Origin of the sequence: Bariatricus sp. HCP28S3_A4, from assembly GCF_052066395.1 — a bacterium.
Classification (GTDB): domain Bacteria; phylum Bacillota; class Clostridia; order Lachnospirales; family Lachnospiraceae; genus Allocoprococcus.
Genome location: NZ_JBQHSE010000015.1, coordinates 1 through 57,671 on the forward strand (window position 1 = coordinate 1; position 57,671 = coordinate 57,671).

The 57,671-nt window shown below is 42.1% G+C and carries 59 protein-coding genes, 1 tRNA gene and 1 pseudogene (1 of these 61 running past the window's edge); 55 read left to right on the plus strand and 6 right to left on the minus strand.

Annotation, left to right across the window (positions count from 1 at the left end; genetic code table 11):
• Positions 1 to 181 precede the first annotated feature (181 nt).
• The 6 genes from ACTNBF_RS08985 to ACTNBF_RS09010 all read left to right on the plus strand — a co-directional run bounded on the left by ACTNBF_RS08985 (position 182) and on the right by ACTNBF_RS09010 (position 5,338).
• Positions 182 to 1,111, plus strand: coding sequence for a MurR/RpiR family transcriptional regulator (locus ACTNBF_RS08985; protein ID WP_427805850.1), 930 nt, complete (start codon positions 182 to 184; stop codon positions 1,109 to 1,111).
• Positions 1,108 to 2,340 (plus strand): NAD(P)/FAD-dependent oxidoreductase, encoded by a 1,233-nt coding sequence (locus ACTNBF_RS08990; protein WP_441089094.1) that lies wholly within the window; start codon positions 1,108 to 1,110, stop codon positions 2,338 to 2,340. Before ACTNBF_RS08985 ends, ACTNBF_RS08990 begins: the two co-directional genes overlap by 4 nt.
• 187 nt (positions 2,341 to 2,527) lie before the next feature.
• Positions 2,528 to 3,631 carry an AAA family ATPase gene (locus tag ACTNBF_RS08995; protein WP_427820676.1) on the plus strand — a complete coding sequence of 368 codons (1,104 nt, stop codon included), beginning with the start codon at positions 2,528 to 2,530 and terminating at the stop codon, positions 3,629 to 3,631.
• Between the two features lie 14 nt (positions 3,632 to 3,645).
• Entirely contained in the window at positions 3,646 to 4,158 is a 513-nt protein-coding gene (locus ACTNBF_RS09000) for a hypothetical protein (protein ID WP_441029389.1), read from the plus strand.
• A 17-nt stretch (positions 4,159 to 4,175) separates the two neighbouring features.
• Complete coding sequence (gene cmk / locus ACTNBF_RS09005) at positions 4,176 to 4,832, plus strand: (d)CMP kinase (protein ID WP_441089095.1); 657 nt, start codon at positions 4,176 to 4,178, stop codon at positions 4,830 to 4,832.
• 5 nt (positions 4,833 to 4,837) lie between these two features.
• On the plus strand, positions 4,838 to 5,338 hold the full coding sequence (locus ACTNBF_RS09010) for a VanZ family protein (protein ID WP_441089096.1): 501 nt from the start codon (positions 4,838 to 4,840) through the stop codon (positions 5,336 to 5,338).
• A 37-nt stretch (positions 5,339 to 5,375) separates the two neighbouring features.
• Here the strand turns inward: ACTNBF_RS09010 and ACTNBF_RS09015 are convergent, their stop codons facing one another.
• Positions 5,376 to 5,576: a hypothetical protein gene (locus tag ACTNBF_RS09015; protein WP_441089097.1), complete on the minus strand. Its 201-nt coding sequence runs from the start codon at positions 5,574 to 5,576 to the stop codon at positions 5,376 to 5,378.
• 430 nt (positions 5,577 to 6,006) lie between these two features.
• Here ACTNBF_RS09015 and loaP point away from each other — a divergent pair, with 430 nt between their 5' ends.
• The 24 genes from loaP (at position 6,007) to ACTNBF_RS09135 (ending at position 28,568) form a co-directional block, all read left to right on the plus strand.
• Positions 6,007 to 6,516 (plus strand): antiterminator LoaP, encoded by a 510-nt coding sequence (gene loaP, locus ACTNBF_RS09020; RefSeq protein ID WP_441089098.1) that lies wholly within the window; start codon positions 6,007 to 6,009, stop codon positions 6,514 to 6,516.
• A gap of 139 nt (positions 6,517 to 6,655) precedes the next feature.
• The gene (locus tag ACTNBF_RS09025; protein WP_441089099.1) at positions 6,656 to 8,074 is read left to right on the plus strand and encodes a sugar transferase; all 1,419 of its coding nucleotides are present in this window, start codon (positions 6,656 to 6,658) and stop codon (positions 8,072 to 8,074) included.
• 186 nt (positions 8,075 to 8,260) lie between these two features.
• Positions 8,261 to 9,292 (plus strand): glycosyltransferase, encoded by a 1,032-nt coding sequence (locus tag ACTNBF_RS09030; RefSeq protein ID WP_441089140.1) that lies wholly within the window; start codon positions 8,261 to 8,263, stop codon positions 9,290 to 9,292.
• A 396-nt stretch (positions 9,293 to 9,688) separates the two neighbouring features.
• Positions 9,689 to 10,939, plus strand: coding sequence for a nucleotide sugar dehydrogenase (locus ACTNBF_RS09035; RefSeq protein WP_441089100.1), 1,251 nt, complete (start codon positions 9,689 to 9,691; stop codon positions 10,937 to 10,939).
• A 20-nt stretch (positions 10,940 to 10,959) separates the two neighbouring features.
• Positions 10,960 to 11,424 carry a PssD/Cps14F family polysaccharide biosynthesis glycosyltransferase gene (gene pssD, locus ACTNBF_RS09040; protein ID WP_441089101.1) on the plus strand — a complete coding sequence of 155 codons (465 nt, stop codon included), beginning with the start codon at positions 10,960 to 10,962 and terminating at the stop codon, positions 11,422 to 11,424.
• A 31-nt stretch (positions 11,425 to 11,455) separates the two neighbouring features.
• Complete coding sequence (locus ACTNBF_RS09045) at positions 11,456 to 11,950, plus strand: glycosyltransferase (protein ID WP_441089102.1); 495 nt, start codon at positions 11,456 to 11,458, stop codon at positions 11,948 to 11,950.
• Positions 11,951 to 13,057 (plus strand): polysaccharide pyruvyl transferase family protein, encoded by a 1,107-nt coding sequence (locus tag ACTNBF_RS09050; protein WP_441089103.1) that lies wholly within the window; start codon positions 11,951 to 11,953, stop codon positions 13,055 to 13,057.
• Positions 13,057 to 14,823, plus strand: a complete 1,767-nt coding sequence (gene menD / locus ACTNBF_RS09055; RefSeq protein WP_441089104.1) for a 2-succinyl-5-enolpyruvyl-6-hydroxy-3-cyclohexene-1-carboxylic-acid synthase — start codon at positions 13,057 to 13,059, stop codon at positions 14,821 to 14,823. Before ACTNBF_RS09050 ends, menD begins: the two co-directional genes overlap by 1 nt.
• A 19-nt stretch (positions 14,824 to 14,842) precedes the next feature.
• Positions 14,843 to 15,625, plus strand: a complete 783-nt coding sequence (locus ACTNBF_RS09060; protein WP_441089105.1) for a thiamine pyrophosphate-binding protein — start codon at positions 14,843 to 14,845, stop codon at positions 15,623 to 15,625.
• Positions 15,507 to 16,607, plus strand: a complete 1,101-nt coding sequence (locus tag ACTNBF_RS09065) for a hypothetical protein (RefSeq protein ID WP_441089106.1) — start codon at positions 15,507 to 15,509, stop codon at positions 16,605 to 16,607. Before ACTNBF_RS09060 ends, ACTNBF_RS09065 begins: the two co-directional genes overlap by 119 nt.
• A gap of 11 nt (positions 16,608 to 16,618) precedes the next feature.
• Entirely contained in the window at positions 16,619 to 17,488 is an 870-nt protein-coding gene (locus ACTNBF_RS09070) for an SDR family NAD(P)-dependent oxidoreductase (RefSeq protein WP_441089107.1), read from the plus strand.
• On the plus strand, positions 17,488 to 18,582 hold the full coding sequence (locus ACTNBF_RS09075) for a glycosyltransferase family 1 protein (protein ID WP_441089108.1): 1,095 nt from the start codon (positions 17,488 to 17,490) through the stop codon (positions 18,580 to 18,582). Before ACTNBF_RS09070 ends, ACTNBF_RS09075 begins: the two co-directional genes overlap by 1 nt.
• Complete coding sequence (locus tag ACTNBF_RS09080; RefSeq protein ID WP_441089109.1) at positions 18,583 to 19,251, plus strand: DUF1919 domain-containing protein; 669 nt, start codon at positions 18,583 to 18,585, stop codon at positions 19,249 to 19,251.
• A 21-nt stretch (positions 19,252 to 19,272) separates the two neighbouring features.
• The gene (locus ACTNBF_RS09085) at positions 19,273 to 20,196 is read left to right on the plus strand and encodes a glycosyltransferase family 2 protein (RefSeq protein WP_441089110.1); all 924 of its coding nucleotides are present in this window, start codon (positions 19,273 to 19,275) and stop codon (positions 20,194 to 20,196) included.
• Positions 20,197 to 20,219: 23 nt separating this feature from the next.
• Positions 20,220 to 21,386: a hypothetical protein gene (locus tag ACTNBF_RS09090; protein WP_441089111.1), complete on the plus strand. Its 1,167-nt coding sequence runs from the start codon at positions 20,220 to 20,222 to the stop codon at positions 21,384 to 21,386.
• A complete protein-coding gene (locus ACTNBF_RS09095; RefSeq protein ID WP_441089112.1) occupies positions 21,383 to 22,546 on the plus strand; it encodes a hypothetical protein in 1,164 nt (387 codons plus the stop codon). Before ACTNBF_RS09090 ends, ACTNBF_RS09095 begins: the two co-directional genes overlap by 4 nt.
• Positions 22,543 to 23,946, plus strand: a complete 1,404-nt coding sequence (locus tag ACTNBF_RS09100) for a lipopolysaccharide biosynthesis protein (RefSeq protein ID WP_441089113.1) — start codon at positions 22,543 to 22,545, stop codon at positions 23,944 to 23,946. The genes ACTNBF_RS09095 and ACTNBF_RS09100 overlap by 4 nt, the downstream gene beginning before the upstream one ends.
• A 205-nt stretch (positions 23,947 to 24,151) precedes the next feature.
• Entirely contained in the window at positions 24,152 to 24,856 is a 705-nt protein-coding gene (locus tag ACTNBF_RS09105; RefSeq protein WP_441089114.1) for a beta-1,6-N-acetylglucosaminyltransferase, read from the plus strand.
• 19 nt (positions 24,857 to 24,875) lie between these two features.
• Entirely contained in the window at positions 24,876 to 25,820 is a 945-nt protein-coding gene (locus ACTNBF_RS09110; RefSeq protein ID WP_441089115.1) for a sugar phosphate nucleotidyltransferase, read from the plus strand.
• Positions 25,821 to 26,011: 191 nt separating this feature from the next.
• Positions 26,012 to 26,221: a hypothetical protein gene (locus ACTNBF_RS09115; protein WP_441089116.1), complete on the plus strand. Its 210-nt coding sequence runs from the start codon at positions 26,012 to 26,014 to the stop codon at positions 26,219 to 26,221.
• A 43-nt stretch (positions 26,222 to 26,264) separates the two neighbouring features.
• Complete coding sequence (locus tag ACTNBF_RS09120; protein WP_441089117.1) at positions 26,265 to 26,912, plus strand: AbiTii domain-containing protein; 648 nt, start codon at positions 26,265 to 26,267, stop codon at positions 26,910 to 26,912.
• Between the two features lie 88 nt (positions 26,913 to 27,000).
• The gene (locus tag ACTNBF_RS09125; protein WP_441089118.1) at positions 27,001 to 27,330 is read left to right on the plus strand and encodes a hypothetical protein; all 330 of its coding nucleotides are present in this window, start codon (positions 27,001 to 27,003) and stop codon (positions 27,328 to 27,330) included.
• 155 nt (positions 27,331 to 27,485) lie between these two features.
• A complete protein-coding gene (locus ACTNBF_RS09130; protein ID WP_441089119.1) occupies positions 27,486 to 28,319 on the plus strand; it encodes a hypothetical protein in 834 nt (277 codons plus the stop codon).
• A gap of 96 nt (positions 28,320 to 28,415) precedes the next feature.
• Positions 28,416 to 28,568 (plus strand): hypothetical protein, encoded by a 153-nt coding sequence (locus ACTNBF_RS09135; protein WP_441089120.1) that lies wholly within the window; start codon positions 28,416 to 28,418, stop codon positions 28,566 to 28,568.
• A 295-nt stretch (positions 28,569 to 28,863) separates the two neighbouring features.
• On the opposite strand, the gene ACTNBF_RS09140 is transcribed toward ACTNBF_RS09135, so the two are convergent.
• Both ACTNBF_RS09140 and ACTNBF_RS09145 read right to left on the minus strand, forming a co-directional pair.
• The gene (locus ACTNBF_RS09140) at positions 28,864 to 29,793 is read right to left on the minus strand and encodes an AAA family ATPase (RefSeq protein ID WP_441089121.1); all 930 of its coding nucleotides are present in this window, start codon (positions 29,791 to 29,793) and stop codon (positions 28,864 to 28,866) included.
• Between the two features lie 58 nt (positions 29,794 to 29,851).
• Entirely contained in the window at positions 29,852 to 31,351 is a 1,500-nt protein-coding gene (locus tag ACTNBF_RS09145; protein WP_441089122.1) for a hypothetical protein, read from the minus strand.
• A gap of 42 nt (positions 31,352 to 31,393) precedes the next feature.
• Between ACTNBF_RS09145 and ACTNBF_RS09150 the strand changes: the two genes are divergently transcribed.
• From ACTNBF_RS09150 to recG, 22 genes are all read left to right on the plus strand, one after another.
• Positions 31,394 to 31,822, plus strand: a complete 429-nt coding sequence (locus ACTNBF_RS09150) for a helix-turn-helix domain-containing protein (RefSeq protein WP_441089123.1) — start codon at positions 31,394 to 31,396, stop codon at positions 31,820 to 31,822.
• Positions 31,823 to 31,916: 94 nt separating this feature from the next.
• A complete protein-coding gene (locus tag ACTNBF_RS09155; RefSeq protein ID WP_441030036.1) occupies positions 31,917 to 32,267 on the plus strand; it encodes a nucleotidyltransferase domain-containing protein in 351 nt (116 codons plus the stop codon).
• Complete coding sequence (locus ACTNBF_RS09160) at positions 32,257 to 32,403, plus strand: hypothetical protein (protein ID WP_441089124.1); 147 nt, start codon at positions 32,257 to 32,259, stop codon at positions 32,401 to 32,403. Before ACTNBF_RS09155 ends, ACTNBF_RS09160 begins: the two co-directional genes overlap by 11 nt.
• A 418-nt stretch (positions 32,404 to 32,821) precedes the next feature.
• The gene (gene gloA2 / locus ACTNBF_RS09165; protein WP_441030032.1) at positions 32,822 to 33,205 is read left to right on the plus strand and encodes an SMU1112c/YaeR family gloxylase I-like metalloprotein; all 384 of its coding nucleotides are present in this window, start codon (positions 32,822 to 32,824) and stop codon (positions 33,203 to 33,205) included.
• Positions 33,206 to 33,207: 2 nt separating this feature from the next.
• Positions 33,208 to 34,026, plus strand: coding sequence for a hypothetical protein (locus ACTNBF_RS09170; protein WP_441089125.1), 819 nt, complete (start codon positions 33,208 to 33,210; stop codon positions 34,024 to 34,026).
• Between the two features lie 462 nt (positions 34,027 to 34,488).
• Positions 34,489 to 35,439 (plus strand): sugar phosphate nucleotidyltransferase, encoded by a 951-nt coding sequence (locus ACTNBF_RS09175; RefSeq protein WP_427820358.1) that lies wholly within the window; start codon positions 34,489 to 34,491, stop codon positions 35,437 to 35,439.
• A 220-nt stretch (positions 35,440 to 35,659) separates the two neighbouring features.
• Complete coding sequence (locus tag ACTNBF_RS09180) at positions 35,660 to 37,246, plus strand: AAA family ATPase (RefSeq protein WP_441089126.1); 1,587 nt, start codon at positions 35,660 to 35,662, stop codon at positions 37,244 to 37,246.
• A 138-nt stretch (positions 37,247 to 37,384) separates the two neighbouring features.
• Positions 37,385 to 38,293, plus strand: a complete 909-nt coding sequence (locus ACTNBF_RS09185; protein ID WP_441015697.1) for an ABC transporter ATP-binding protein — start codon at positions 37,385 to 37,387, stop codon at positions 38,291 to 38,293.
• A 1-nt stretch (position 38,294) separates the two neighbouring features.
• Positions 38,295 to 39,197, plus strand: coding sequence for an ABC transporter permease (locus ACTNBF_RS09190; protein ID WP_441049163.1), 903 nt, complete (start codon positions 38,295 to 38,297; stop codon positions 39,195 to 39,197).
• A 135-nt stretch (positions 39,198 to 39,332) separates the two neighbouring features.
• Positions 39,333 to 40,190, plus strand: a complete 858-nt coding sequence (locus ACTNBF_RS09195; protein WP_441089127.1) for a response regulator — start codon at positions 39,333 to 39,335, stop codon at positions 40,188 to 40,190.
• 69 nt (positions 40,191 to 40,259) lie between these two features.
• The gene (locus ACTNBF_RS09200; RefSeq protein WP_427820363.1) at positions 40,260 to 41,744 is read left to right on the plus strand and encodes an AAA family ATPase; all 1,485 of its coding nucleotides are present in this window, start codon (positions 40,260 to 40,262) and stop codon (positions 41,742 to 41,744) included.
• A gap of 102 nt (positions 41,745 to 41,846) precedes the next feature.
• Entirely contained in the window at positions 41,847 to 42,401 is a 555-nt protein-coding gene (locus ACTNBF_RS09205) for a hypothetical protein (protein WP_427805795.1), read from the plus strand.
• Between the two features lie 142 nt (positions 42,402 to 42,543).
• Positions 42,544 to 43,287 carry a YveK family protein gene (locus ACTNBF_RS09210; protein WP_441089128.1) on the plus strand — a complete coding sequence of 248 codons (744 nt, stop codon included), beginning with the start codon at positions 42,544 to 42,546 and terminating at the stop codon, positions 43,285 to 43,287.
• A 3-nt stretch (positions 43,288 to 43,290) separates the two neighbouring features.
• Positions 43,291 to 44,055, plus strand: a complete 765-nt coding sequence (srtB, locus tag ACTNBF_RS09215; RefSeq protein ID WP_427820365.1) for a class B sortase — start codon at positions 43,291 to 43,293, stop codon at positions 44,053 to 44,055.
• Positions 44,045 to 45,028, plus strand: coding sequence for an LCP family protein (locus ACTNBF_RS09220; protein WP_427820366.1), 984 nt, complete (start codon positions 44,045 to 44,047; stop codon positions 45,026 to 45,028). The genes srtB and ACTNBF_RS09220 overlap by 11 nt, the downstream gene beginning before the upstream one ends.
• 80 nt (positions 45,029 to 45,108) lie before the next feature.
• Positions 45,109 to 45,330, plus strand: coding sequence for a hypothetical protein (locus ACTNBF_RS09225; protein ID WP_427820367.1), 222 nt, complete (start codon positions 45,109 to 45,111; stop codon positions 45,328 to 45,330).
• A 90-nt stretch (positions 45,331 to 45,420) separates the two neighbouring features.
• The gene (locus ACTNBF_RS09230; protein WP_441024794.1) at positions 45,421 to 46,128 is read left to right on the plus strand and encodes a CpsB/CapC family capsule biosynthesis tyrosine phosphatase; all 708 of its coding nucleotides are present in this window, start codon (positions 45,421 to 45,423) and stop codon (positions 46,126 to 46,128) included.
• Between the two features lie 4 nt (positions 46,129 to 46,132).
• Positions 46,133 to 46,873 (plus strand): CpsD/CapB family tyrosine-protein kinase, encoded by a 741-nt coding sequence (locus tag ACTNBF_RS09235; protein ID WP_441089129.1) that lies wholly within the window; start codon positions 46,133 to 46,135, stop codon positions 46,871 to 46,873.
• Positions 46,874 to 46,969: 96 nt separating this feature from the next.
• Positions 46,970 to 47,158, plus strand: a complete 189-nt coding sequence (gene rpmB, locus ACTNBF_RS09240) for a 50S ribosomal protein L28 (protein ID WP_427805790.1) — start codon at positions 46,970 to 46,972, stop codon at positions 47,156 to 47,158.
• A gap of 203 nt (positions 47,159 to 47,361) precedes the next feature.
• Positions 47,362 to 47,721: an Asp23/Gls24 family envelope stress response protein gene (locus ACTNBF_RS09245; RefSeq protein WP_427820370.1), complete on the plus strand. Its 360-nt coding sequence runs from the start codon at positions 47,362 to 47,364 to the stop codon at positions 47,719 to 47,721.
• Between the two features lie 17 nt (positions 47,722 to 47,738).
• A complete protein-coding gene (locus ACTNBF_RS09250) occupies positions 47,739 to 49,412 on the plus strand; it encodes a DAK2 domain-containing protein (RefSeq protein WP_441089130.1) in 1,674 nt (557 codons plus the stop codon).
• Between the two features lie 114 nt (positions 49,413 to 49,526).
• Entirely contained in the window at positions 49,527 to 51,587 is a 2,061-nt protein-coding gene (gene recG, locus ACTNBF_RS09255; RefSeq protein WP_441089131.1) for an ATP-dependent DNA helicase RecG, read from the plus strand.
• 148 nt (positions 51,588 to 51,735) lie between these two features.
• Here recG and ACTNBF_RS09260 read toward each other — a convergent pair.
• From ACTNBF_RS09260 to ACTNBF_RS09270, 3 genes and pseudogenes are all read right to left on the minus strand, one after another.
• Positions 51,736 to 51,808 (minus strand) — tRNA-Thr (locus tag ACTNBF_RS09260).
• A 171-nt stretch (positions 51,809 to 51,979) separates the two neighbouring features.
• Complete coding sequence (locus tag ACTNBF_RS09265; protein WP_427805786.1) at positions 51,980 to 52,186, minus strand: small, acid-soluble spore protein, alpha/beta type; 207 nt, start codon at positions 52,184 to 52,186, stop codon at positions 51,980 to 51,982.
• Between the two features lie 252 nt (positions 52,187 to 52,438).
• Positions 52,439 to 53,029: pseudogene (locus ACTNBF_RS09270) on the minus strand (peptidoglycan-binding protein); the annotation flags it as partial.
• Positions 53,030 to 53,301: 272 nt separating this feature from the next.
• Between ACTNBF_RS09270 and ACTNBF_RS09275 the strand changes: the two are divergent.
• The 3 genes from ACTNBF_RS09275 to ACTNBF_RS09285 form a co-directional block, all read left to right on the plus strand.
• Complete coding sequence (locus ACTNBF_RS09275) at positions 53,302 to 54,954, plus strand: recombinase family protein (protein ID WP_427820373.1); 1,653 nt, start codon at positions 53,302 to 53,304, stop codon at positions 54,952 to 54,954.
• 103 nt (positions 54,955 to 55,057) lie between these two features.
• Complete coding sequence (locus tag ACTNBF_RS09280) at positions 55,058 to 56,677, plus strand: response regulator (RefSeq protein WP_441089132.1); 1,620 nt, start codon at positions 55,058 to 55,060, stop codon at positions 56,675 to 56,677.
• 2 nt (positions 56,678 to 56,679) lie between these two features.
• A protein-coding gene (locus tag ACTNBF_RS09285; protein WP_441089133.1) for a sensor histidine kinase crosses the window boundary here: on the plus strand, positions 56,680 to 57,671 show its 5' portion. It continues 478 nt past the right edge of the window; only the first 992 of its 1,470 coding nucleotides appear in the window; it begins with the start codon at positions 56,680 to 56,682; the stop codon falls past the right edge of the window.

Genomic DNA, 57,671 nt, shown 5'->3' on the forward strand with positions numbered 1-57,671 from the left:
GCAGAAAATCCTCTATTGGCATAAGAATATGGGAAGGGTATAGTTACAATCGACACCAAATATACCGAAAACTACGGTAGAAACTTATAAATAGCAACAAAAAGCAAAAAAAGGACGTTCGATGCCAGGGCTTTTGACCCCAGCATCGTGACAGAAGGAACGTCCCCAAAGGAGGCAGTTCATGAGTACGCAAAATGAACTATTAACAAGACTGGAAGAAAAGTATCCGAAACTGAGCAAAGGCCAGAAGCGCCTGACGGATTATATCCGGCAGAATTACGACAAAGCAGCATTTATGACGGCATCGAAGCTGGGGGAAGCAGTAGGTGTCAGCGAGTCCACGGTTGTGCGTTTTGCATCTCAGCTCGGATACAAGGGATATCCGGAATTTCAGAAAGCACTTGGAGAGCTGGTGCGGACAAAACTGAATTCGATCCAGAGGATGGAGGTCACTTACGGAAGAATTACCCAGAGTGAGATTCTTGAGACTGTGCTTCAGTCGGATATCGATAAAATCAAGATGACAATGGAAAGCATTGATCAGCAGGCGTTTGAGTTGGCGGTAGATACGATCCTCAATGCAAAGAGAATCTATGTAGTCGGCATCCGAAGCTGCGCCCCGTTAGCTAATTTCCTCAGTTTTTATTTAAATTTGATCTGCGAAAACGTAATCAGTGTTCATACGAACAGCTCCAGTGAAATATTTGAACAACTGATCCGGATCAATGAAGAGGATGTGATTATCGGCATCAGCTTCCCGCGCTACTCCATGAGAACGCTGAAAGCACTGGAGTTTGCAAGCAACCGTAAAGCGAAAGTGATCACATTGACCGACAGTGTACATTCTCCGATGAACCTCTATTCTTCCTGCAACCTGATCGCACGAAGTGATATGGCGTCTATCGTGGATTCCCTGGTCGCACCTTTAAGCGTGATCAACGCTCTGGTCGTGGCGCTTTGCATGAAGAAGCAGAAAGAAGTCATCCAGACACTGGAAACACTGGAAGATATCTGGGACGAGTATCAAGTCTACTCGCGGGACGAACTGAATTCGGTCGGAGATACCGTAACCATGAAATCTGATAAGACGGGAGAAAAAGAGAATCAATGAGTAAAGTATTGATCATAGGAGGCGGCGCAGCCGGGATGTTTGCTTCGATCTTTGCCGCCAGAAATGGAAACGAAGTGCATATATTTGAAAAGAATGAAAAACTCGGCAAGAAGCTATTCATCACAGGAAAAGGACGCTGCAACATCACCAATGCCTGCGATATGGATACCTTATTTGCAAATGTAGTCACAAATGAGAAATTTATGTACAGCAGTTTTTACGGTTTTACCAATCAGGACGTGGTGGATTTTTTTGAAAATGCCGGGCTTCCGGTAAAAATCGAGCGTGGAAATCGTGTATTTCCGCAATCTGACCATTCCTCGGATGTGATAAAGACTCTGGAAAAAGAGATGAAAAATCTGGGCGTCCAGGTACATTTCTATACAACAGTGAAAAATGTGGTTGCGGAGAACGGCTCATTTTCCCATCTGGTACTGGCCGATGGAAGTAAAGTGACGGCGGACGCATGTATCATTGCGACCGGCGGACTTTCCTATCAGACAACCGGATCGACCGGAGATGGATTCGAGTTTGCAGCAAGTCTTGGCCATACCATCACTGATACCGCCCCTTCACTGGTGCCGATTGAGACAAAAGAAGATTTCGTGCCGCAGCTAATGGGATTATCCCTGCGAAATGTACAGGCCACGATCTACAATGGGAAGAAAGAAATCTTCTCAGATTTCGGAGAGATGTTGTTCACCCATTTCGGCGTCAGCGGCCCGCTCATCATCAGCGCCAGCGCATATGTAGGCAAAATGCTCGGAAAAGGGAAAGAACTGAAGCTGGTGATTGATCTGAAACCGGCACTTTCCGAAGAACAGCTCGATGCGCGCGTACTGCGTGAATTTGAAGAAAACCATAATAAACAGTTTAAAAATGCTGTGAATTCCCTCTTCCCGGCGAAACTCATTCCGGTCATGGTCGCACTAAGCGGAATTGATCCGGAGAAAAAAGTGAATATCATATCGAGAGAAGAACGTCAGCATTTCGTTCATCTTATCAAACACCTGGAACTGACACTTACCCGACTGCGCGATTACAAGGAAGCAATTATCACACGCGGGGGAGTGAAGGTCAAAGAAGTGAACCCATCCACAATGGAATCCAAACTGGTAAGAGGAGTGTATTTCGCAGGAGAAGTTCTGGATGTGGATGCACTTACCGGAGGATTCAACCTGCAGATTGCCTGGTCGACGGGGTATGCGGCGGGATGCAGTATTTGGTAGGAAGAAAAACGATGCTAAAAGGTTGAAGCGATGCAAAGTTTCGACCTTTTATACGTTCTACGAAAAATGAAATGAGAATATATATAGAATAAACTTGAATTTTTTGTGGGACGAGGTATAATAAATGCAAAGATATTATTTCGCGAAATGCGAACAAATATACAAAAGAAAAAAAGGAGGACAAGCAATGATAATAATGGATATAAAAGCGGACAATCTATATGCTTTTAAGAATTTCCATATGAATATGTCTTATCCTAAAAAAATAGTAGATTCAACAATAAGTGAAGAATATTTGAATGACAGGCAAAATTTTCGTTACAAAAAAGTAAATATAATTATGGGCGGAAATGCAACTGGAAAAACATCGCTTGGAAAACTTCTTATGACATTTACAAATTATTTTGAGGATGGGATGTATAAAAGATTTACAAGCAAAATTGATAATGAGAAAAAACATGCATTTCTTAAAATAGACTTTGTTACAAATGAGAACAGGCTTTATAGATTTCAACTGTCTGTACGTCCAAAAGCTGAAGTTGAATATAAAGAAGATGACGTAGATATTAATGTGTATTTCACACCTATTGGAATAAGAGATAATTATGAAAACTGCGCAAAACGATTGGACGAATCTGATTGCAATAAGATTTCATATGATCAGATTAATACTAGTGGATGGTACTTCTCATATCCTCAAGATGCATGGAAGAAAAAAACTTATATACCTATTGAAGAAAATGAAAAATATCTATATATTTTAAAACAAATACTGATTACTTTAGATCCATCAATAAAAGATGTTATAAAAGTCAAAGAGGTAGATAATACCTACGCTATAAAATTGGATCATTGTTCCGTAATTATTAAAGATGGACAAATTGCAAATGGAGAGGTATTATCAAGCGGTACAAAAGCTGGTCTGGACATTTCATATATTATTGCATCTTTGGTTTGCGATAAGCATGATTTGTATTATTGTGATGAATTATTTTCCTATGTTAACAGCGATGTTGAGAAAGCTTGTTTATCTATTATGATTGAAAAGTTGACCGGAAGAAAGCAATTGTTTTTTACGACACATAATACTGAGATTTTAGACATGCAGTTGCCCAAACATACTTTTACATTTCTGAAAAAAGATGTAAGAGATATAGATTTGCCGATAAAATGTATACACGCCGAACAATACTTAAAGCGTAATACAGATTCCTTGAAAAATGCTGTTGAGAATGATTTGTTTTGTACAGCTCCTGAATTACATAAGTTATATGAAATTGCAGACCTATAATAGGGGGTGTACAAATGAAAAAAGAATCCATTTATCATTATTATGTTGAGGGTGATGATGAGAAAAGTGTTTTAGATGCATTAAAAAGAGACTTGGGATGTGTCAAAAGTGGGAAGGTTGATAAGTTCAACGTTGTACAAAACAGATTTACAATTGCAAGAATCAGACCGCTAAAATCTGGTACAATTGTTGTGTTAATCTATGATACAGATATTACGAATAATATGGAAATAATAAAGTATAATGTAGAATTTTTGAAAATGCAAAAAGGAATTAAAGATGTGATATGCGTTCCACAAGTAAAGAATCTTGAGGATGAATTGGTAAATGCATGTAATATTAAGTCTGTCGAAGAAATTACGAAAAGTGCTTCAAAGAAAGAATATAAAAGTGATATTAATAATTGTTCCAATTTGGGGGCAAGGCTGAATAAATGTCACTTTGATATATCAAAATTTTGGTCACGAATTCCACAAAATGAATTTTGTGAATTTGGAAATGATGCTGAGAAAATAAAGAATTATTAAATAAGGAGAACAAAAACATGGGATACAACATAGCCATTGACGGACCGGCCGGAGCCGGAAAAAGCACGATCGCAAAACTGGTTGCCAAAGAGAAAGGATACATCTACGTCGATACCGGCGCAATGTACCGCGGACTTGCAATCCATTTCCTGAAGAAAGGCATTCAGCCGGATGAAAAAGAAAAAATCATTGATGCCTGCAAAGATGCAGAAGTAAGCATCGGATACGAAGATGGCGCACAGCAGATTTATTTAAACGGAGAAAACATCACCGCCATGCTGAGAGAAGAGGCTGTGGGAAATATGGCATCCATCAGTTCTGCCGTACCGGAAGTCCGGGCAAAATTGCTGGATCTCCAGAGAAACCTCGCAAAAGAAAAAGATGTCGTGATGGACGGAAGAGATATCGGAACCCACGTACTTCCGAACGCAGATGTGAAAATTTACCTGACGGCAAGCGTAGAGTGCCGCGCAAACCGGCGGTTTAAAGAATTGACGGAAAAAGGAATCGCATGTGACTATGACGAGATTGCAAAAGATATCCAGGAACGCGACACACGCGACATGAACCGGGAAATCGCACCGCTTAAAAAGGCAGACGATGCCGTCCTTGTGGACAGCTCTGATATGACGATCGAGGAAGTAGTAAAGGCAATCACCGGCCTTTGCAGGTAGAGAGAATGATAATAAAAAACAAAAAACATTTCTATGTCTTTCTCATTTTAATATGGCGATGCATCATATTCGCATTTTCCGCCCAGCCGGGAGACGAATCCACAGACACGAGCATAGGATTCGGGGCGAAGGTTGTCGGATTCTTCATACCGGAATTCAGAGAAATGTCAAAAGAAGAACAGAGAGAATTCCTTGAACCGTATAACTTCATCATCCGAAAATCAGCACATTTTTGCGAATATGCTGTGATGGGAATGCTTAGCATGCTTTTGCTGCAGCAGATCTATATGAAAATGAAATGGAAAATATTTGGCAGCATCGGAATCAGTGCCTTTATGGCATGTACCGATGAATTCCATCAGCTATTCGTAGAAGGAAGGGCAGGAAGAATCCAGGATGTCTGCATCGATACATCGGGTGCGACATTGGGAATTCTGGTGACAGTCATAGGAATCACTGTGATAGAAAAATTATGTCAAAGAAAAACCAGTCATAGCAGGGAGTAGAAATGCTCCCTTGATGTGACTGGTTATTTTAATAGAGCTATAGAGATAACTCATCTAATAGTTTCTTCTGATAATCCGGGGCAGCCGCAGCTTTTGCAATATCGGAAGTGCGGTTTTGTTCTATGAGAATAAGATTTAACTGGTTAATACGAGCTGTAGCAATCATTTTCCCCTCCTCATAACCTTCCGCGCGAGTTTGTCTCATATGCCGTTCTTCATCATATTCATAAATACTCATTCTCTTAGCCTCCGCTCTGTTATGCGATGGTAAGAGAAGAAAAGAAAAAACAGAAAATTCCATAAAAAACCCTCCAAATAAAGTAACATCATCACTTTAAGCCAAAGAGTCAATATACGAAATGCACAAAAATCACAAAAAAAAATCGTGCATATAGGTGTGCGCTATAGAAAAAACACAAATCATGTCAACAAATGTTGAAAAATAAAAAGGTATAAGGTATAATATAGAAAGTGTGGAAACGGAAAAATTCTGAGTAAGCCAAATCGTCGCCGTGTCGCGTTTGGAAGATTCAGATGATATATGTGTATGAGAATCTGTCTGAATAAAGATGGAGTGGCGAAGCTTATCCATTTTTAGATGACAAGGTTCTTTTTTTTCCTAATCCATGCAACAAACGATGACATAAACATGAGTAAGGTGAAAAAGAATGTGGTACGTTGTACAGGTCAGTACAGGTGCAGAAGAACGAATTCGTTTACAATGCGAAAAGAAGATAGACAAAAGTATTATGGAAGAATGTTTCATACCTCAGTATGAAGAGAAGAAACACTTCCGAGGTAAATGTACTGTTCAGAAAAAGATTCTATTTCCCGGTTATGTTTTTGTGGTTACAGATTATTTGAATGATTTATATGAAGAATTAAAACACATTGATGGAATGACCAAGATGATCGGAACCGGTCAGGAGATCGTTCCACTCACCGATGAGGAAGTTGAGTTTATTCAGCATTTCGGCGGTGAGGATAAGATCGTTCAAATGTCAGAAGGAATAATTGAAAATTCACAAGTGAAAATATTGTCCGGACCTCTTGAAGGGATGGAAGCGTTCATTCGAAAGATTGACCGCCACAAGCGTAAAGCCTGGCTGGAAATCGAAATGTTCGGAAGAATGCAGAGAGTTGAAGTGGGATTGGAAATTATTTCCAAAACTGTGTAAAAAATGGAACTGAAATAACTACGTTGCTAGAAACATCATTTTTTATACGATAAAAATACTGGTTATAAAAGAAAGTGCCATAAATGCAGGGCAAATAAATGCCCACAGGCATCGAAAGATTTGAGGGTCGGGAAGAAAAATGTATAAAAGGAATACATCGCATTGGTTCAAGCACTGGGATTTTATTTTGTTGGACTTCATATTAATAGAAGCTGCGTTCTATGTGGCGTATGTGGTACGAAATGGAGACCTGACTTTGCAGATGGATACGTTCATGCGAAGCATCTTCATTGTCCTGGGGCTGATTGATCTGGTGATGGGATTCCTGATGGAAACATATCGAGGTATTCTGAGACGAGGATACTGGCTGGAAGCAAAAGCGGTTGCACGTCATGTGCTCGTTGTTTGCGCCGGTGTCATCGTCTATCTTTTTGTAATTAAAGAATCTGCACATTCTTCGCGTCTGGCGATGTTTTATTTTCCGCTCATTGCATGGAGTTTCCTTTTTATAGGAAGATGTATTTTGAAAATGTGGCTGAGAAGCCACCGGGGACCGGCTGCCGGAAAACGGGGCATTATGCTGGTCGGATCAAAAAAGAATTATGAAGAACTTCTTAACAACTTTACCGATAATCCATACAGTGAATTCAAGGTTACCGGAATCGGGATCGTGGATGAAGAAGGCGAAAGAAGAGAATTCCATGGACTTCCGGTTATTTACGGAGTGGATCAGATCGCTGAATATTTGAAAACAGCCTGGACAGATGAAGTGATGTTCAGCATTCCGAATGAGATACCGCTTCCGGAGAAGCTGATTGATGAATGTGGAATCATGGGACTTACGGTGCATCTGAAGCTGGCAAGGCTGAAAAAAGAGAAGATGCGTCAGATGGTGGAGGAGATTGAAGGATATACGGTGATCTCCAGCAGCATCAACATGGCATCACAGAAACAGGTATTTGTGAAGCGGCTTATGGACATCGCAGGAGGAATTGTCGGACTGATCGGTACAGCGATTATCTTTGTGATTGTGGCACCGTGTATCTTTGTGAAATCTCCGGGACCGATCTTCTTCAGCCAGATCCGGGTTGGAAAGAATGGAAGAAAGTTTAAAATCTATAAATTCCGAAGCATGTATATGGATGCGGAGGAACGGAAGAAGGAACTCATGGCGCAGAATAATATCAAGGATGGCATGATGTTCAAGATGGATAATGACCCTAGGATTATTAAAGGGATCGGAAATTTTATCCGGGATTATTCCCTGGATGAGTTTCCACAGTTCTGGAATGTGCTGAAAGGTGATATGAGTCTCGTTGGAACCAGACCGCCTACAGAGGATGAGTGGGAGAAGTATGATCTGCATCATCGGGCCAGACTGGCGATCAAACCGGGGATTACCGGGATGTGGCAGATCAGCGGACGGAGCGACATTACCGACTTTGAAGAAGTTGTGAGGCTGGATACAGAATATATTAAAAACTGGGATTTGGGGCTTGATATTAAGATTTTGCTGAAAACAGTGTTGGTTGTGATTGGAAAAGATGGGGCGAAATAGAAAGCTCTATTTAGCAATGTCTACCATAAATTCTCAGTTGAGTTTTCACATGGATTTTGTTGACAGAAATCCAAGCTCATACAGAACTCGACCGGAATGTCGATAAACTATAGCAGAGGAGATGAGGATGATAAATAAATCTGATTTTCAGTAAGTATCCTGATTCCTTTAACCGGATTAAGAATCATAAACGAAACAATAGAATCCGTTATACGACAGGAATGTACGAATTGTGAGATTTTGATTCTAAGAAATGATATCAAAGATCTTCCACAGGGCACAGATGTGGCTGAAAAAGATGTTTTTTATCAAGATTCGGATTATTTGTTGCGAGAGTTTTATATCCGAAAAAAGGGAAAGGGAAATGCTTTGAATGAAGGGCTTTGCCATGCAAGAAATGATTTGGTTTGTATACTTGATGCTGATTGTGTCTTACAGGAAGATGCTCTTTCTAAGGCGGTAAAGCATTTCCGAAATGATGAAGTGGTTGCTGTCGGTGGACGCTTACTTGTTAAAAGAGAAGACTCATGTCAGCTGGAAGCGATTCAGTCTTGCGAATATATGAAGACATTTCAGATTTCCAGGAGCATATTTGCCAGGTTAAACGCACAGTGTTTGATTTCAGGGGCATTAGGGGTCTTTCGCAAAAGCACTCTGCTGGGAATTAATGGGTATGATATCGATACTGTTGGGGAAGATATGGAGTTGGTTCTTCGATTGCAAGAGAAAGACTATCAACAATCGAAGAAACAGATTGTTTATGATCCAACTGCTGTCTGTTATACCGGAGTGCCACATAGCATTAAAAGGTTATTACACCAAAGAGACAGGTGGCAAAGGGGATTGATGGATTGTCTTATCAAGCACCATAACATGATTGCTAATCCACATTATGGGCTATTGGGGCTCGTAACAATGTGCTACCAGTTCGTGATTGAGTTACTTGGGCCTATCTTTTGGGTAATTTACACGGTTTTGTTGATAGACAAGAATATGTTTCCGTTTTGTTCGTTGGTGTTTGCAGGATATGCTTTGGCTCAAATTGGATTGACAATATTTGCAGCATACATAGATACAGAGAAAAATATGAGGAGCCTTTTGAGATGGATACCGAAACTGATTTTAATAACAATAGAAGAAATTGTTTTGCAAATTCCGATTATGGTAGCGAGGGTGGTTGGAATGCTTACATTCCATTGGCGAAGACTTGTCTGGTAGATTTGATGTCCCCACAAGAGTGCAGGGTATAAACCCACTAAAAAGCACTAAAAAAGATATACACTGTATATTTGTATGCTCGTCATGGTTTAGCGGTTGGTTTACCATTCTTCCCACCCTACCTTATACGTACTATTTCTCATCACTTTCACTAATACCAGCACCGAAAGATTAGGTTTGGTAAGTGATTTTAAGTGAGGGGTAAAAGAAAGTTGAAGGTACACTGGGTGGATGGGGTAGGAGAAGAGTGGGGAGAGAAAAAATAAAGAAGAAAACATAAAGAAGAAAACATACCACAACAACACCAAACCAAATCATAAAACCTACACAAGAAAAACCAAACCACACCAGATGACGTGAGCGGAATAGAAGAATAGATAGAAACGAGGAGAGAGCATGATGAAGAATTACACTATTGCAGTTGCAGGTACAGGCTATGTTGGTCTTTCAATTGCAACTTTGTTATCTCAGCACCATAAGGTTTATGCGGTTGATATAGTGCCGGAAAAGGTTGAGCTGATCAACAGCCGGAAATCCCCGATTCAGGATGAGTATATTGAAAAGTATCTGGCTGAGAAGGAACTAGATCTGACCGCAACGCTGGACGCTAAACTCGCCTACAGTAATGCGGACTTTGTTGTTATTGCGGCTCCGACGAATTACGACAGCCAGAAGAACTTCTTTGACACATCCGCAGTCGAGACTGTGATCAAACTGGTTATGGAGTATAACCCAAATGCGATTATGGTCATCAAGTCCACAATTCCGGTCGGATATACCAAGAGCATTCGGGAGAAGACTGGCAGTAAGAACATCATCTTCAGCCCTGAATTCCTGCGTGAGTCAAAGGCATTGTACGATAACTTGTATCCCAGCCGCATCATCGTCGGTACGGATATGGAAGATGAGCGTTTGGTTGAGGCGGCGCACGAGTTCGCTGCACTCCTCCAGGAAGGCGCAATCAAAGAGAACATCGACACACTGTTCATGGGCTTCACTGAGGCAGAAGCAGTGAAACTGTTCGCCAATACATATTTGGCGCTGCGTGTAAGTTACTTCAACGAGCTCGATACTTACGCCGAGATGAAGGGTTTGAATACGCAGCAGATTATCAACGGCGTCTGCCTCGATCCTCGTATCGGCACCCATTACAATAACCCGAGCTTTGGATATGGCGGCTACTGTCTGCCCAAAGACACCAAGCAGCTGCTGGCCAACTATGAGGATGTGCCGGAAAACCTCATTGAAGCAATCGTTGAGAGCAACAGAACTCGTAAAGATTTCATTGCGGATCGTGTGCTGAAAATGGCTGGGTACTACGGGTACGAGGAAGATAACCAGTACAGCAAGAGCAAAGAGAAGCCTGCTACAGTTGGTGTGTACCGGCTGACCATGAAGTCCAACAGTGATAACTTCCGCCAGAGCAGCATCCAGGGTGTCATGAAGCGGATCAAGGCGAAGGGGGCCACTGTGGTCATCTATGAGCCGACGCTGAAAGACGGCGAAACCTTCTTTGGCAGTGTTGTAGTCAACAACTTGGAAAAGTTCAAGAGCATGAGCAACGCTATCATTGCTAATCGGTATGACGAGTGTCTGGATGATGTGAAAGAGAAGGTTTATACACGCGATATTTTTAAGAGGGATTGAGTTAGGAGGAAAGTAGCCAGATGTCAAAGAAAAAAATAAAAGTATGTCTAGTCGGTTCATCTGGCGGACATCTTACACATTTATATATGTTAAAGCCTTTCTGGCAGGATAAGGATAGATTTTGGGTAACCTTTGATAAGGAAGATGCTCGTTCTCTGCTTAAAGGAGAGAAGATGTACTCCGTTTATTATCCTTCAAATCGTTCCATCAAAGCCCTTCTCATAAATACTTGGAGAGCACTGAAAATTCTTCCAAAGGAAAAACCTGATCTTATTATCAGCTCCGGAGCTGCGCCTGCAATTCCGTTTTTTTGGATTGGTAAGCTGATGGGGGCTAAAACTATTTACATTGAAGTATTTGATAGAATTGATGCTTCCACAATTGCAGGAAAACTCTGTTACCCAGTAGCAGATAGATTCATTGTGGAATGGGAAGAAATGAAGAAAGTGTACCCGAAGGCAGTTAACTTAGGAAGTATTTTTTAAGTTGTGTGGGTTGTGAGGGGAGGAAGAATAAGTGATTTTTGTTACAGTAGGAACTCATGAACAACAGTTCAATAGACTGGTTGAGTATATGGATAAATGGGCAGCAGACCATGATGAAAAAGTAGTGATGCAAACTGGATACTCTACATATGAACCAAAGCACTGTGAGTGGAATAAGCTCTTCCCATACCAGAAGATGGTTGAAATGGTAAATGAGGCTAGGGTTGTCATCACGCATGGTGGCCCATCAAGTTTTATCATGCCACTTCAGATTGGGAAGACACCGATTGTTGTGCCTAGACAATATAAATACAGCGAACATGTCAACGACCACCAGGTAAAGTTCTGTAAAGAGGTTGAAAGCAGAATGGGCACCATTGTGGTTGTTGAAGATATAGAAAAGCTTGGTGGAGTCATAGATCGATATGATGAAATCAAAAAAGAAGGAAAGAACACAAGCAATAATGCTAAGTTTTGTGAAGAACTGGATAGCATTGTTGATGGGATGTTTGAGGGGAAGAAGTAAATGAAAAAAGTTGGAATACTTTCTATGCAGAGGATAGCCAATTATGGCTCATTCCTTCAAGCATATGGTTTAAAACATATATTAGAAGATTTGGGCTGTAAGGTTCAATTTGTTGACTATCATCCAGGAAAGACGCTTATTCCAGCTGATGGTGGCACGGGTATAAAAAGAAAGATTTCAAAAGTACTGGAAGCATTTAAGTATAATGCTCCTCTCAAGGAAAAGATTAAGTTCATTAAGTATAAAAAGAACTATGCGAAGAATTATTATCCATATCTTGGTATTGATGGTGAGATGAACTATTCACCTGAGCTTGATGTATTGGTAATTGGAAGCGATGAAGTTTTTAATTGTGTTCAAAACAACACTAACGTTGGTTTCGCACCGGAGCTATTCGGTGCTAACAATAATGCAAAGAAAGTAATCACATATGCCGCTTCATTTGGTAACACAACTGTAGAAAAGCTCAAGAAATATGGTGTAGATAAGGAAGTTGCTTCTTATTTAAGTGGTATAGACTCCATTTCTGTAAGAGACGCAAACAGTGGAAATGTTGTAAAAGAACTAACCGGAAAAGAGACAGTATATAACTTGGACCCTGTGTTAGCTTATGACTTCATCGGAAAATGTACTGATATACCAACAGACGTTCCTGAAAAAGATTATATGATTCTTTATGGATATGCTGGGCGTTTCAGTGAAGAAGAATGTAAAAAGATTAGATCTTTTGCCAACAAAAAAGGACTGAAAATTTTCTGTATTGGTGGCGTTCAGGATGCATGTGATAAGTTCATAGATTGCAATCCATTCCAGGTAATTGCTTATTTCCAACATGCTGATTGCGTTGTGACTGACACATTCCACGGAACAATTCTTTCTGTTATTACTCATAGACAGTTTGCTTCTGTTGTCAGAAGTGCTGGATACGGCAATGCGGAAAAGATGACTGATTTACTGGGAAGATTGAGTTTGAGTAATAGAATCGTTGATGATTTGGATAAAGTTGGAGATAAAGTTGATGAGTTTATTGACTATAAAAAAGTGGATGAGGTCATTAGGTTAGAGAGAAATAGAAGTTATAAATTTTTAGAAGAGGAGCTCCATTAATGTATACCGAATTAAAAACCTATCAAATAATTATTGCATTGTTAAAAAAATACGGGATAAGCCATTGTGTCCTTTCTGCAGGAAGCAGAAATGTCCCGTTTGTGCATTCTATAGAAGAAGACCCCTACTTCAGCTGCTATTCCGTAGTGGATGAGCGTAGTGCCGGTTATTTTGCTTTGGGACTTGCACAGGAACTGAATGAGCCAGTGGTAATCTCCTGTACTTCTTCTACAGCCACATGTAACTACTGGCCTCCTGTTGCAGAGGCATTTTACCAGGGAGTACCGATTGTTGTTCTTACCAGTGATCGTGATCCGGCAATGCTGGGACAGTGGGAAGATCAGATGATCGATCAGGTGGGAATGTATGATCGTCATGTCAGAAAATCTGTGAACCTCCCTATCATCAATTCCAGAGATGACGAAATCTTCTGTCAGAGGCTTGTTAATGAGGCATTGTTGGAACTTAATCATCGTGGTACTGGTCCGGTGCATATCAATGTGCCCATGAAGTCTTATAATAACTCGTTTAATGTAAAAACTTTGCCCGAGGTCACCAAGATAGATCGCCTTGGAATCAACGATGATGAAGAAGAGTGGAATAAGAGAATAGAAAAGTTAAAAGCCGCAAAACGAATTCTTGTTACCTGTGGTCAGAACAGCTATGTTAGTCCTAAATTACAGAACGGCATCAAGCAATTCTTTGAAAAGTATAATTCAGTAGTAGTGCTGGATTATATGGCAAACATTGATTTAGAAGAAGGCATCAATACCACGGTCTGCATGGATGCACGTTATATCACGGAAAAGAAAACAAAGGAACTTCTGCCGGATATTGTGATTTCCTTTGGCGGGAACATCTTCTCTGGGATAAAAGAGCAGTTAAGAAAATTTGCAGGCGAGTTTGAACATTGGCTGGTACAGGAAGATGGACGGGTTGTTGATATATATAAAAGTATAACAACAATTTTTGAGTGCAAACCGGAGTACTTCTTCGAGTATTGCAACCGGCTTGCTTCAGGAATCATTAATGACAGGAAATATTTCGAGGAATTCAAAAGTTATGCTGATTCAGTTATTATCCCTGAATTTGACTGGTCTCATGTTTATGCAATCAAGGAGGTAGTGGAGAGGATTCCATCAGAATCCGTCCTCCATTTGAGTATTAACGATAGCATCCGCATTACGAACTTTTTCAGGCTCCATCCGGGTATCAAAACATATGCTAACATCGGTACACATGGAATTGATGGATGCATGTCTTCTTTCCTGGGTCAGGCGGCAGTTTCGAACAAGCCAAGCTACCTGATTATCGGCGATCTTGCATTCTTCTATGATATGAATGCGGCAAGACTGAGGCATATAGGAAACAACGTCCATATTCTTTTGATTAACAATGAAGGTGGATCAGAGTTTTATTTCAATAGGATGTGGAAGAATGAAGCCAGTGACCTTCACACTACTGCAAGGCATTTTACTCAGGCAGAGGGATGGGTGAAATCCAATAATTTCATCTATCTTAGTGCTCATGACAAAGAGTCTCTGCAAAGTTGCATCGAAGAGTTTATGCGCAATGATCTGGACAAACCAGTGTTCTTAGAAGTGTTCACTGAAATGAAAAAAGATGCAGATGTGATATATGATTATTTTGACCTGAGTCGTCCAAGGGATCTGCAATCCGAAACAATCAGACGAAGTAAGGAATTGATAAAGTCAACGATTGGTCAGGAGAAGGCTCAGAAAATCGCAGGCTTCTTCAAAAAGTAGTATGGTGAGGAGAAAGCAAATGTATACAGAATTAAAATCATACCAGATAATAATTGCTCTTTTGAAGAAATACGGGATTAGGCACTGTGTCCTCTCAGCAGGTAGCCGAAACGTACCGTTTGTTCATTCCATCGAGGAGGATCCATTCTTCAAGTGCTACTCTGTCGTGGATGAGAGAAGCGCAGGATATTTTGCAATGGGAATTGCACAGGAGCTGAATGAGCCTGTGGTGATTTCCTATACTTCATCTACGGCAACCTGTAACTATTGGCCTGCAGTAGCTACAGCATATTACCATAATGTACCACTTATAATCCTGACCAGTGATCGTAACCCTGCGATGCTGAAACAGCGAGAAGATCAGATGATTGACCAGGTTGGGATGTTTGACAGACATGTAAGAAAATCGGTTAACCTTCCTATTGTGAATGATCGGGATGACTTTATTTTCTGCCAGCGACTGGTCAATGAAGCGCTTCTTGAACTGGATCATCATGGAACAGGACCGGTACATATAAATGTGCCGATGAAGGCGTATAACAATTCCTTCAATATAAAAACACTTCCCGATGTGGTTCGCTTTGAACGGCTTGATAAGTTATCTGAAGATGTGGCATGGACTAAGAAAATAGATAAGTTGAAGAAAGCTAAGAGAATACTGGTAGTATGCGGCCAAATGAGTCATGTTTCAGACAAACTGCAGAGCAGCTTGGACAGATTCTTTGAGAAATTTAATGCATCCCTTACCATGGAATATATGGCCAATATTTATGGGGGGTATAAACACCTCTCTGTGCTTTGATACACGCTATATAACGGAGAAGAAGTTTGCAGAGTTCGTTCCTGATATCGTCATATCTTATGGTGGGAATATCATGTCCGGCGTTAAGGATATGCTGAGAAAGTATTCCGGAAAGTACGAACATTGGCTGATACAGGAAGATGGCACAGTTGTAGATCTGTTTAAGAGCATTACAACGATTTTTGAGTGTAAGCCAGAGTACTTCTTTGAGAGATGCGAGGAGAATATTGATGATCGGCAAAAGAATGATCTGGTCTATCACAACGCAATTAAAGAATACGCCGAATCAGTGATATACCCGGATTTTGTTTATTCCAATGTATGGGCCATCAAAAATACAGTGGAGAGAATTCCCTCCGGTTCTATACTGCACCTGAGCATAAATGATGCAATTCGGATTACAAATTTCTTTAAGCTACAGGACAAGGTAAAAGTATATGCGAATATCGGAACACATGGCATAGATGGCTGTATGTCCTCTTTGCTTGGACAGGCAGCAATTACAGATGAGCTCTGCTTTCTGGTAATAGGTGACCTTGCATTTTTCTATGACATGAATGCATTGGGAATTAATGAAATAGGCAGTAATGTCAGGATTCTTCTATTAAACAATCGTGGTGGAGAAGAATTCTATTACAATCAAGTGTGGAAAAATGAAGCAAGTGATCTGCATACGACTGCAAGGCATAACACAGATGCAGCAAGTTGGGTGATTACAGCCGGATTACAATATCTGGCGGTAACAGATAAAGCTTCGTATGAAAAAGCACTTCCAATCTTTATGAATGAAAAGAGTGAGCGTCCAGTATTAATGGAAGTATTCACGGAGATGAGGCATGACTCGGATGTCATATATGACTTCTATGACCTGAGTAGACCCAAAGATATTAAGTCAGAGACTATAAGAAAAAGCAAGGAGCTTATAAAGGCAACTATAGGCCAGGAGAAGGCTCAGAAGATAGCTGAGATATTTAAAAAGTGAGGAGTTAAGTTGTGGGTTATAAAAGAGTAATTAGGAAAATTGCGAAGTTTATATTGGCGTCCCAACCAGAATCCTTTGTCCAGGTCAATGTAGGACAGATTCAGTGCGGTCACACATTACAGGATAAGAAAATTTTGATCACAGGCGGTGGCAGTGGTCTTGGTTATGCCATGGCAAAGAAATTCGTCTCGGAAGGAGCTGAGGTTCTCATCTCAGGACGAAATGAGGAAAAGTTAGGTACTGCAGTCAAAAGCCTGGGAATACAAGCAAAGTATATAGTTGCTGATGTTTGTGATGTTGAGCATAGCATGGACTTTTTGGAGAAAGCGAAACAGCAACTAGGGGGACGAGTAGATTGTCTGGTGAGTAATGCTGGAGTTTCCCTGCATGAAAACATATATACAAATGTGACAGTAGAAGGCTTTGACAAGCAGTTTAATACGAAATTCCGGGCTGGTTACTTTTTAGGCAAAGCTTTTCTTGAGATGAAGACAAAAGAGAAAGCGGAAGGATTGCTGAGCTCACAACTCCTATATATTACATCCGAAACTGGAAATCAGGTATATGATATTCCATATGGAATGACCAACGCAGCCTTGAACAGTCTTGTGGGAGCATTCTCCAGGAGAGTGTATAAGGAAGGCATCCGGGTTAACGCTATCGCACCCGGCGTGACATTGACTGAAATGACAAGAGACTACGCTGAGTCAAGTGATGGAAATTTATATAGAGACTGTGCTTCCGGCAGGACGTTTGTGCCGGAGGAAGTTGCAGAGGTGGCTTGTTTTCTTTTGAGCGATGCATCGAGATGTATCTCAGGTGAGATTGTACATTGCAATGCAGGAAATCACTTGAAAGCATTTTGGGATGAGAGTAAATAATGAAAGTTCTAGTAATTAATACAGTTAGGTTCAAGTTGAACGGAATATCGGCAGTAATAAAAAATTATTACCAGGCGATGGATAAGAAAAATCTTCAAATGGATTTTGTTGCCATTGACGAACCGAGTGATGAATACCGTTGCTTTTTCGAGACCAATCATCTGAGATGCTTTGTATTTCATAAAAAAAATATTGCTAGCTATTTTTGCAAAATCTTGAATCTTTGCCGTAAAGAAAAATATGACATTGTTCATATACATGGTAATAGTGCAAATATGGCAATCGAGCTATTCGCAGTAACATTAGGAGGAGTAAAAGTTCGAATTGCGCATTCACACAATACAGCAACAATGCATCCATTTATGCATAACTTGTTATGGCCAATGTTTTCAAAATTATGTACAACTCGTTTGGCATGTGGTGAAGATGCAGGAAAGTGGTTGTATAGGAATAAAAACTTTACTGTTTTAAATAATGGGATTCAAACAAAAGATTATGTATTCTTTGAAGAAAAGCGTAATACGGTACGAAAAGAGCTTGGAATACAAGGCGATGAGATATTGCTTGGTCATGTCGGAAACTTTATCGAGCAAAAAAATCATTCCTTTTTGATTGATATTTTTTCAGAAGTACATAGTGAAAATCCAAAATTCAAGTTGCTTTTAATTAGCGACGGAATGCTGATGCCGATAATTAAGGATAAAGTGCATTCTTTAGGCTTAGATGATGCGGTGATATTCTTGGGAAAAACTTTGAAAGTATCAGAGTATCTTCAGGGAATGGATTTGTTCTTGCTTCCATCACTGCATGAGGGCTTACCGGTAGTTCTGGTGGAAGCACAAGCGGCAGGTCTTACTTGTGTTGTGTCGGATACGGTAGCAAAAGAAGCAGATTTGACAGAAAGCAGCGTTTTTCTGCCAATAGATTCTGTTGCTCCGTGGGTAGAAGTAGTAAAAAAACTGGGATATAAGAAAAGAAACAGAGAAGAAGACTCAACGACTAATGTAGCTTTAATTAAAGAAAAAGGGTACGACATAGAACAAAATGCTGATAAGTTGCGCCAGATTTATGTAAATGCGTGTGAGGGAAGATAAATGACATACGAGGGATTGAGACTAAAGGCATTAAAATTCTGGAGACTTGGTTTAGCAAACTATAGAAAAAAGCAGCTGAGATCTACAGATTTTACGATTATCTCTAATAACTGTTGGGGTGGGATGATTTATGAAAGCTATAACCTGCCCAAAGAATCTCCTACGGTTGGGATGTTCTTTATTGCAAAAGATTATATTGAGTTCTTGTCTGACTTAAAAGGCTATGTCAATGGAAAATTAACCTTTATCAAGCCGGAGGAATCTCGTTGGAAAGATATGCCGCAGGTCTCAGGCGATAAGAGATTTGGCTCTTATCCTGTTGGTGTCCTGTCCAACGGTAAAAAATCGATTGAAATCTTCTTCCTACACTACCATAGTGAGCAGGAAGCAAGAGAAAAGTGGGAACGTCGAGTACAGAGAATTAACTGGAATAAGTTACTGGTGAAGTTTAACGACCAAAATGGCTGTACAGAGACAGAAGTGAGCATGTTTATGAAGATGCCCTTTAAGAATAAGGTATTCTTTACTTGCAAGCACTGGCCAAATGAAAATGGGGGGGGGTACACGGTTATTCACCAGTTCCCCAAGCATGAGTTTATAATGGCTTCTTATGAGCCGTTTGGAAAGACTAAGTATATAGATATAACGAAATTGCTGAATTCCTTGTAAGGAAAGAAGCTGGGAGGACCTATGAGCGAAAATAAAGAACCGTTGGTAACAGCAGTTATTACTACATATAAACGAAAGCCGGAAATTGTAAAAAGAGCATTAGATAGTATTGTTGGACAGACATATAACAATCTTGAAATATTTGTGGTTAACGATTGTCCATCTGATAAAAAGCTGGTTGAAGACTTGCAGAATATGATTACAGCGTCTTCGGAAGATAGAACAGTCCATTATATTGTTGTTGAGAAAAACGGTGGCGCTTGTAGAGCTAGAAATTTGGCATTAGAAAAGGCACAGGGAAAATATTTTGCTTGCCTAGATGATGATGACGAATGGCTGCCAAAGAAAATAGAACTCCAAGTGAGAGCACTAGAAAAACATCAGGATGCTGCAATAGCGTACTGTAATGCCGTAATTAAGTATGCAGATCTAGGCAAAGAAACAGTGCGGTTTAACAAAAAGCAGAATGAAGGAAATATATATTACGAACTGATTGGGAAAAATAATATCGGCTCATGTTCATTCCCGATGTTTCGCGTAGATGCTATAAAAAGAGTCGGTGGATTTGATGCAAATATGCCAGCATTACAGGATTGGGATTTGTATCTTCGTATATTGAAAGAGAACAAGGCTGTATATGTGCATGAACCAGTAGCAGTTTACTATTTTTATGAAGGCGAAAGAATCTCTGCTCATCCAGAAAACAGAATTACTGCATATGAACGGCTACATCAGAAGATTGGGGAAAATCTTGAGAACAATCGCAAGTCAGCATCCTCTTTTTATTTGATGGGAACATATTTTTACAGTTTAGCGGGTGATGTAAAGACGGCAATGCATTACTACATTCTTGGAGTAAAAAGTGATCCCTGCAATTTTAAGAGGAATGTTAAAGACTTTTTTAGAATGATGGGCAGAAAGTTTATTAAGCCGTCTAAGGTATAATGTCGTAGAGGAGTGAAGATATCGTGAATGATGGATACTTGCTATTGAAAACAATAGCTGACACGGAATTAGATTATATTGAAAAAAACGGATATGCACATCCAGGTTGCAATGGACCATATAAAAATAAAGACACTGCGGTTAGAAACTCTGGACATTTTCTGATTATTTATTCATATTTATACGAGAAAACTCAAAATGATAGATATTTGACAGCAGTCAAAAGTTTAAGTGATTTTCTTTTGCGAGAGGATAACTACGGGAAAAGTGGGAGTATAGAACACAGAACCGATAACCGTTTTGACCATACAAATGGGTTGATAGGTCAGGCTTGGACAATTGAGGCTTTAGTAGAAGCCTATAAATTATCAGAATCAGAATATACATACGAGAAAGCAAAGCAGTTGTTCTTAAATCAGCGATTTAATTATGATACGAAAATGTGGATTGTTGTAGATTGTGATGGAACACATTCGTTAGATTTGACATTTAATCATCAACTATGGTTTGCCGCAGCGGGAGCAATGCTGTTGGATATAAAGTACGATAGCAAAATTGATGAAGAAATTAAGATTTTCTTAGAGGAAGCGACTAATAAATTTTTTCAAGTGAGAGAAAATGGTAGAATTGTTCATGTCATGAATTATTCTCCGTCTAAATGTGAAAGAGCACAGCAAAAGAAAATTGTAAAACAATACAAACAAAGAACGCTATTGAGAGAGCCTTTCTCAGTTATAAAAAAGAAGTTTAAGGACAAATTATCTAAGGAATCATTTACAGAAGGGATTGAAGAAGGATACCATTTGTTCGACCTTTATGGATTTGCACTCTTATACAAAAGGTATTCGGAGATGGATATCTATAATTCGCCCAAGTTCATAAAAGCAGTTGATTATATCAAACAACAGGATAATATTTTGGAATTGAGTAAAAACTGTGGTGGCTATAAGTATAATAAATTTGCTTATGGCTATAACAGTCCCGCATTTGAGTATCCATTTGTTGCCACTACTTTCTCGTGCTTTGATGGATCTATGGAAAAAAAGTTAATGGAAAATCAGTGCAGCCTTTTATTCGATGCCACTAAAGGTACATTTAAGGCTTGTGACGATCCACACACGTTAAATGCACGCATATATGAACTGGTAAGATATTTTAGACTGCTAGAGAACGAGGATCGCTCGGTATGAAGATAAAGAAAAAAGAACTAGAACTTTATATAGTCTGGGGTATTTACTTAACTGCGTATATGTGGCTTGTAATGAGTGAATTCGCATTTACATATGATACCAGTGACTTGTTTTCGACTGTTAGAAATTTTACTTTTATATTATTTGGCTTTATAATTTTACAAAATAAATATAAGATTAAAATGGTGATGCGAGTTGGATTATTTGCAGTGGTTATTGGTATAAGTGTTTTGTTTTCACATGCACTTTCTTTTTTAATGATAATAATAGTAGGAGTGGCTATCGGTAATATTGATTTTAGAAATTTTGTAAAGTTTGATTACCGGTTGAAGATTGCTATTTTGATTTCGATAGTGCTTTGCTGCAAAATTGGGTTGATTCATAATTACACGGTATCTATTAATGGCATTGAGAAGCAATCACTTGGATTTTCGCACCCCAATACACTTGGATTATTTATCTCTGTCATAATTATAGAATGGCTATATATTCATTTTAATACAATTCGACTCAAAAATATAATATGCATTATTTTTTTGATAATGGGATTGTATTATATTGGCACGTCAAGAACTTCATTGATTTTATTGATGTTCATTACAGTATGGAGTTTGTTATTACAATCCAATAAGATCCGAACTCTCTTAAGCGGCAAGGTCTTTGAAAAATTTATGTCGTTATTACCTGCAATCATTTGTCTGTTGTGCTATTTGAGTGCGATAGCATATAAAAAAAGTAGTTTGATTTGGAATGCTCTGGATAAAATTTTTACAACGAGAATTTATTGGGCAAGTTACTATTTAAAAACCTATGGCGTTAAAATGTTTGGAAGCCGAATCAATCCAGTAAGTTCAAGAAATGCATTGGCGGTAGGAGTTACACAGTCAAATAGTCTTGATATGGCTTATGTGAGGATAGGTGTTCAATACGGTTTAATTGTTTTACTTGTCTTTGTTATGGCTCTTATCGTCCTACAAACGTATGCAGTTAAGAAAAAGAATTGGGGGCTGCTAATAGCTAATACTTTTTTTATTCTATTAGGTATAGTAGAAAACTACATATACAGTGTTGCAATGAACGTCTTTTTGATTTGCATTATTTATGCTATCAGTGGAACTTTATCAAAGAACAACGTAAATAGTAGTGAAGGAATATTATGAATAAAGCAAATAATTTATATAAGAATACAGCATTCTTAATGATTGGAACTTTTTTGAACAAGGGATTACAATTTGTAATGATCCCGATTTTTAGTAGATGGCTATCCACAGAGGACTATGGAAGCTTTGATCTGTTTTGTACATATGTATCACTGATGATTCCTGTGGTTACATTAGCATGCGGAGAGGCAATCTTTAGATTTGGTGTGGAACAGGATACAGTAAAAGGAAAAGCAAAGCCTATCAGCAATGGAGCGGCGATTGTATTTATCAATTCATTAATCTTATTTGCTATTTTAATGGTGATATATGCAGTTTCAGGCTGGAAGTATACAATGCCATTCTTTTTCATGGCTTTTGGCGAGATCCTGAATAATTACCTTCAGGGATATATGAGGGCAATAAGAAAACTCAATATATACTCGTTTTGTACAGCATTTTCTACATTAAGCATAGCGGTAGCATCAACATTTTTTGTTCTCGTATTAAAAATGGGACTGAGCGGTTTGATTTGGGGCTATGCAGTAGGTTATCTTATTGGAGATTTGATGATTGCTTGCGGAACAAAGTATAAAAAGTATTTTGATTTTAAGTTGATTAGCTGGTCAGGAGTAAAGGAGCTGCTTTCATACTCCTATGCTTTAATCCCCAATAATGTTTCATGGTGGATTATTAATGTATCCGATAGATCAATTATTAATGTCTTTCTTGGAGCTGCATTTAATGGTGTTTATGCAATCGCTAGCAAAGTACCAAATTTGGCTTCTGCAATATTTGGAGTCTTTAGCATTTCTTGGCAAGAAACCGCGTCTGACATGGTAAATTCCGAAGATAGGGATGCATATTACAGCCATATTTTTAACATGATGTGCAGATTGCTATTACCGATGTGTGCAGGGATTATTGCATGTAATTTTATTTTGTTCGGCTTAATTTTCGATGTAAAATATGATACAGCACGACTCTATACCCCTATTTTGGTATCTTCCGTAGTGTTTGGAAGCCTTTCACAGTTCTTTGGTGGAATTCAAATTAGCTTAAAAAGACCAAAAGCAAACGGCGTTACAACAATGATTGGAGCCGTTGCAAATCTTATTGTTCATTTGGCATTAATTAAGTTTGTGGGGCTTTATGCGGCAGCATTGTCAACAATTGTATCAAATATTGTAATTGTTTTTTTGCGTGCGTATCTCCTAAGAAAAGATGTGAAATTCACATTGGATTCTAAAATGCCAATTTATATTATTATTTATGTGTATTTTATCGTAATGGCATATATTAGATTGCCACTGCTTCTGTCTATATTCAATTTGGCATTGGCAGCTTTGTATTTTATTTTGCTTAATAGGGATACAATCAATCAATTACTGAAAAAACTGAAGATTAACATTAGGATATAATAAGAGATTTGAGAGAGGTTAGAATTGGTGGAAAATAAGCAAGCATATCTTATAATCGCTCATAAAGCTGACTTGGCTTTTAAAGCTCTGCTTAGAATGCTGGATGATCCGAGAAATGATATTTTTATCCACATGGATAAAAAAAATACACAGTATAATGAAGAAGAGACAATCAGTTGGGTAAAAAAAAAGTGCAGTCTATCACGTGGAACGTACCAGTGTCACATGGGGAGTAAGTCTAGTAAATGTTGAATTGCTTCTGCTGAAAAAAGCAATCAGTGTCGGGAGATATCAGCATTATCATCTGCTTTCGGGTTCAGATTTACCGATAAAAACACAGGATCAGATAATTTCTTTTTTCAACGAAAATATGAATAAGGAATTTATAAGATTTGAAAAGCCAAATTATGTTTATCAGGATAGAACGAGATATTATCACTTCTTACAGGATAAGATAGGACGCTCACATAATTTGATTTTTAGGGGTAGTGAAATACTATTAGTGCAGATGCAAAAAATATTTCACATTCACCGAAACAGAAAAATAGAATTCCAAAAGGGAACACAATGGTTTAGTATTACAGATGAGCTTGCCAGATATGTTGTTGAAAAAGAAAGTTGGATACAAAAAGTTTTTAAGTACACATATTGTAGTGACGAAGTTTTTTTACAAACAATATTAATTTCTTCTCCGTATAAGAATAATTTGTATCATAAAGAATTCGATAATGACCCACATGCGATAATGCGTCTTATTGATTGGAACAGAGGAAAACCTTACACGTTTAGGGCTTCTGACTATGATGAGCTGTGTGAATCAGATATGTTTTTTGCAAGAAAATTTGATCCCTCGATTGATTCTGAGATTATTGAAATGATAGTAAAAAAATATGCAAACAAAACGGTGTGAGTGAAATGAGGTGAAAATTATGAACACAACATTACTTATCATGGCTGCTGGCATCGGTTCCCGCTTTGGAGGCGGAATTAAACAGCTGGAGCCAGTTGGCCTACATAATGAAATTATCATGGATTATTCTATCCATGACGCTATTGAAGCAGGATTCAACAAGATCATCTTTGTGATCCGCAAGGATATCGAAGCAGATTTCCGGGAGCGGATTGGCAACCGTGTGGAAGCTATCTGCAAAAAACTGAATGTGGAGACTGCTTACGCATTTCAGGATTTGAACAATGTACCGGGCGTTGTACCGGAAGGAAGGACAAAGCCCTGGGGAACAGGACAGGCAGTTCTTGCTGCGAAAGAGTTGATTCACGAGCCGTTTGCTGTAGTCAATGCAGATGATTACTATGGTAAAGAAGCATTCCGGCAACTTCATGACTGGCTTGTACTGGAGCATGCGGACAATGCCATTGCGATGGCGGGATTTATTCTGAAGAACACGTTATCAGATAACGGTGGAGTCACCAGAGGTGTGTGCAAAGTGGCGGAAGGCCATACTCACATCACCGATGTTGTCGAGACCAGCAATATTGTTAAGACGGTCACTGATGGATGTATTGGTGCAGAAGCTGATGGTGTTGAATTGAACCCCGAGTCTTATGTGTCTATGAACTTCTGGGGCTTCCCGGCGAAGGAAGGCTGCACTTCGGCATATCTGGATGCTCTGGAGCAAGGATTCAGGGAGTTCCTTGAGAATGATGTAAAGTCAAATCCTCTGAAAGCAGAATATTTGTTGCCAACCCATATCGGCGGCTTGCTGAGAGATGGAAAAAATACCGTGAAGGTGCTGGAAACCAAGGACAAGTGGTTCGGCGTTACATACAAGGAAGACAAAGAGGCAGTGGTTCAGAGCTTTAAGAAGCTGATCGAGGATGGCGTGTATCGGGAAGAACTGTACAGCGATTTGTGAGAACAAACAGATGTGTCTTGATTTCTGCTCACACTCGCTATATACTAAAATAAGGCCGTGCATGGATAACCTGTCCCTGCACGGTAGCTGCTCGGTACTTTGCACACCTCTCCGTGGTGAGCAGCAGGCAACGCAGTAATGATGTGCTGTGGCTAAGAGGCAAAAGAAAAAATAATAGGAGGGGATGCTCTGTGGGAATAAACATTGGTAATAATAATAAGTTTAAAAACGTAACGATTGCAGAAAAAATGAATGGTACCACTGAACATAGAGCTGAGAAAAAAACATTTGCAGAAAGACATCCCATCTTAATTGGTCTGTTTTGCTCTTTTGTCGTGGGAGTATTACTACTGTTTAGTTTTTGGGACAAGATTATTGTATTTATAGAGAATCTGTTTTGAGTGCGAGGGTTAGGATATGGCAAGGAGCTGTATAATTAGGGATTTGGCAAGCGGAAAAGTATCGGTAGATATAGGCTTAAAGCAATTAAAGGTTTTGCTTACAGAATTTGATAAACCAGAAATGCTAAAGTGGGTTAATGCAGAATTGCAGGGCTACGATGATGAGGATGATTTGCCTGAGTATCGGATTATTGCAGGAAATCTTGTTGGAAATTTCTTGAATTACTACACCAAGTGTACGCATATAGGTATTCCACTCATGTCGAATGCACCGGAAGAGATGGTTGAGTTGTGTACTCAGGTAAAACTTTATGATAGTTTGCCAGCCCTTAAGACATTAATTGAAGGCGATAAAGAATTTGGCAGGCAAATCAATTCGTCCTATTTGCCATATATTCAACAATTTTCAGCAATTTCAATGACGGCATTGTTAAGTGCTGTTGTAGAAATATCTCAGACCCAGGTTAAGAATGTGTTCTCGAGAGTTGAGAATACAGTGCTTGATGTTCTTCTTTTATTGGAAAAGCAATTTGGTAATCTGGACGATTTGGATATCGATTTGTCATCGAAGAATAACGAGGAAATCCGATACATAACGAATGATATTATGGTTTTGATCTATAATGACAACAGTATCTCTATTGGCGACAATAATAAAATGAAGGATACAAGTATCTCTACATCGAAATGAAATATAGATGGGAGTATCTTGCATCCATAATCACACAGTGCTATACTTAGTCTATCATATTTTCAACTGAAACGGAGTGTGTACATCTATGCCGCGTCCCAAGGGTTCCAAGAATAAAGTCAAACCCACCACCGCAGATTTCACATCCCTCATCGCTGAGAAGTCATCTGCCAAAGATGCTCTCGTCGCCGACATCGCATCCCTCGAAGAGAATCTGACAAGTATCAGAGAGGAATTGAAAGCGAAGAAGGCAGAGCTGAAGAAGCTGGATATTGAGCTCGGCAAGTTGGAAGAGCAGAAGGCTGCGTTCGATGCTGCGGAAGCTGAGAAAGCGAAGAAAGCTGAACTGGAAGAGATGATTCAGAAGCTGATGGCCGATGGAGTAAGTGCGGCTGAGATTCTGGAGAAGTTGAAGTAAATCTGGTAGTTGAAAAGTCAATTTTGAAGCCGTGTGGAAGATATTTTGAAATTTTTCAAAATAATATCGTACACACGGCTTTCTGTGGAAGTGAGTATATAGTTTGTAACGGAAATAAATATACCGTGATAGGGTATATGGAAAGGAGGGATGATATGGGTGTGGACAATAAGAAAGCAAAGAGAAAGCCCGGTGGCGGCCGGAAGCCGTCTAAGCCGGACTATAACCCAAGTGCCATCCTTCAGAATCAGATGGACGCAGCCGTAGCTCTCTACAGTGCCGTTGATCATCCGTCCCTCCAGACGATAGCGAACGAGCTTGACCTCAATCCCATCAAGGTTCGTAAGCTGCTGATTACCGCCGACGTGTACAAGTCTGAGGTGGCAGATCAAGTGAACCGGGTATTTACTAAACACAGAGCCTCCGGTCTGTCACACACAGAGGCCATCACAGCGACGATGAGGGAGTTGAATCTCTCCAAATCTTCTGTCACTTCGTATCTGCCTTATGAGAAGGGCGTGTACTTCCCGGCCGAAACGGATAGTAATAATATCAGCGTTGGAGCAGAGCGTATTCGGCGGATGAGGAAGCGGGAAAAGATTCTGGAGGAGCTGAGGGCCAAACAGAGCGAGGAAGCCCTATGGGCGGCGGTAATTGAGTTCCAGGGCTACAAGTTCCGCACCTATTCCGGGCTGGTATTTTCCTACGGTCTGAAGAAAGGTAGAGGGGATACCTATACGAAGGAGCTGTTCATCGACCGGAGAGAAAATAGCAAGAGCTTGGCTTGGAGTTCGGTTCTGCTGGCCTTTCATAATATACCGCAAATTGGCTACGTGGTCGACCGTCCGAAGGCCCTCGGTGACATCCGGGGTGTGACTTATATCTACGCGATGTTCTACCGGTTCGGTCTGATCGATGCGCCGGAGAAAGCGAAAGAGAAGATGGAGCCGGCGAGGAATAAAGACTCAGAGCAAATGAGCTTTGTGTGAAGTCCAGACTACTTGTTGTGCCGCATAATCAGATACTGGCTATGTGCAGAATTCTATGGTAGAATGGTTCGCATTAGTACCAGGAGGTAAAGCACATTGGCTTTTTATATATCTCTAATTTCCACGATTCTCTGGTTTATCTTCATGACCTACCTTTCCCATCAGGATGGGGAACACACTGGCAAGACAAGTCGGGAGCTGGCAGAGCATCTTCGTTTTCTCGATAATGATATCAATGACTCGATGTAATCCAGAAACTAACCTGTCAAAACCATTCGGCAAAAGTGCAAATAATATCTAATTTCACCTGATTCGAAATGCCGGTGTTTTGTAAAAAATGACAGCACATCATACAAAGAACGTATGTTCTTCGTATGATTATCTTATTGTTGGTTCCGCATCAGTATAAATCTACGGAATAGAAGTTGTCAAAAATACGATCGTTTTATTCCGCATATACGATTATAGATACTGTTGGATGAACACTTATAATAACAATAACACCCGGCACTGTTTGGTCGGGTGAATTTTTAAAGTACAAAAATTACTTTGTCATCTTAAATTTGCTGGCATCTCGGATTGTGTTCTTATCAATCACGACAACATTCAGTTTTGAAATATCCACAAACTGAAAAGGAAGATTATCTGTATTCTCTGGTATGGCAGGATCTTCTGTTGTATCATCTTGTTTGGAAGAGCAGTCTAATGTACTGTCCTTCTGTTCAAGAGAAGAATTTTTATTTTGTGTTTCCTGATATTGAACCTGTTTCGTGATGTCTTTCCATTCGGGGCGAACAATAGAAAAGATCAGTTCAAGCAGTGCAATAAAAATCCCAAGGCCACCATTTCCGCGGTCGCGGCATAACGAGAATAACTGTGTCCGTGCTTCCTGGGAAAAGGATACTGCATAGAGTTTTTCTAATCGGTCAAGATAGGAGAGAATCTCTTCCTTCTTTATGGTATTGAATTCTGATTTTAATAATCGACGGAAGATCTGTGGCTGATCGTGTTCATCTTTATCGTTGCCAACCAACAGGTTTTTGAGTTTATAAGTTCCGCAAAGAACGAATGGCACACCTGTCTGATCGTAAATCTGACGTAAGACATCGATCTTACTGACATTACCCCGGTGGAGGTATTCGCATTCATCGAAGATGATACAATGGTTTGGATTATCCTGTAAGGCTGTAGTGATCTGAGTCTGGATCCGGTCATTGTCCCCCTTTACATTAACATTGATCGCATCTGCGATAGCCAAAAGCATACTTTTCATAGTAGTGTTTGGTGAACAAAGGATATAGTGATTTCTTGTTGGATTTTCTGATTCCAGCATTTTGAGAACAGTCGTTTTTCCTGAACCGGGAGCTCCGAGAACAACAGAGAGTTTTCGTTCCTGGATACTGAATTTAAGGGAACCATATACGGATTTAAAGTTTTCTGTTTCCATGATCGGGAGATGTGTTTGTGTTAACATTATGTTTACTCCTTTCTTTTCATTATCTGTGATTATCTGTAATTGTCAGTATAAATGTTTATACGATCGGTCCAGCCAGAGACTGGAAGAATTGGGTAGCAGCTCCCGGCTGGCCATCGTCGTCATCGGGTTTTAAAAGGTTGTCCATATAATTGGTGGCCAGTTCTTTGATATCTTCCGGGATACGTGGATCGTCCACTGCGTCTGTCTGATCTTTTTCCAAATCAATAGTTTGAACATAAGCTGGATGATCCTCATAGGTATCGATAGCGGGGAACTTCAGTGCTTCGCTTATTATGTTGGTCTGAAGGACGAGATTGTGAACCAGTTCTATATGTTTGGAACAGACCTTCAGATGCTCATTCTGTTCCATGACATGTTGGATGACCTTGTATCGCAGTTTTTCTACCAGGTCAAGATTCTTTATCAAGTGTGCCTCTCCTAATGTGAGTTTTCCAAGAGTGACCACAAGAGTACGGTTGAAGGGAGCATCAAATGCGAATACACGGACTTTTTCTCCTGTTTCGACAAATGGAGCAAGCGAGGAACACCAATATTTTTGATTCTGAAAGAATATCCCCTGACGATGTACATACCGTTCTTCACTGATGCTCCGAAGAACAGCAAGAGTGCGCCAGGTTGGGACCAGAGTGTTTGCCTTGGGCAGGCGGTCATATAATTGATTGGGAGATTCATTTGTTTCAGAAAAGTCATTGTATTCCGGATAAATGACTTCTGCAAAATACTCTGCAAACTGTGCAAAGGTATACAGCTTGCCGTATTTCCGGTCTTCTTCTAATGTGATGGGACGTTTAGAGGGATTTTCGCCACAATAACCCGGGAGGTCGCTGATCCATTCCTTTTCAATGGTTTCCCAGATTCTTTCTATAGTCTTGCTACAGCTACGGTAGGGAAGAGCTTTTATGACCCGGATTCCCATCCACTCGAGCAGCCCGCTTTCACCAAAGGCTTTATTAAGGTATAGGGGTTCTTCTTCCGTGTTGGGCAGGCCTTTTAATTTATCCGCACAGTAATCGCGGCCGTTGTCCTGGTAGTAATAAACGGGTTGACCGCAGTATCTGCAGTCCACTTTAAAGGCGCAGGCCCTTGCAAAAGCTTCAGCGATCGTAGTAGAATTTGGCTGCAGTGTCAGTGCATATCCAACAAGTGCATTTGTTGCGGCATCGATGATCCCGGTCAGCCAGACTCGTTTACTGTTCCAGGTGCCGTCCGGATTCTGGGTAGTCTTTACGAAAATATCCAGCTTCGTGTGGTCGGCGATCCACACATAGTTCACTTCCTGAGGTTTATTCCGCGGTGGTGTGTAATTGTGTTTTGATGCCCATGCCCGGACACCATTCCATGCAAGGCAGGTCTCCTGGTCGGAACTGCGGTTCACGATGGTACATACGGTATCCGGGAGGTTGGGAATGACCATGGTTTCCCGGTTCCGTTTACAGGTTGCGGTTGGTATGAGATCACCTTTATTATGAGACCCGTTTTTTACGTCCGGATGATAAGGACACTGGCTGCAGGAAAAGTTTCTGAGATCCTCCATTTCCCGGAGGATCTTTGCACAGGAAGGGCGTCCTACAGCCCAATGACGATAAATGATATAGTCTCTGGCATAAAAGCAACAGGTGGGATAACGGTCACGGGTGTCTTTGATGACCTGGATCATATAGAAGAGTATTGCAATTATGTTCCAGAAGTAATAGATTACCGCTCGATAGGTGAAAGGGTGCGGGAACTGCGAAAAGAGAAAAAACTGATCCAAAAAGACTTTGGAGAGAAGGTTGGATCTTCGCCGTCAGCGATCTTCAAAATAGAAACGCACCTGAATCATGCGACCGACAAAACACTTCATGATATAGCAGATACATTTGACGTTGGATTTGAATGGCTGAAGTTCGGAGATGAGAGATACCGGAAATCCCCGGTGAATCGAAAGCTGATTGAATGGTTAATGGTCCATCAGGAAATCAGAGATCAGCTTTGGAAGAAGATGATGGATGAGGAACAGAATTGACAGGTTGGAGTCGGGATTACAGTAATATACATTGTTTTTTATCGGTAATTTGGTTATAATATTATTGAAGATTGTCAGGAGGTGGAATAGACTTATGGAAAAACTGCAGGACGAAAAATTAAAAAAGATATTGATGGAACTGGCAGAGATGTTGCAGGAAGTATATCGCGATAAGCTGAAAGAAGTAATTCTATATGGTTCTGTTGCACGTGGAACGGCAACTGATGATTCGGATGTAGATATTATGGTTCTGGTAGATGGAACTGATCAGGAGCTGCGGGCTTTTGAAGATAGATTGAGCGATGTTTCGACGGATATTTCCATTAAATACTTTAAGGTATTCTCGATTATCGATGTTTGCTATCAGGAATATATGGATTGGATGAAAATATCCCCATTTTACAGAAATGTATCAGAGGAAGGAGTAGTTCTGTATGCAGCTTGATGTTATAACACTTTCTATATACCGGTTGAACCGGTCAAAAGAGGATCTGGAAGCTGCCATCAGTAATCATGAGTCTGGATGTAATCCGGAAACTAACTTGTCAAAACCATTCGACAGAATTGAAAATAATATGTAATTCTTATGTTGGATGAGGAACAGAATTGACAGGTTGGAGTCGGGATTACATTGGTAGTTTAAAATTTATTATTAAGCCGTGTGGAAAATATCAGAGTTTATTCATAAAATATCGTACACACGGCTTTTGGTGGGAGTATCCATATAGTTTGTAACGAGAATAATGTACCCTAGAAGGTATATATGGGGAAGGTCTAAACTCAAATTCAAGTACGCCTCGGCGTACTTGCTGAGAGGTGCGCGTCATGCTCTGCATGACACAATACATCTGCGCACCTCTGCAATCCGCCGGAGGCTTTATCTTGGAAGGAGATTGGACTCCCACCAAGACTAATTTGTCGCATCTCGCCACCTATAAAGGTGGGAGTCCAATCTTCTTCCAAGATAAAAAAATAATAAAGAACAGGAGGACAAGACAAATGAAATTATCCAAAATACACCACATTGCGATTATTGTGTCCGACTACGAAAATGCGAAGGATTTCTATGTAAACAAGCTTGGTTTATCCGTTATCAGAGAAAACTATCGTCCGGAGCGCAAGGACTGGAAGCTTGATCTGCGAGTAAATGAGCACACGGAACTGGAGATTTTTGCGGAGGAAAATCCGCCGAAGCGTGTGAGCCACCCGGAAGCCTGCGGTCTGCGGCATCTTGCCTTTTGTGTGGAGAGCGTGGAAGAAACAGTAAGGGAACTGGCAGAACAGGGGATTACATGTGAGCCGGTTCGTATAGATGATTATACCGGCAAGAAGATGACTTTCTTCCATGACCCAGATGGATTGCCGTTGGAACTGCATGAGTAACGATGGGAGAGAATGGAAAGAATAAGACCCGGAAGACAGGAGGCGGCCGTAAGCCATCCAAGCCGGACTACAACCCAAGTGCCATCCTTCAGCAACAGATAAATGCAGCTGTGGCGCTCTACGGAACTGCTGACCATCCTTCCCTCCGGGCGATTGCTGATGAACTCGACCTCAATCCTATTAAAGTACGTAAGCTGCTGATCACCGCAGGCGTGTACAAGTCGGAGATTGCCGATCACCTTCAAAGAGAGTTCAATAAACACAGAGACTCCGGCCTGTCACACACAGAGTCCATCGAAGCGACGGTGCGGGAACTGAATCTCTCAAAAGCCTCCGTCACCTCGTACCTGCCATATGAGAAGTGCGTGTACTTCCCTGATGAGACGGACAGCAATAATCTCAGCGTTGGTGCGGAGCGCATACGCCGGATGCGAAAGCGAAAGAAGATGATCGAGAGGGTAAGAACAGAGCAGACCGAAGAAGCTCTTTGGAAAGCAGTGATTGAGTTTCAGGGCTTCAAGTTCCGCACTTATTCCGGGCTGGTGTTTTCGTACAGTCTAAAGAAGGGGAGAGGAGACAACTACACGAAGGAGCTGTTCATCGACCGGCGAGAGAACAGTAAGAGCTTGGCTTGGAGTTCGGTTCTGCTGGCCTTTCATAATATTCCAAGCATTGGTGCTGTGGTTGACCGCCCGAAGTCTCTCGGTGATATCCGGGGCGTGACCTACATCTATGCAATGTTCTATCGGTTTGGCCTGATCGATGTGCCGGATAGAGTAAAAGAGAAGATGGAGCCGGTGAGGAAAGTCGATCCAGAGTAAATGAGTTTTTTGTGATTGCCTGGAGCATTTATTATGGTGTGACATTGTAAATATCTCCAAGAAAAAAGTAAATGAATCATGCGACCGACAAAACACTACAGGATATTTCCGCTTTACGCTGTGTGCAATATTTGAGATAATGGATGGTGGAAATAAGCTATGAGCCCAGGAGTAAAGAATATCATTGCATGATCGAGAAATATGAGAAATAGATTGATAATTGCTTCTTCCTATGCTAACATTATTTTGATGTAAGGATTTGGTTACAAATGATCGTCGGAACTCATTTCTTTCGAGTAGGTGATATTTCTAGTGTAAATGAGGCTCTGTCAAATGCCAGAAGTAAATGAATATGAAGACTGGAAGGCGGATTGTGAACAGTATTATGATCCGGATTCGGAGAGTCCGTTTGAGGCTGAGATTTAGTTGAGATGAATTAAGAGTGCAGGAGAAAATAATATTTTGAAAAAGACAACATTATTAATCATGGCCGCCGGTATCGGTTCTCGTTTCGGTGGAGGAATCAAACAGTTGGAACCTGTCGGATTGCATGACGAGATCATCATGGATTATTCGATTCATGACGCGATTGAGGCCGGATTTAACAAGATTATTTTTGTTATCCGCAAGGATATCGAATCTGATTTCCGAGAGCGGATCGGAAATCGTATTGAAGCTGTATGTGGTAAAAAGGGCGTTGAAGTGGCCTATGCGTTCCAGGATCTGAACGATATTCCGGCTGAAGTTCCTGCGGGTCGTACCAAGCCGTGGGGAACCGGACAGGCCGTCCTAGCTGCGAAGGATGAGATCCATGAGCCGTTCATGGTGATCAATGCAGACGATTATTATGGAAAAGAAGCGTACCGTCAGATGCATGACTGGCTGGTAGTAGATCATGCAGACAATGCAATTGCCATGGCGGGATTCATTTTGAAAAATACGTTATCCGATAATGGCGGTGTAACGCGAGGTGTCTGCAAAGTGGAAGAGGGTCATACTCATGTTATCGATGTGGTGGAAACCGGCAATATCGTGAAAACGGTTGATGAATCAGGAGTTGTCGGTGCATCGGCTGACGGAGTGAAGCTTGATCCGGAGTCTTATGTTTCCATGAATATGTGGGGCTTCCCGGCAGAGGAAGGATGTGCACCGGTGTTTCTTAAGGTTCTGGAAGAAGAGTTCCGCACCTTCTTTGAGAAAGATGTTCCGGAGAATCCTTTGAAAGCAGAGTATTTACTTCCGACCCTGATCGGTGGACTGATCCGTGGAGAAAAATATACTGTTAAGGTGTTGGAGACCAAAGATAAATGGTTTGGCGTTACATATAAGGAAGATAAAGAAGCGGTTATGGAAAGTTTCAAGAAACTGATCAGCGACGGGCTTTATCAGGAAGAATTGTATTCAGATTTATAGAATGATGAAAAGCAGGTAAAATCGGAATTAAGAAGATTTTGCCTGCTTTTTTCTTTATTGGAAAGAACGCCGGTGGCGTTTTCATAAAAGGCCTGGGTGAAAGCGGTAAGCGTTACCAAAGGTTATGCATCGAGTTTTTGGGCGTGTGGATTGCTTTTGCTACTTTCGTATGGTACAATTCAATCAAAATGAATGACACTTTTGGAAGGAGTATGGGCAAATGGGAAGATTCTTGAATCCGAATAATCGTGCATTTCAGATCACACTGAACTCCGAAATATATGTAGATAAGACCGGATTAATCGAATACACTAATAAAGCGATCGATACCATGAAGGCTTTTATCTGCAACAGCCGCCCGCGCCGTTTTGGCAAATCGATTGCGGCTAATATGCTTACAGCATACTATAGTAAGGGCTGTGATTCGAAAGAAATGTTTTCTGGTTTACAGATCAGCAGCATGGATTCTTTCGAAAAATACTTGAATAAATATGATGTGATCCATTTGGACATTCAGTGGTGTCTGGCTCCGGCTAATGGGCCGGAACATGTGGTTGAATTTATTGAAAAAAGTACAATAGAGGAATTAAAAACAGCGTATCCGGGCATCCTTGCAGATTCGGTGAGTTCGCTTCCCGATGCAATGTCACAGATTTATACTGCAACAGGAAATAAATTCATAGTCATCATTGATGAATGGGATGTTCTCATTCGTGATGAAGCGGATAACAGAGAAATACAGGAGCAGTATATTGATTTTTTGAAAGGTATGTTTAAGGGTAATGAGCCTACAAAGTTTATCAGTCTTGCATATCTGACAGGAATCCTGCCGATCAAAAAAGTAAAAACGCAGTCAGCGTTAAATAATTTTGAGGAATATACGATGCTTGATGCAGGCGTGCTTGCTCCTTATGTTGGATTTACAGAAGAGGAAGTTAAGGAACTGTGCGAAAAGTATAATAGGGATTTCAGAGGAGTTGAGCGCTGGTATGATGGCTATCTACTTTCTGATCTGCATATTTATAATCCGAGAGCTGTTATAAGTGTGATGGACAGGGGCAATTTTCAAAGTTACTGGTCCCAGACAGGGACATTTGAATCTATAAGGCCTTATATCGACATGGATTTTGATGGATTGAAAACTTCGATCATTGAAATGATCGCTGGCGCATCAATCGAGGTGGATACGTCATTTTTTCAGAACGATATGGTCAGCTTTATTGACAAAGAAGATGTTCTGACGCTGCTCATTCATCTTGGATATCTTGCATATGACCAGAAGAAGAAAACTGCTTACATCCCAAATGAAGAAATCCGGCAGGAGTTTATTTCTGCTACAAAGAAAAAGAAGTGGAATGAATTAATTGCGTTTGAGCAGCAGTCGGTCAACTTATTAAATGCTACATTGGATATGGAAGCAGAAGAAGTCGCTGCTGGCATAGAAAAGATTCATGATGAATATGCGTCAGCCATACAGTATAATAATGAAAATGCTTTAAGTAGTGTACTTTCCATCGCTTTTTTGAGTTCCATGCAGTATTATTTTAAGCCAATTCGGGAACTTCCGACGGGGCGAGGATTTGCGGATTTTGTGTATATTCCAAAGCCGGAATACGTTATGGATTATCCGGCCCTGGTGGTGGAACTCAAATGGAATAAAACGGTGGATACAGCATTGAAACAGATTAAGGAAAAGAAATATCCAGAATCATTGATGCAGTACAGTGGAAACATTTTGCTGGTTGGCATCAATTATGACAAAAAGACGAAAGTTCATCAATGTGCAATAGAGATGATGGAATTCTAATCTTCGTACCATATGAACAATAAACAATCTAAATAATTGACACATTTCGGTATAATTACGTTCTATCGCAAAATTCCTGTTTCGTTTACAATATTGAAAAAGGATGAAAGAGATCTGGCTTCGCAAGGGAGAGGAAATATGGAAAATATAATTGAGATCAAGCATTTGAATAAGAGTTTTGGTGAGGTGAAAGCGGTTCGGGATCTGAGCTTTTGTGTGAAGGAGGGAGAGCTGTTTGCTTTCCTCGGCATTAACGGGGCGGGAAAATCGACGACGATCAACATTATGTGTGGTCAGCTTTCGAAAGACAGTGGGAAAATTGTGATCGACGGAAGTGATCTGGATCAGAATGTGGATGCAGTGAAGCGGGAGCTTGGCGTGGTGTTTCAGAATTCGGTTCTGGATAAGGCACTCAGTGTGCGGGAAAATCTGGAGAGCCGGGCGGCGCTCTACGGGATCACCGGGGAAGCGTTTAAGATGAGACTGAAAGAGCTGGCGCGCCTTCTGGATTTTGAAGACATTCTGAAGCGGACGGTGGGCAAATTGTCCGGTGGTCAGAGAAGGCGGATCGACATTGCGAGAGCGCTGCTCCACAGGCCGAAGATCCTGATTCTGGATGAGCCGACGACGGGACTAGATCCGCAGACGAGAAATACGCTCTGGAGTGTGATCAGTGATCTGAGAAAGAATGAAAAGATGACCGTTTTCCTTACCACGCATTACATGGAAGAGGCGGCGGATGCGGACTATGTCATCATTCTTGACAATGGAAAGATCGTGGCGAAGGGAACGCCGCTGGAACTGAAGAATCTGTATACCGGAGATTTTATTACGATTTACGGGGCGAAGGAAGAAGAAATCAAAATGCTCGGTGCAAAGTATGAGGCGATCCGGGATGCGTACCGCGTATCGGTACCGAATACGGCTGCAGCGACACAGCTGATCCTACGCTATCCGGAGATATTCAAGGATTATGAGATCACGAAAGGGAAAATGGATGATGTGTTCCTTACCGTGACCGGAAAGAAACTGGCGGGAGGTGTGTAGGATGCGGGAATTATATGCGCTTGTAAAACGGGATACAAAATTATTTTTTAAAGATAAAGGCATGTTCTTTACTTCGCTGATCACACCGATGATTTTGCTGGTATTGTATGCATCCTTTTTGAGCAGTGTGTATGAGGATACGTTCCGCTCGTCGCTTCTGGCGGCAGGGGCATCCGTACCTGATCGATTAATTGGCGGCTGTGTAGGCGGAGAGTTGGCTTCATCACTTCTTGCGGTTTGCTGTGTGACCGTAGCTTTCTGCTCCAATATGCTGATGGTGCAGGATAAGGTGAGCGGTGCGAGAAGAGATCTTACGATCTCGCCGGTTAAGAGCAGTACTTTGGCACTGGGATACTATATTTCCACACTGATTTCCACACTTCTGGTGTGTTATGCGGCAACTGCGGTGTGCCTTTTGTATATCCGCAAAGTGGGATGGTATCTGACTGTGAAGGATGTGATGCTCCTTCTGCTGGACGTATTTCTTCTGGTGATGTTCGGAACCGCGATTTCAAGCATCATCAATCATTTTCTATCCAGCCAGGGACAGATTTCCGCAGTTGGTACGATCGTCAGTGCGGGATATGGATTTCTGTGCGGCGCCTATATGCCGATTTCCCAGTTCTCGGACGGACTGCAGAAGGTGATCTCCTTCCTTCCGGGAACTTACGGAACTTCTCTTCTGCGCAATCACGCGCTCAGGGGTGTATTTGAAGAGATGAGCAATCAGAATTTCCCATCTGAAGTGATCGAGGCGATCAAAGACTCGGTTGACTGCAACCTGTATTTCTTCGGCACGCAGGTCAGTGAGTCGATGATGTATATGATACTGGTTGGAACGGTACTTTTGCTTCTGGTGATCTATGTGCTGCTGAATATGCTGCACGGAACAAAGGAGAAATAGAAGGATTCCCAAAATGAGGAGGGGCTTCCGAAGGATAAGGTAAAAGAAATAAAAAACTGGAATTGATGCCTGCTATATGGTAAAATTTAAAAAATGTCTTGAGCATATATGTGCTTGAGTAAGGAGCTGGCTGAAATGAAAGAACATAAATTATATCGTAAGATCCGGAGCAGGACTATGCTTGTATTTTTCGTTTGTTTGATCGGTATAGGCGGTGCCGCCTATCATATCTGTCAGTTGAGTGCACAGACACAGAAAGAACAGGCGCGCTATACGGCGCGGGCAGCATCCAGAAGAATAGAAGCGCAGATCAATAAATACCTTGTGGTGGCGGATATTTTGAAGAAACTGGTGGAAGACGGTTATGAGATCGGGCCCGATGAATTTCAGAATATGTCGAAATTCATGATGGACGATGGGGGCGTCATTGAAGGAATTGAATATGCGCCGGACGGAATTGTGGAGGAAGTATATCCGGAAGAGACGAACAGAGCAGCGATTGGGCTGAATTCCTTTGAGCGGGAAGAAGGGGAGGAGGTTGCCGGAATCGAAGGCACCGGACTCGGACTCCCGATTGTGAAGCGGCTTGTAGATATGCTGGATGGTGAAATTACATGCCACAGCAAAAAAGGGGAAGGAACGAGTTATACGCTCCGTTTTGTTCTGGAAGAGGCAGAAAAGGAAGATACCTGTACACAGGATTCTGGCATCGAAACGGACCGCGCTTCTGCCGAATTTGAAGGCATACATGCGCTGCTCGTGGAAGATAATGAACTGAACCGGGAGATCGCGCTCTATATGCTGCGGGAAATGAAATTCCGCACGGATACGGCCGAGAACGGTGCCCGCGCGGTGGAGAAGGTGAAAGCCTCTTTGGAGGATCCGTATGATATCATTTTCATGGATGTCCAGATGCCGGTGATGAACGGGCACATAGCGAAACCGGTGGAGATTCAGAAGCTGGTGGAAGCGGTAAGGCAGGTATTGCAGTAGAAAATTTAGTTATCAAACAACATTTATTATACAGATAACAATTATACATACAACAGGGAGGAACTTATTATGCCAGTATTTGACTTTAAGAATTCGCCGGAAAAGGCACAAATTTCCGAGTGTACCTATACGATCTTTCGCACGAACGTGTCTGAGACATCACCGGAAAATCCAATTCTGATCCTGGATAATTCGAAAGGAGCGTTGAAGCACCACACGTGCGGAATGTTCATCAATCCGGTCAAGCGCACCGCCTTCGAAGTGAAGGAAGAAAATCAGACGGTCCAGGCGGATATCCTGAAGATCGATGCGCGTTTTGTCAGCCTGATCAAATGGCTCGGTGAAAATCATATCAGTGTCCGGCTCTCCGGTGCCGATACGGCGGAAGGATATGCGGTGTATAAGATCCGCGAAATCGCATTTGGCGGAGGAAGCAAGCTGTCCGCGGAAGACGGATTTCTTCAGTTCATGATCGAACGGCTCCTTTCCAGCAACGCGCCGACTGAGGAACTGGAAGATGAAGATCAGGAGGAAGAGGGAGACAGCATGAAGCTGACCAGCCTCCAGAGTATTACGGATTTTATGAACTGTGCGGGACGAACGCTTCCCGACAATATCCGTCTCTGGGCGAGAAGAAATCTGGCAGTCGCGCGTTCCAATGAGGTTTCCCAGGAGGAACGCCGCCATGCACAGAGAGCTCTTTCAATTATGATGAACGTACAGTGGAAGAGCAATTATTTTGAAGCCATTGATGTGGAAGAGGCGCGCAGAATCCTGGACGAAGAATTATACGGAATGGAGCGCGTGAAACAGAGAATCATTGAGACCATCATCCAGATCAACCGGACACACACACTTCCGGCTTACGGACTTCTGCTGATCGGACCTGCCGGAACCGGAAAGTCCCAGATCGCTTACGCGGTTGCAAGGATTTTGAAACTTCCGTGGACGACGCTGGATATGAGTTCCATCAATGATCCGGAGCAGCTCACCGGTAGTTCTCGAATCTATGCAAATGCGAAGCCGGGAATCATCATGGAAGCCTTCGCCATGGCAGGAGAGTCAAATCTGGTCTTTATCATCAATGAGCTGGACAAGGCGGCTTCCGGCAAAGGAAACGGGAATCCGGCGGATGTGCTCCTGACGCTTCTTGATAACCTGGGATTTACGGACAATTATATTGAATGTATGATACCGACGGTCGGCGTTTATCCGATTGCGACGGCTAATGACAGGGATCAGATCAGTGCACCTTTGATGTCCAGATTTGCGGTGATCGAGATCCCGGATTATACACCGGAAGAGAAGAAGATTATTTTCTCAAGATTTGCACTGCCGAAAGTCATGAAGCGGATCGGTATGTATGACAATGAATGTGTACTGACGCCGGAAGGACTGGATGCGGTTATGGATATTTACAAGAATACCAGCGGTATCCGTGATCTGGAGCAGGCGGCGGAGCATCTGGCAGCCAACGCACTCTATCAGATCGAGGTGAATCATCTGGAGTCGGTGACCTTTGATGAGAAAATGGTGCGGGAACTGCTCCCATAACTGCTTCCATAGAAGAGGGGGGAATCCGGATATTGGAGCCGTCAGCTTCGAAAAGAGCGAGTACCGTATATTGGAACAGCTACATAGGAAAGAGGAAGAACAATGACAGAAACATATGAGGTGGCTGAAACACAGACAGACGAAGAAAAAGAACTGGAGAAAGCCGCTAAGAAGAAACTGGTCCGGGAAATGCAGAAAAAAGAGGAAGCGGCAGAGCTTCCCGATCAGCCGGAGACCATTGATGCAAAGGACGGTACCTACACGATCGAGGTGGAACTGGAGGGCGGAACGGGAAAAGCGGCTATCACTTCCCCGGCTGAAATGACAGTAAAAGACGGAACTGCCTGTGCCAGAATTCAGTGGAGCAGCGAGTATTATGATTATATGATTGTGAACGATGAGAAATATCTTCCGGTCAATGAAGACGGAAATTCGGTATTTGAGATTCCTGTTTATGTGTATGACAGAAAGATGGAGGTCATCGCGGACACGACAGCGATGAGTGTGCCGCATGAGATAACATATACGTTAACATTTCAAAAAGAAACAATAGAGAAAGCGCAAAATGCGTTTTCACTTTCCGGTATTGTTGTGGCTGCGGCAGCGATTGCTGCCGCTATATTTATTGTTGTATGCAAAAAAAGACGGCGCAGATAAGAATCATTTGTCTAAATTTGTTGACTTCTTAGGAGACTTTTAGTATTATTTATAGTTGGAAACAAAATGGTGCAAATTACTGATATGGATAAACGATAAAAGCCACAAACCGATAGAAATGACAGGAAGAGGAGTATGTGTTATGAGTGAATTGAGACAGGAAGAAGTACAAAGGACAAATGTTAGGGTAATGAATCCGCAGAAGGTCCAGCCGGATGATGAGATGGAGATTGATTTACTGGAATTGTTTCAGGTGCTCCTGCAGAAGGCTTGGGCGATCATTCTTTGCATGGTGATTGGTGCAGGACTTGCTTTCGGTGGAACGAAGATGCTCCTGACACCGATGTATTCCGCGTCTTCTCAGATTTATATTTTGACAAAGACGACAAGCGTAACTTCCCTTGCCGATATCCAGATGGGTGCACAGCTTACGGTAGACTTTGAAGTGCTGGCAAAGAGCCGTCCGGTGGTTGAGGAAGTCATTGATGAACTGAATCTGGATTATACATATGAAGAGCTGGTAGAGATGATTACGACCCTGAATCCATCCGATACCCGTATTCTTAAGATGACCGTGGAGAATGAAGATCCGAATCTTGCCAAAGAGATCGCGAATGCTATGGCGGAAGTGACTGCAGAGCGTGTGGCATACATTATGAATACTGATAAGCCGAAGATTGTAGAAGAAGCGGTTACTCCGGAGAAACCTTCCAGTCCGAGCACGGTGAAGAACACAGCACTTGGCGGAATTCTGGGTGCAGTTCTCGCTATGGGTATTATTGTTATCATTTACCTGATGAATGATACGATTCAGACCGAAGAAGATGTCAGAAAGTATCTGGATCTGAATACTCTGGCAGCTCTCCCGCTGGAAAAGAGGCATTAACAGATGAAAGAAAAAGGAAGAAAAATACTGATTATTTTGCTCCTTGCGGTGGCAATCGGATGTGCAGGATATCTGATCTGGTATTATGCGTCTGCAGCAAAGTCGGCAGAATCTTATGAGAAAGCTAGAAAAGAGGCAGTGGTTGATACGACGAATCAGACAACGGATGAAGAAGAGAAAGTCGTGATACCGATTGATTTTGCATCGCTTCAGGAGACGAATCCGGATGTGCATGCATGGATCAAGATCGATGGTACGAATATTGATTATCCGGTTGTTCAGAATGAGGAGCAGGAAGAATACTATTTAACGCACACCTGGGAAGGTAAGTATGCTGCTGAAGGCGCAATCTTTACACAGGCTTTTAATAAGAAAGATTTTACTGATTTTAATACGGTGATTTACGGTCATCAGATGGGCGAAGGCGTAGAGACAATGTTCCATCAGCTGGGTAATTATCTGGACGATGAATATATGAAAAATCATAGTGAAATTGTCATCTATACACCGGATCATATTCTCACATATAAAGTTTTTGCGGCGGTAGTTTATGATGATCGTCATTTGATGAAATACTATCATTATGATGAAGAAGAGGATCGTCAGGCTTTTCTGGATTCATTAAAAAATTCAAGAGATATGAGAAATAAGTACAACGATCAGTTGGAAGTTACGACGAATGACAGAATTATCAGTCTGAGCACCTGTATCGCTGCTGAACCCGATCATAGATTACTGGTGGAGGCTGTATTGACAGATGAAAAATAAAAATATGATTATTGCTGTTCTTGCAGTGTTATGCTGTATTCTGATTGGAGGAGTAGTGTATACTGTTTTCTTTACTGATAAAGATGAGAACAGCAAAGAAAATAAAATCTCAGAATCAGAGTCACAGGAAGAAACAACAAATTCGGATAAAATTGTAGTTGACGGTGTGGAATACAGACCGAATACGAATATACAGACAATTTTATTTATGGGAATCGATAAGCAGGCCAAGGGTGTGGATGGAAGCAGACCTGGTGAAAACGGGCAGAGTGATAGCCTGAATCTGTTGATCGTAGACCGTGAAACGAAACAGGCGAAGATTTTACAGATTAACAGAGATTCTATGGTTGATGTGGAAGTATATTCTGTAGACGGAGTGAAAGTGCGAACAGAGCCCATGCAGATCGCACTTCAGTATGCATATGGTGACGGAGAGGAGCAGAGCTGCCGCCTTACGGCAGAAAGAGTATCGGAACTCCTTTATGGAGTGGATGTTCAGTCCTACCTGTCGCTTACGCTTGAAGGGATGAGTGAGATAGCTGATGCGATCGGTGGAGTTCAGATGACAATTCCTGAAGACTATACGGCGATCGATCCTGCATTTGTAAAGGGCGCTACGATCACGATGGACGGTAAGCTGGTTGAAAAATATGTTCGTACAAGGGATATTGACGAGCTTGACAGCAATCTGGACAGAATGAAGCGTCAGCAGCAATTTATGAATGCTCTTATCCAAAAGATACAGGGTATGGAAGGCCAGGCGCAGTATATGAGCCTTTATCAAAAAATGGAGCCGTATATGGTAACGAATATGACTGCTGAAGAGATGCTTGCTCTGAAGGAATATCATATAGATGATCAGACTATGGAAGTACCTGGTGAGGTTATTTACAAGGACGGACACGCCCAATATATTGTTGACAACGAAAGTTTACAAAAAAATGTATTGAAAATATTTTACAAAAGCAACTAAATGTGTTATAGTATAGCCTGATAAGGATACAATTTAAATTAGTATCACAATCTTCTATCAAAATAAGGAGGTAGATAGCGATGAAATCAAAATTTGTTAAATCTCTTGGTCTTACAGTAGCTATGGTTGCATGTGCTGGTATGACTGCTTTGGCTGCACCGAGCCCAAGCGCAAAAGTTGAGCAGACAACAACTACAGAAGCAAGCTCACCTAAGACAAGTGCATCTGCAGCATCTGTAGCTGCTGTTGCCGGACTTGCAGCATTAGCCGGAGCTAAAGCTCTTGAGAAGAAAGAAAACTAATTGGTTAATGATGTGATTGGAAGAAAAACTCTTCTTTGTGGTGGGACCATCTGACCGCAGGAAGAGTTTTCTGCTTGTAGGAGTATAAAAATGAATTTGATTGACATTCATTGTCATATTCTCCCTAAAGTTGATGACGGTCCGGATTCCGTTGAAGAATCCCTGAAGATTCTGAAAGATATGAAAAGACAGGGAATAAAGCATGTTATCGTTACGCCGCACTATCGTCCGGAGATGTTTGAACCATCAATGAAAAGGGTTATTTATTCATATCGGCATTTGCGCGATATCGCATATAATATGGGCGTGTCTATGAGCCTTGGCTGTGAATACTATCGGAATGAACAGATCATAGAACATATGGATAACAGAATCAGACCGAGTATGGCCGGAAGCAGATATGTGCTCGTTGAGTTTTCGATGAATGATCTGTTCCCGACGGTTCGGAATTATGTGTACGAGCTGATCACTCATGGATATCAGCCGATCATCGCACATGTGGAGAGGTATTTCTGTTGTCAGAAAATGGAAAAGATTCAGGAACTGAAGGACATGGGAGCATTGGTTCAGTTGAATGCAGGGTCAGTGCTGGGGGAAGAAGGATGGAAGCTTAAGATATTCTGTCTGGATCTGATGAAGAAGGATCTGGTTGATTTTATTGCGTCGGATACGCATAATACGAGTGACCGGAAACTCAATTTGAAGAAATGTGCTTCTTATGTTACGAAAAAAATGGGAAAACAATATGCAGAAAGGATATTTTTCAATAATCCATTAAATATATTGAAGAACAGGTGATCAGATGAAAAGAGTGAATATAACGCTTGAACAGAAAAGCTATTCAAACCGGGAAGAAATCAGGGCACTCCGTACGAATCTGCAGTTCTGCGGAGATGATAAACAGGTTATCATGATGACCAGTTGTCTTCCGGGAGAAGGTAAAACATCCGTATCGATCGAACTGACAGAAGCTATCGCAGATATGGGGAAGACTGTCATTCTGGTGGACGCAGATATGAGAAAATCCGTCATGGCATCCAGATTGAAAGTAAGTGAGGTGGACAAAGGATTGTCGCATTTCCTTTCAGGACAGTGTACATTGGCAGAGGCAATTGTAGCTACAAATGTTCCGAAAATGCATATGCTGATGTCGGGACCTCTTGCACCGAATCCGACAGAACTTCTGGAGACCAAGAGATTTCAGGGTATGGTTGACTCGTTACGCAAGGTCTATGATTATGTCATTATCGACTGCCCGCCTCTGGGGCTTGTCATTGACGCCGCGATCATTGCGCGTGAATGCGATGGGGCGATCCTGGTGGTAGAGTCATCCAAGACCAAATACCGTCTCGCCCAGGAAGTAAAGGGAAAACTTGAACTTACGGGTATTCCGATACTTGGAGTTGTACTGAACAAAGTAGAACGTAAAAAAAATAAGGGTTACTACAGCAAATATTACGGCAAAAACTATAAGAAAAAAGGATATGGCGAGTATTATGCCGCGGATACGGCTGGTAAGAAATCGAATAAATCCAAAAAATAGTATTTTTTCTCTTGCATTTATCGCTAATATCTGATAAAATAACCATTGTTGTGAGTCCATGCATTTGGACATATTTGAACGGTAGGAGGTGCAATCATGGCTAAATGTGCTATTTGTGAAAAGAGTGTTCACTTTGGAAACAACGTAAGTCACTCTAATAGAAAATCATCTAAGATGTGGAAATCTAACGTAAAATCTGTAAGAGTTAAGACAGAGAACGGCGGAGTTAAGAAAATGTATGTTTGTACAAACTGCTTGAAATCCGGTCGTGTAGAAAGAGCTTAATTATCAGATTGAAGCAGAAGAATCCGGCAGATCATTTGAGTTGGAACGGAAGAGAGAAAGATTATTTTGAAATTATCTTGCATACTCAGACAAGTAGAGAACCGAGTGTTGACAGCTTAGGTTCTCTTTTTCTTGTAAAATAGTTCTGAATAGAGTATAATAATAGAAGCCTATATGGAGTCGTAGAATTGGAGGTACAGATTATGAAAGGTAGTATGAGTACTGATTTAGGTATTATTACCGTTGACCTTGATGTCATTGCAAAATATGCGGGTTCTGTTGCGGTAGAGTGCTTCGGAATCGTTGGAATGGCAATGGTGAATGTGAAAGACGGACTTGTAAAGCTTCTGAAGAAGGAGAGCCTGACAAAGGGAATTCGTGTTTCCATTACGGATGATAACCGTATCACGCTGGATTTTCACGTGATCGTAGCTTACGGGGTGAGTATTTCTGCGGTTACAGAGAACCTGATCAGCAACGTTAAATATAAAGTAGAAGAGTTTTCCGGAATGACTGTCGATAAGATCAATGTCTATATCGAAGGTGTGCGGGTAATCGACTAATTAAGGAGGATCTTGTCGTGGCAACGAAAACTATCAATGTGGAGATGCTTGCTAAGATGTTTCTTGCAGGCGCGCAAAATATTGAGGCGAAGAAGGAATTTATCAATGAACTGAACGTATTTCCGGTACCGGATGGAGATACGGGTACGAATATGTCTCTGACGATCATGGCGGCTGCCAGAGAGGTGACTGCTCTGGAGAAGCCGGATATGGCCTCTCTTGCGAAGGCAATCTCTTCCGGATCATTACGAGGAGCAAGAGGTAACTCCGGTGTTATCCTGTCCCAGCTTCTCCGTGGATTTACGAAAGCGATCCGTGATGAGAAGGAGATCGATGTTCCGACGCTTGCGAAAGCGCTGGTTCGTGCGAAGGAAACTGCTTACAAAGCGGTCATGAAGCCGAAGGAAGGAACGATCCTTACCGTGGCAAGAGGAATCGCGGAGAAGGCGGAACAGATGGCCGAAGAGACGGATGATCTGGAGATATTTATTCCGGAAGTTATCAAAGAAGCGGAAGTTGTTCTTGAGAAGACACCGGAGATGCTGCCGGTTCTGAAGGAAGCAGGTGTTGTGGATTCCGGCGGACAGGGACTTCTGGAAGTGATTCGCGGAGCTTACGATGCATTCCTCGGAAAAGAGATCGAATACAAAGCAATCGAACCGGGGAGCGGCGTGAATGTGACCAGGATTTCCGCTGATACAGCGGCTGAGATCAAGTTCGGGTATTGTACCGAATTCATCATTTTGTTGGAAAAAGAATTTACGGATGAGGACGAGGTCGGATTCAAGGCTTATCTGGAATCCATTGGCGATTCCATCGTTTGTGTGGCTGACGATGATGTTGTCAAGGTTCACGTACACACCAATGATCCGGGACTTGCGATCCAGAAAGCACTGACATTCGGACAGCTCTCCAGAATGAAGATCGACAATATGCGTGAGGAACATCAGGAGAAGCTTATCAAGGATGCCGAGAAGCTTGCAAAGGCACAGGCTGAGGAAGCAAAGGAAAAAGCGGCACAGGAACCGCGCAAACCGGTTGGATTTATCGCAGTTTCCATCGGTGAAGGTCTGAATGAGATCTTCCGTGAGCTGGGTGTGGATTATATCATCGAGGGCGGCCAGACCATGAATCCGAGTACGGATGATATGTTGACAGCGATTGAACATGTCAATGCCGATACGATCTTTATTCTTCCGAATAATAAGAATATCGTGATGGCAGCGAATCAGGCGCGGGATCTTACCACGGACAAGCATATTGTAGTGATCCCGACAAAGACGGTTCCGCAGGGAATCACGGCTGTGATTAATTATAATGCAGAGCTGAGCGCTGCCGAGAATGAAGAGGCTATGCTTGAAGAGATCAAGAATGTGAAGACCGGACAGGTAACGTACGCGGTTCGTGATACACACATTGATGACAAAGAGATCCATGAAGGAGATATCATGGGAATCGGAGATCATGGAATCCTCGCTGTCGGCACTGCGATCGAGACGACGACGAAGGACATGCTCGCTCAGCTCGTCGATGAAGATTCGGAACTGATCAGCCTTTATTACGGCGAAGATATTTCCGATGAGGAGGCTGAGAAATTCTCGGCAGATCTGGAAGCAATGTATCCGGATATGGATGTGGATGTGCACAGCGGCGGACAGCCGATCTATTACTATGTTCTGGCGGTTGAGTAGAACCCGGGATCAGAGTGATTGAGAGATTGGATAAAATATAGCGAAAATAGTAAGTTGGAATGGGAGTGTTGTGGAATACTCCCATTCTTTTGATAAGTAAAGGAATTATTGGAAATGAATGAGCAGTCGAGAATCAGTGAACTGAAAGGAATAGGAGAAAAGACGGAAAAGCTGTTCCAGAAAATGGGTGTATATACGGTCGGTGATCTGCTCCGGTATTATCCGCGCGGGTATGATGTGTACGAAGAGCCGGTCAGTGTCGGAGAACTGGAAGAAGGAAAGGTTCAGGCTGTCAAAGGCATCATTTACGGAAGAGTCCAGACGGGCGGCGGGAGAAATATGCAGGTGACGACAGCCTATGTGAAGGATCTGACCGGTACGCTGAAGGTGATCTGGTTCCGGATGCCGTTTCTGAAAAATACATTGAAAAGCGGTGCTCCGATTATCGTCAGGGGGCGCGTGATCGACAAGAAAGGCCAGCTTGTCATGGAGCATCCTGAGATTTTCAGTCCGCCGGAGAGTTATGAGGCGAAGCAGGATACGCTGCAGCCGATCTACCCGCTTACTGCAGGGATCACCAGCCATGCGGTTGCAAAGGCGGTGCGCCAGGCCCTGGATTATCTGGATCTGAGCCGCGATTTTCTTCCGAATAATATAAGAATGCAATACCACCTGGCCGAATACAATTATGCGCTGCACGGAATTCATTTTCCATTGGATAAGCAGGAGTTCTATCATGCACGGCAGCGACTGGTATTTGAAGAATTCCTCACTTTCATACTGGCACTCAGGCAGACCCGCAAGAAGAGTGAACGGGCGGAAAATGGATTTGCCATCGAGAAGAAAGACCAGACGGATGCATTTCTTGCGGCGCTCCCCTATGAACTGACCGGCGCTCAGAAAAAGGTGTGGGAACAGATCGAAAAGGAAATGACGGGACCGTATGTGATGTCGCGCCTGATCCAGGGTGATGTGGGCTCCGGGAAAACGATTATCGCGGTGCTGGCGTTGATGCTTGCAGGACTGAACGGGATGCAGGGAGCCATGATGGCACCGACGGAGGTTCTTGCCAAACAGCATTATGAGTCGGTGACAGAATTGTTTGAAACCTATCATATCCCGCTAAAAGCCGAATTGCTCACCGGATCCATGACGGCAAAGGAGAAACGTCTCGCATACGAGCGGATCGCAAGTGGTGAAGTACAGATCGTTCTAGGAACGCACGCGCTGATTCAGGAAAAGGTGGTTTATCAGAATCTGGCGCTGGTGGTAACGGATGAACAGCACCGGTTCGGTGTCCGCCAGAGAGAGGCACTTGCCGGAAAAGGGAGAATTCCGCATATACTTGTCATGAGTGCCACGCCGATTCCGCGTACCCTTGCCATCATTCTGTACGGTGATCTGGACATCTCGGTCATCGACGAACTGCCCGCGAACCGCCTCCCGATCAAGAATTGCGTGGTGGATACCAGCTACCGTCAGACGGCCTATCAGTTTATGAAAAAGCAGGTTGCTGCGGGAAGACAATGCTACGTAATCTGTCCGATGGTGGAAGAGAGCGAGGCGATGGAAGCGGAGAATGTCATGGATTACGCTGCCATGCTGCAGGAAGAGATGGGAAATGGTATCTGTGTGGAGGCTTTGCACGGTAAAATGAAACAGACGATGAAGGATTCGATCATGGAACGGTTCAGCCGCAATGAGATCCAGATTCTGGTCTCCACGACGGTTATTGAAGTCGGAATCAATGTGCCGAACGCGACGGTCATGATGGTTGAAAACGCTGAACGCTTTGGACTTGCCCAGCTTCACCAGCTCCGTGGGCGTGTGGGACGAGGCGCGCACCAGTCGTACTGCATTTTCATGAGCGGTTCCAAGACAAAAGAGACGAAAAAACGTCTGGAGATTCTGAACAAATCCAATGATGGGTTTTATATTGCGAATGAAGACCTGAAACTGCGCGGCCCCGGCGACCTTTTTGGAATCCGGCAGAGCGGGCTGATGGATTTCCGCATCGGAGACGTATTCCAGGATGCCGATGTGCTGAAAATGGCAAATGATGCGGCAAATAGGATTTTGGATGAGGATCCGGCACTGGAGATGGAGAAACATTGGAAATTGAAGCATCATCTGGAAGAGTATTGTGCGAGTGCGGATCTGGAGGCTACGTTGTGATGTCTGAATCTGGAGGATGACTGTAATGTAGAAATGGGGCGATTTTTAGCCCCATTATTTTTGATGTTTTCTGTTGGATAAAAAAAGAACTTCCCCATGATAAGGGAAGCTCTATTAGGTAATACTGATAAGGATACTGGATAAATAAAGCTGGAAATCGGACTTGAACCGACGACCCCTTCATTACGAGTGAAGTGCTCTACCGACTGAGCTATTCCAGCAAGTACTCCTTCGCAGTAACAAAACTATTATAACAAATTCTGAACAAAATGCAATAGTTTTTTTAAAAAGATTATGATGATTATGATGAACATCAGAAAATATCCGCCTCTCCCTTCCCTTAGAAAAGGAGAGCGGATATTTCCCGGCTTTATCGCCCGATTGCTTTGGCGCTATTTACCTGCCATCTGTTTTTCCTGCTGTTCGATCATTTTCTTAACCATATATCCGCCGACAGAACCATTCTGTCTAGAAGTCAGGTCTCCGTTATATCCGTCGGATAACGGCACTCCCAGTTCGCTGGCAACCTCGTACTTGAATTTGTCAAGAGCGCCCTTGGCTTCCGGAACGGCTGCTCTGTTTGATGAACGACTTGTCATTTCAATTTCCTCCTTTTGTAATGTTTTTCGTTTTCATTTTTAGCTGTAACTTCTTTTTAGATGTTACGATGATAGTATATGGAGAAAAGAAAGTCTTAAACTGGAAGTTGCTGTTAAAACTGGGTGATTGTGAGAAAGATTATTATTGTTAAATAATCAACATATTGTGGATATATCAGTGGCATATAGTATTGTGAATGATAAAATGTTTGTTCTTGCATAAGAAATGACAAGCAGGTGGCATTGGTGCAACTAGACCAGTTCGGCAATCCGGGACACACCGACGTAGATCTCTGATATTTTATACCAGGTCGGATAATCAACGGTGCCGGTCTGGGGCAGGCCGAAAACGGATTGGAATACGCGGACTGCTTCAGAAGTGGCAGGGCCGTAGATTCCGTCTGCGGCAATTTTCGGAATCGCCGGATAAGCATCCGAGATCACATTCAGCTGTTCCTGCATCTGGCGCACTTTCTCGCCGGATGATCCGATCCCCAGTGTGTATCCGGGCCAGGACGACGGTATTCCGGAGATCTCCTGAGCGGTATTGATATACATATTGTCGCCGTAATAATAGCGAAGGATCTCGATTGGAGTGTAGCCCTGTTCTCCGAGAGCCATGCTTCCCCACTGAACCATCCAGTTCGGGCACTGTACCTGCCTTCCGTCACAGTACTGGGTCAGGATCGGCTGACGCACATTCGGGCGGGAGAGATAATTCCCGAAGAGTTCATCCACGATCACCGAGATCGTATCGTAAATGTTCCGCTCCGGAATCCATTTGTGATCGAAGGCGGTGGAAGAGGTGATCGTAAAATCATAGCCCTGATTCCGGTACCCCGAAACCGTCACTGATTCGGGGTGGGAAAGGAAAAGGATCGTGTTTTGTGCCGCCGGTAAAAATGGTTCTGTATAGGGGAAATAAAAAGTAACATTTTCAGGATACATTTCATATGATTTATAAAAAATATAAGGGCGACAGATATGAACGTGGTCATAGAATTCGCTAAGGAAACGCAAGAAAGAGAGAAGCTTCTAAAAGAAGTAAAGGAAATCATGATTCGGGAATGCCTGTCTCAGAAAGAATTTTGGAAAGAAAGGACGGTAAAAAGAGTATGAAAAAAGTCAGGATGCTGCTGCGTGTCAGTTCGAACCATCAGCTGGATCCGGACGGAGACCTGAAAATACAAAGAGAAATTGTCATGGAGTATATTTTGGCACACGAAGACTGGCAGCTTGACGTGAAAGAATATTTTGAAGGGGCCCAAAGCGGGTATCGGAATCATGTAAAAGACAGGGCAATCTTATACGAGGTACTCGAGGATGCGAAAATGCAGGAATTTGACATTCTGGTGGTCTATAAGGATGATCGGATCGGAAGGCTGATGTGGGAGATCGGAGCCTATATCATGCAGCTCAAATCGTACGGAGTCGACATTTACACGACAAAGGACGGATGTATTTCACCGGACAGAAGTGACATTATGGGACAGATGATGCTTGCCCTCCGGTACGGAAATGCGCAGAAATCAAGTGCGGATACGGGGCAAAGAGTGAAGGATACTGCGCAGAAACTGGTAAAAAACGGCAGATTTATGGGCGGAAAGGCGCCCTATGGATATAAGCTGGAGCTTTCCGGAGAGCTTTCCAAACACGGAAGGGCGTTGCATAAGCTGGTTATTATTCCCGAACAGGCGGATGTGGTCGCTTATATCTACGATCTTTCTTATCGAAAAGAATTGGGTTCCGGAAAGATAGCGCAGGTCCTGAATGCGGATGTAACCTACAGCAAGCTGGCACCGAACGACGTATGGAAAGCGGGGACCGTCACAAGTATTTTGACGAATCCGGTATATTGCGGGTATGTTGCATACAAGAGACGTGAGAAAAACAATGGCAGATACCACAGACTGGGACAGGAAGACTGGATTTACGCAGAGAAAGAAAATGAAGAACTGAGGATCATTGATAAGGTAAGATGGAATCAGGTGCAGGAAAAACGGGAACGGCGAAGGCCATGCCTCCCAAATGGGATTCCATCCGGCGCAAAAAGGGCAATGCTGAGAAATGACGGAAATCTGCCGTTGATCGATGTCATACATTGCGGATACTGTGATGCGAAACTGACCAACGGGAGCCGTTATAATTATTGGACGATCAAGGCGACCGGAGAAAAGAGAACCAGCCGAACGCCGCTGTACCGGTGTCCTTTTGCTTCGGATGGGAGGGTACATGAGGGTAAAATGCATTTGCCGGCTGAGAAAATCGAGAATATCGTATTTCAGTATGTGGGAAACTATCTGGACGATGTTATGAATCCGGATGAAATCAAAGCGAAGATTTATGAACAGAATCAAAAAATTATTCGCAGTGTACAGACGAAGATCCGCCAAAAGGCGGGAGAGATTCAAAAAATACAGGACGATATCGATACTATGAAAAAACATGTACCGGAGGCTATGAGAGGAGAATATCCTCTGGAAATCGGGATTCTGGCAGATGCAATCATAGATCTTGAAGAGAGAAAAGCTATAGAGCGAGAAGCAACAGCCAAGCTGCAGGAAAAACTGAGGGAGCTGCAAGAGGAAAAAGAGGAAGGGTATACCTTCGCTGATTGCATGCCGTCCTGGAAGGATGTATTTTGCAGGGCAGATCGGCTGGTGAAACGAGTGATCATTGACAGATTAGTAGAAAAAATTATCGTTACAGATGAGAAACTAACCATTCGGTTCAAATTTGCCCCGAATCTTTTCGATAACAATAGTTAAATCATACATTATATGGTAAGATGTATAGATAAAGTATTAAATAATCATCTAGGTTCAGGCAGAGTGCCCGGCATGGTGTTGGAAAAATAAGGGGGAACACAGTATGGGAATCAAAGTATTTCTTGTGGAAGATGAAATGGTCATACGAAACGGTATCGTAAAAAGTATAAACTGGGAGAAGGAGGGATACCGCCTTGTCGGTGAAGCGAGTGATGGAGAACTGGCGTATCCTATGATTCTGAAAGAAAAGCCGGATATTCTGCTCACCGACATCAAGATGCCGTTTATGGATGGACTGGAACTCAGCAGGCTGGTCAAACAGGAACTCCCGGATACTAAGATACTGATCTTCAGTGGTTACGATGAATTTGAATATGCGAAAGAAGCCATTCGGATCGGCGTGACAGAATATCTGCTGAAGCCGGTTTCTTCCGAACAATTACTGGAGGTTATGAGGCGGATTTCGAAACAGATTGAACAGGACAGGGAAGAAAGAGAGATATTGCGACAGTATCAGGAAGATATGAAGGAAAATGTGGAGCGGGAGAGGCAGAATTTCTTCAGCCACGTGATCCGTGGTGAAGTATCCATCGGCGAAGCGGTCAAAAACGGGAAAAAGTACGGAATGGATCTGAGTGCCGGGTTCTATAGTATTATTCTGTTTAAGATTTTTTCTACGCCGGAAGAGAATATTGTGTCAGAACATATCTGGAAAATCTGTGAGAAAATCGAAACAAAGGTGGATGAGATTCCATACGCGTACTATTTTCAGAGGGGGATCGACGGCTGGGTCTTCCTGCTGACGGCAGAGAGTAAGGAGCAGATGGAAGAAAGACAGAAGAATCTCTGTGACTGTCTGGCAGAAATTATGAAAAATGAAAGAAAAGTAGAATATTTTGGCGGAATCGGGAAACCGGTCGAAAGAATCCGAAATCTGGGGCAGTCTTTCCGGGATGCAGAACGGATTTTTGCGGAGCGATTCACGAGACAGTCAAATCAGTTCTTATCGGGATTCGAGAAAATGGATGTTTACAAGGATGATGAATTCCAAATAAAAGACTTGGGAGATGTGGGAAAATCAAGGGAAATGATTGAAAAATTCCTGAATAACGGAACAAAAGAAGAACTGGAAGAATTCATGGACACATATTTTATCCGTATGAAAGAAGACAAACTACAGTCTACCCTTATGCGTCAGTACATCATCATGGATATCTATATCGTAATCATGTCTTTTTGCGAAAAAATAGATGCAGTAAATCATGATTATCAGCAGGAGACAGAAAAACTGAAATCCACGATACAGAACATGAATTCTGTGTCTGAGATCAGGTCGTATATTACATATATGTTGAATCAGGCGATTGAATTGCGTGACTCGATCAGTAAGAAGCGGTATGCCGACATCATCAAGGCGGCGGAGAAAATGATTTCGGAGCATTACATGTCAGAGGAAATCTCGTTGAATTCCGTTGCCGACAGTGTGGGAATGAGTCCAAGCTATTTCAGTTCTGTTTTCAGCAAAGAATCGGGCAAAACATTCGTGGAATTCCTGACGGAGACCAGAATGGAAAAGGCAAAAGAACTCCTGATGTGTTCTGCGCTTAAGACTTCTGAAATCGGATATGAAGTGGGATATAAAGATCCGCATTATTTCAGTTATATCTTTAAGAAGACACAAGGATGTTCGCCGAAAGATTACCGTGCCCGTGGAAAGGAATAGAGATGCAAAAACAAAAGAAAATATCACTGAATCAGAGGCTGCTTCTGATTGCGGGCACGGCCTTTGTACCGATGCTGTTCTGCCTTATGTATGCGCTCGTTTCATTGAATAATGCGACGACGGCCTATTCAAAGATTACACATAATGTTACTTATGCCAATCAATGTATGGAGTTCAAAGACCGCATGGATTACAGTATGTATCTTGCCGTGATCGGGAAAAAGGATTATGAGGTGCTCGGAAAAGGAGAGATGACGGTCAACGGAACTGTGACTGTCGATCCGCTTAAATATATTGGGGAAACAAAGAAGAAGTGTATGGAATTGTCGAATCTGGCAACAGTGGAAATTAGCAGAAGCCAGATGAGACGAATGCAGAATATTCTGGAATCACTGGAGTATCGTGTTGTGGAGATGGAACGTATGATCAATGGAGAAGGTACGTATGATGAAAACATGGATTATCTGGATCAGAATATTTACATGCTCACATCCATTATCGAAGAAGGCTTTATCAGTTATATTCAGAACGAGACAACCAATCTAAATGAAGTCAGAAAAGAGCAGGAAGAGCAGAACAGACGTGTGTACAGTTTCTGTATCGGAATTTCGATTCTGGCCATTTCCGCTTCAGTGTATTTTACGATCAAGGCACTTCAAAGTGTGACAGTTCCGATCCGCAAACTGTGCGATCTTACGCAGAAGGTTGCGGAAGGTGATTTCACGGTCAAGTCGAAGGTGGATGATATGGATGAGATCGCCGTGCTTACCCGGAGCTTCAACGAAATGACGGAGGAAATAGGCGGCCTGGTCGATGATATCAAAGAAAAAGAGAAGAATCTCTATCTGATGGAAACGAAGCTTTTGCAGGAACAGATTAACCCGCATTTCCTGTATAATACGTTGGATACGATCGTATGGCTTGCGGAAGACCGTCAATACAAAGCGGTTGTTTCTATGGTTACCTCGCTTTCTGGTTTCTTCCGTTCCACGCT

Excerpts from the sequence above, each read along its gene's own strand:
- ACTNBF_RS08985 (WP_427805850.1), top strand. The coding sequence starts at position 182 with ATGAGTACGCAAAATGAACTATTAACAAGACTGGAAGAAAAGTATCCG.
- ACTNBF_RS08990 (WP_441089094.1), top strand. The coding sequence starts at position 1,108 with ATGAGTAAAGTATTGATCATAGGAGGCGGCGCAGCCGGGATGTTTGCT.
- ACTNBF_RS08995 (WP_427820676.1), top strand. The coding sequence starts at position 2,528 with ATGATAATAATGGATATAAAAGCGGACAATCTATATGCTTTTAAGAAT.
- ACTNBF_RS09000 (WP_441029389.1), top strand. The coding sequence starts at position 3,646 with ATGAAAAAAGAATCCATTTATCATTATTATGTTGAGGGTGATGATGAG.
- cmk (WP_441089095.1), top strand. The coding sequence starts at position 4,176 with ATGGGATACAACATAGCCATTGACGGACCGGCCGGAGCCGGAAAAAGC.
- ACTNBF_RS09010 (WP_441089096.1), top strand. The coding sequence starts at position 4,838 with ATGATAATAAAAAACAAAAAACATTTCTATGTCTTTCTCATTTTAATA.
- ACTNBF_RS09015 (WP_441089097.1), bottom strand. The coding sequence starts at position 5,576 with ATGAGTATTTATGAATATGATGAAGAACGGCATATGAGACAAACTCGC.
- loaP (WP_441089098.1), top strand. The coding sequence starts at position 6,007 with ATGTGGTACGTTGTACAGGTCAGTACAGGTGCAGAAGAACGAATTCGT.
- ACTNBF_RS09025 (WP_441089099.1), top strand. The coding sequence starts at position 6,656 with ATGTATAAAAGGAATACATCGCATTGGTTCAAGCACTGGGATTTTATT.
- ACTNBF_RS09035 (WP_441089100.1), top strand. The coding sequence starts at position 9,689 with ATGATGAAGAATTACACTATTGCAGTTGCAGGTACAGGCTATGTTGGT.
- pssD (WP_441089101.1), top strand. The coding sequence starts at position 10,960 with ATGTCAAAGAAAAAAATAAAAGTATGTCTAGTCGGTTCATCTGGCGGA.
- ACTNBF_RS09050 (WP_441089103.1), top strand. The coding sequence starts at position 11,951 with ATGAAAAAAGTTGGAATACTTTCTATGCAGAGGATAGCCAATTATGGC.
- menD (WP_441089104.1), top strand. The coding sequence starts at position 13,057 with ATGTATACCGAATTAAAAACCTATCAAATAATTATTGCATTGTTAAAA.
- ACTNBF_RS09060 (WP_441089105.1), top strand. The coding sequence starts at position 14,843 with ATGTATACAGAATTAAAATCATACCAGATAATAATTGCTCTTTTGAAG.
- ACTNBF_RS09065 (WP_441089106.1), top strand. The coding sequence starts at position 15,507 with ATGTTTCAGACAAACTGCAGAGCAGCTTGGACAGATTCTTTGAGAAAT.
- ACTNBF_RS09075 (WP_441089108.1), top strand. The coding sequence starts at position 17,488 with ATGAAAGTTCTAGTAATTAATACAGTTAGGTTCAAGTTGAACGGAATA.
- ACTNBF_RS09080 (WP_441089109.1), top strand. The coding sequence starts at position 18,583 with ATGACATACGAGGGATTGAGACTAAAGGCATTAAAATTCTGGAGACTT.
- ACTNBF_RS09085 (WP_441089110.1), top strand. The coding sequence starts at position 19,273 with ATGAGCGAAAATAAAGAACCGTTGGTAACAGCAGTTATTACTACATAT.
- ACTNBF_RS09095 (WP_441089112.1), top strand. The coding sequence starts at position 21,383 with ATGAAGATAAAGAAAAAAGAACTAGAACTTTATATAGTCTGGGGTATT.
- ACTNBF_RS09100 (WP_441089113.1), top strand. The coding sequence starts at position 22,543 with ATGAATAAAGCAAATAATTTATATAAGAATACAGCATTCTTAATGATT.
- ACTNBF_RS09110 (WP_441089115.1), top strand. The coding sequence starts at position 24,876 with ATGAACACAACATTACTTATCATGGCTGCTGGCATCGGTTCCCGCTTT.
- ACTNBF_RS09125 (WP_441089118.1), top strand. The coding sequence starts at position 27,001 with ATGCCGCGTCCCAAGGGTTCCAAGAATAAAGTCAAACCCACCACCGCA.
- ACTNBF_RS09130 (WP_441089119.1), top strand. The coding sequence starts at position 27,486 with ATGGGTGTGGACAATAAGAAAGCAAAGAGAAAGCCCGGTGGCGGCCGG.
- ACTNBF_RS09140 (WP_441089121.1), bottom strand. The coding sequence starts at position 29,793 with ATGTTAACACAAACACATCTCCCGATCATGGAAACAGAAAACTTTAAA.
- ACTNBF_RS09145 (WP_441089122.1), bottom strand. The coding sequence starts at position 31,351 with ATGGAGGATCTCAGAAACTTTTCCTGCAGCCAGTGTCCTTATCATCCG.
- ACTNBF_RS09150 (WP_441089123.1), top strand. The coding sequence starts at position 31,394 with ATGACGATAAATGATATAGTCTCTGGCATAAAAGCAACAGGTGGGATA.
- ACTNBF_RS09155 (WP_441030036.1), top strand. The coding sequence starts at position 31,917 with ATGGAAAAACTGCAGGACGAAAAATTAAAAAAGATATTGATGGAACTG.
- ACTNBF_RS09160 (WP_441089124.1), top strand. The coding sequence starts at position 32,257 with ATGCAGCTTGATGTTATAACACTTTCTATATACCGGTTGAACCGGTCA.
- gloA2 (WP_441030032.1), top strand. The coding sequence starts at position 32,822 with ATGAAATTATCCAAAATACACCACATTGCGATTATTGTGTCCGACTAC.
- ACTNBF_RS09170 (WP_441089125.1), top strand. The coding sequence starts at position 33,208 with ATGGGAGAGAATGGAAAGAATAAGACCCGGAAGACAGGAGGCGGCCGT.
- ACTNBF_RS09180 (WP_441089126.1), top strand. The coding sequence starts at position 35,660 with ATGGGAAGATTCTTGAATCCGAATAATCGTGCATTTCAGATCACACTG.
- ACTNBF_RS09185 (WP_441015697.1), top strand. The coding sequence starts at position 37,385 with ATGGAAAATATAATTGAGATCAAGCATTTGAATAAGAGTTTTGGTGAG.
- ACTNBF_RS09190 (WP_441049163.1), top strand. The coding sequence starts at position 38,295 with ATGCGGGAATTATATGCGCTTGTAAAACGGGATACAAAATTATTTTTT.
- ACTNBF_RS09195 (WP_441089127.1), top strand. The coding sequence starts at position 39,333 with ATGAAAGAACATAAATTATATCGTAAGATCCGGAGCAGGACTATGCTT.
- ACTNBF_RS09200 (WP_427820363.1), top strand. The coding sequence starts at position 40,260 with ATGCCAGTATTTGACTTTAAGAATTCGCCGGAAAAGGCACAAATTTCC.
- ACTNBF_RS09205 (WP_427805795.1), top strand. The coding sequence starts at position 41,847 with ATGACAGAAACATATGAGGTGGCTGAAACACAGACAGACGAAGAAAAA.
- ACTNBF_RS09210 (WP_441089128.1), top strand. The coding sequence starts at position 42,544 with ATGAGTGAATTGAGACAGGAAGAAGTACAAAGGACAAATGTTAGGGTA.
- srtB (WP_427820365.1), top strand. The coding sequence starts at position 43,291 with ATGAAAGAAAAAGGAAGAAAAATACTGATTATTTTGCTCCTTGCGGTG.
- ACTNBF_RS09220 (WP_427820366.1), top strand. The coding sequence starts at position 44,045 with ATGAAAAATAAAAATATGATTATTGCTGTTCTTGCAGTGTTATGCTGT.
- ACTNBF_RS09225 (WP_427820367.1), top strand. The coding sequence starts at position 45,109 with ATGAAATCAAAATTTGTTAAATCTCTTGGTCTTACAGTAGCTATGGTT.
- ACTNBF_RS09230 (WP_441024794.1), top strand. The coding sequence starts at position 45,421 with ATGAATTTGATTGACATTCATTGTCATATTCTCCCTAAAGTTGATGAC.
- ACTNBF_RS09235 (WP_441089129.1), top strand. The coding sequence starts at position 46,133 with ATGAAAAGAGTGAATATAACGCTTGAACAGAAAAGCTATTCAAACCGG.
- rpmB (WP_427805790.1), top strand. The coding sequence starts at position 46,970 with ATGGCTAAATGTGCTATTTGTGAAAAGAGTGTTCACTTTGGAAACAAC.
- ACTNBF_RS09245 (WP_427820370.1), top strand. The coding sequence starts at position 47,362 with ATGAAAGGTAGTATGAGTACTGATTTAGGTATTATTACCGTTGACCTT.
- recG (WP_441089131.1), top strand. The coding sequence starts at position 49,527 with ATGAATGAGCAGTCGAGAATCAGTGAACTGAAAGGAATAGGAGAAAAG.
- ACTNBF_RS09265 (WP_427805786.1), bottom strand. The coding sequence starts at position 52,186 with ATGACAAGTCGTTCATCAAACAGAGCAGCCGTTCCGGAAGCCAAGGGC.
- ACTNBF_RS09275 (WP_427820373.1), top strand. The coding sequence starts at position 53,302 with ATGAAAAAAGTCAGGATGCTGCTGCGTGTCAGTTCGAACCATCAGCTG.
- ACTNBF_RS09280 (WP_441089132.1), top strand. The coding sequence starts at position 55,058 with ATGGGAATCAAAGTATTTCTTGTGGAAGATGAAATGGTCATACGAAAC.